Source organism: Corynebacterium sp. AOP36-E1-14 (assembly GCF_052377495.1).
In the GTDB taxonomy this organism is placed as follows: domain Bacteria; phylum Actinomycetota; class Actinomycetes; order Mycobacteriales; family Mycobacteriaceae; genus Corynebacterium.
On the sequence record NZ_JBQSWV010000027.1, the window covers coordinates 1 to 44,999 of the forward strand.

Consider the following 44,999-nt stretch of genomic DNA (forward strand, 5'->3'; position numbering starts at 1 on the left):
GTCTGCTGCTGCCGGCGATCGTGCTGGGCATGGTGTCCTTCGCCTACGTCCTGCGGTTGACCCGCTCCGAGGTGGCGCAGAACCTGCGCGCCGACTTCGTGCGCACCGCCTCGGCCCGCGGGCTCTCCCGCGGCGTCGTCGTGCGTGACCACGTCCTGCGCAACTCGCTGGTCCCCGTCGTGACCTTCCTCGGAGCCGACCTCGCCGTCCTGATGGGCGGGGCGATCGTCACCGAGGGCATCTTCAACATCCACGGTGTCGGCGGACTGATCTTCCAGTCCGTCAGCATCGGTGAGGCCCCCACCGTGGTCAGTGTCGTGACGATCCTGGTGGTCATCTTCGTGGTGGCCAACCTGATCATCGACCTGCTCTACGCCCTGCTCGACCCGAGGATCCGATATGCCTGACATCCACAACCGCAATGAACGCTGGGTCGCCGAGGTCGCCACGGAGGACGTCCTGACCCGGGACCAGCTCCTCCCGGAGGACGCCCCGGCGGGCTTCTGGGGCACGGCCTGGCGCAACCTGAGGCGCCGTCCGATGTTCTGGATCTCCACGGTGATCATCCTCGCCGTCCTGCTCGTCACCGTCTTCCCCGGGCTGTTCACCTCCACCGACCCGATGACCGCCAACCTCGAGGACTCCCTCGAACCCGCGCGTGAGGGGCACCCCTTCGGCTTCACCCAGCAGGGCTACGACGTCTTCGCCCGCACCATCTACGGTGCCCAGGCGTCCGTGGTCACCGGCCTGGTGACCACCCTCATCGTCGCCCTTCTCGGCGTGGTGGTCGGCGCCCTCGCCGGCTACTTCGGCGGCTGGATCGACGCCGTGCTGTCGCGCCTGACCGACATCTTCTTCGCCGTGCCGCTGCTGCTCGCCGCCATCGTGCTGATGCAGCTCTTCGAGGTGCGCAACGTGTGGACCGTGGTGCTGGTGCTCTCCGCCTTCGGTTGGCCGCAGATGGCCCGCATGGTCCGCGGCGCGGTGCTGCAGGCCAAGAACAACGAGTACGTGCAGGCGTCCCGCGCCCTGGGCCTGACCCGCGGCGCGATCCTCGTGCGCCACATCCTGCCGAACTGCCTCGCCCCGATCATCGTGATGATGACCACCAACCTGGGCATCTACATCGTCGCCGAGGCGACGTTGTCCTACCTCGGCGTCGGCCTGCCGCCGGACACCGTGTCCTGGGGCAACGACATCTCGACCGCGCAGGACGTCCTGCGTCTGTCCCCGGAGATCCTGTTCTACCCGGCCGGTGCCCTCGCGATCACCGTCCTCGGTTTCATCCTGCTGGGCGACACCCTCAAAGACGCCCTCGACCCGAAGGAGCGCACCCGATGAGCGACCAACCCCTGCTGTCCATGCGCGGTGTCGACATCGCCTTCGGCAGCACCAAGGACCCGAAACCCACCGTCTTCGGCTTCGACCTGGACATCTTCCCCGGTGAGACCGTGGCCGTGGTCGGCGCGTCCGGCTCCGGCAAGTCCACCAGCGCCATGAGCATCATGGGCCTGATGCCCGGAGACGGGCACGTCACCGCCGGCACCATCACCTTCGAGGGCGAGGACATCACCCACGCCAGCCCGAAACGCTTCACCGAACTGCGCGGCGACCACATCGGCCTGGTCCCCCAGGACCCGATGAGCAACCTCAACCCGGTGTGGACCATCGGCCACCACGTCAAGGAGGCGCTGAAGGCCAATAACATCGCCACCGGTTCCGCCGCGCACACCCGCGCCGTGGAGCTGCTCGGCGAGGCCGGGCTGGACGACGCCGAACGGCGCATCAGCCAGTACCCGCACCAGTACTCCGGCGGCATGCGCCAGCGCGCGCTGATCGCCTGCGGTCTGGCGGCGCGTCCGTCCCTGCTGATCGCAGACGAGCCCACGTCCGCCCTGGACGTGACCGTGCAGCGCCAGATCCTCGACCACCTGCAGGGTCTGACCGAGGAGCTCGGCACCGCCGTGCTGCTGATCACCCACGACCTGGGCCTGGCCGCCGAGCGTGCCGACCGCATCGTGGTGATGAGCCAGGGCCACGTGGTGGAGTCCGGTCCGGCACTGGAGATCCTGCAGGACCCGCACCACCCCTACACCCGCAAGCTCGTCGCCGCGGCACCGTCGATCGGTGCGCGCCGCAGCGAGGTGCAGGTCGCCGAGCCGTCCGACGCCAGCGGCGGCGCAGACGGCGCCGATGCGTCCGGAACGAAGGACGAGAACCCGCTGATCACCGTCGACAAGCTCAGCAAGGTCTTCCAGGTGCCCGGCGACAAGCCGTGGCGCAAGGAGGACTTCACCGCCGCGGACGACATCAACTTCTTCCTGCGCCGCGGACGCACCCTGGCGCTGGTCGGTGAGTCCGGCTCCGGCAAGTCCACCGTGGCCCAGATGGTGCTCGGGCTGCTCAAGCCCACCTCCGGCACCGTCACCTTCGACGGCACGGACGTCACCGACCTGGACCGCAGGTCCGAACTGGAGTTCCGGCGCCGTGTCCAGCCGGTGTTCCAGAACCCCTACGGTTCGGTCGACCCGATGTACTCGGTGTTCAACACCATCGCCGAGCCGCTGAAGATCCACGGTGTGGGGTCGAAGAAGGACCGCGAGAAGCGCGTGCGCGAACTCCTCGACCTGGTGGCGATGCCGCAGTCGATGATGTCGCGGTTCCCCGGCGAACTCTCCGGCGGTCAGCGCCAGCGCGTGGCCATCGCCCGCGCCATGGCGTTGGGCCCGGAGGCCCTGATCCTCGACGAGGCGGTCAGCGCCCTGGACGTGCTGGTGCAGTCGCAGGTCCTGGACCTGCTCAACCAGCTGCAGCGCGACATGGGCCTGACCTACCTGTTCATCACCCACGACCTCGCGGTGGTCAAGCAGATCGCCGACGAGACGCTGGTGATGCAGCACGGCAGGATCGTGGAGCGCGGCGAGACCGACGACCTCTTCGACCACCCGCAGGAGGAGTACACCCGTCGGCTGCTCGACTCGATCCCCGGTGGGTCGATCCCCCTGCACCAGGGGTGATCTGAAACCCCCTGAAGCGCTCTGAAACCCCTCGCGGTTGTTGGTCCAGGGAGCCTGGACCGACAATCCCGTGGGGTTTCGTGTCGCTAGGCTGGAGGCCATGGTCTACTACCCGCAGCGTCCCGCCCCGCTGCCCGTGCGTCGGATCGAGGAGCTCGGGATCAACCCCGCCCCGAGGAACGCCTGGCCGGCGGACATCCCGGCGGTACGTGAGGTACTGGACAACGGACTGGACCTGCCGCAGCTCACCGTCCTGGTGGGCGAGAACGGTTCCGGTAAATCCACCCTGGTCGAGGCCATCGCCGAGGCGTACGGCCTCAACCCGGAGGGCGGCACGCACAACTCGATGCACCACACGCAGCGCACCGAGTCCGGGCTCGCGGAGAACATGAAGCTCATCCGTGAGGGCGGCGCACCGAAGAACGGGGTCTTCCTGCGCGCCGAGACGATGCACGGCCACCTGGCCTATCTCGACGGCATCTCCCTAGACTCGGGACGCCCGGACCAGTTCAACTTCCAGAGCCACGGGGAGTCCTTCGTAGAGTTCGTCACCGAACGCGCGGGGATGCGGGGACTCTGGGTCTTCGACGAGGCGGAATCCGCGCTCTCCTTCAACGGGTGCCTGCTGCTCCTGGCCCAGATCGCCGACCTGCTCGAACGCGGTTCCCAGGTGATCATGGCGACCCACTCGCCGCTGCTGGCGTCCGCCCCCGGGGCGATGATCCTCGAACTCGACGAGACCGGCCTGCACCGCCGCGACTACGACGATCTGGCGCTGGTGCAGAGCTGGCGCCGGTTCCTCGGCGACCCGGACAGCTACCTACGCCACCTCTCCTGATCCGCCCCCTCCCCCCGCCACCGCCGGTATCCGGTGAGGTACCGGACAACGCCGGGGGTGGCGGAGGAACGCACGCGGAGCACCCTTTCCGAAACAGAACATTTACCCCGGACTCCGATGGCATAGTGGACGCGGAAACGATGTGTCGGCAGTCACAGCACGCCCTGGGTCGGTCGGCACGTCTCACACCGAGAGCCTCTAGGAGCCCCACCCCGTGGAGAAGCACACCGTCCGCGTCCACCCTTCCGCTGAAGAGTTCCCGAAGAAGGAGCACCTGGCCTGGAAGGTCGCCGAAGTCGCGGCCGACCCGGTGGCCGTCCCGCAGGACTCCGCCGACATGGCGGTCAACCGCATCATCGACAACGCCTCCGTCGCCGTGGCCTCCGTGCTGCGTCGCCCGCCGTCGACCGCGCGCTCCCAGGCGCTGAGCCACCCCTACTCCCCCGGCTCCACCGTCTTCGGCGTGCCCGGCACCTACTCCCCGGAGTGGGCGGCCCTGGCCAACGGCACCGCGGTGCGTGAGCTGGACTTCCACGACACCTTCCTCGCCGCGGAGTACTCCCACCCGGGGGACAACATCCCGCCGATCCTGGCCACGGCCCAGCACAAGGGCCTGTCCGGTGCGGAGCTGGTGCGCGGCATCGTCACCGGCTACGAGATCCAGGTCGACCTGGTCAAGGGCATCTGCCTGCACGAGCACAAGATCGACCACGTCGCCCACCTCGGCCCGTCCGTGGCCGCGGGTATCGGCACGCTGCTGAAGCTCGACACCGAGACGATCTACCAGGCCATCGGCCAGGCGCTGCACACCACCACCGCCACCCGTCAGTCCCGCAAGGGCCTGATCAGCTCCTGGAAGGCCTTCGCCCCGGCCTTCGCCGGCAAGATGGCCATCGAGTCCGTCGACCGTGCGATGCGCGGCGAGGGTGCCCCGTCCCCCATCTGGGAGGGCGAGGACGGCTTCATCGCCTGGATGCTGGACGGCAAGGACGCCGACTACACCGTGCCGCTGCCCGGCGCCGGCGAGGAGAAGCGCGGCATCCTGGACACCTACACCAAGCAGCACTCCGCGGAGTACCAGTCCCAGGCGCCGATCGACCTGGCCCGCCGCATGGGCGCGCAGCTGCGCGAGCAGGGCGTGGACCCGTCGCAGGTCGAGTCCATCGTCCTGCACACCAGCCACCACACCCACTACGTGATCGGCACCGGTGCGAACGACCCGCAGAAGTTCGACCCGGACGCTTCCCGCGAGACCCTCGACCACTCGGTGATGTACATCTTCGCCGTGGCGCTGGAGGACGGCGACTGGCACCACGAGCACAGCTACTCCCCGGAGCGCGCGCGCCGCGCCGAGACCATCGAGCTGTGGAACAAGATCTCCACCGTGGAGGACCCGGAGTGGACGCGCCGCTACCACTCCACCGACCCGGCCGAGAAGGCCTTCGGTGCGAAGGCCGTGATCACCCTGAAGGACGGCAGCGTCCTGGAGGACGAGCTGGCCGTCGCCGACGCCCACCCGCTGGGTGCTCACCCGTTCACCCGTGAGCAGTACATCGGCAAGTTCCGCACCCTGGCCGAGGGCCTGGTCGACGAGAAGGAGCAGGACCGCTTCCTCGAGGCCGCGACGAACACCCTGGAGCTCGGCGCCGGTGACCTCAACCAGCTCACCGTCACCTTCTCCGAGGACGTGCTCGCCCGCGCGCCGAAGATCACCGAGGGGCTGTTCTAGGTGCCGGGCCTGTTCTCGAGCAACGTCACCCCCACCGAGCGTCGGGAGAAGTTCCGGGCGGGGCTGACGTCCGGCACGATCCAGCGCATCCCCGGGGCGTTCTCCCCGCTGGTGGCCCGTGCGATCCAGGAAGCCGGCCTCGACGGCGTGTACGTCTCCGGCGCGGTCGTCGCCGCTGACCTGGCGCTGCCGGACATCGGCCTGACGACGCTGACCGAGGTCGCCGGACGCTCCCGCCAGATCGCCCGCTCCACCGACCTGCCCGTCCTGGTGGACGCCGACACCGGCTTCGGCGAGCCGATGTCCGCCGCCCGCACCGTCAGCGAGCTGGAGGACGCCGGCGTCGCCGGCTGCCACCTGGAGGACCAGGTCAACCCCAAGCGCTGCGGTCACCTCGACGGCAAGGAGGTCGTGCCGACCGAACTGATGCTGCGCCGGATCACCGCCGCGGTCAACGAGCGTCGCGACGACTCCTTCGTGATCTGTGCGCGGACCGACGCCGCCGGTGTCGAGGGCATCGACTCCGCCATCGAGCGGGCGAAGGCCTACGCCGACGCCGGTGCCGACCTCATCTTCACCGAGGCGCTGCACACCCCGGCGGACTTCGAGAAGTTCCGCGCCGCGGTCGACACCCCCCTGCTGGCGAACATGACCGAGTTCGGCAAGACCGAGCTGCTCAGCGCACAGACGTTGCAGGACATCGGCTACAACGCGGTGATCTACCCGGTCACCACGCTGCGCATCGCGATGGGGCAGGTCGAGGCCGCCCTGTCCGACATCGCCGAGACCGGCACCCAGGCCGACTGGGTCGACCGGATGCAGCACCGCTCCCGCCTGTACGAACTGCTGCGCTACGAGGAGTACAACGCCTTCGACAACGACGTGTTCACCTACACCCGTCCCGACGAGGCCTGACACCACCCCACCACCGCACCACCCGAAAGGACTTTCCCGATGAGCGAGAAGAACGCAGACACCACCCAGGAGATCCGCAAGGGCCTCAACGGTGTGGTCGTCGACTACACCGCCGTGTCCAAGGTCGTCCCGGAGACCAACTCCCTGACGTACCGCGGCTACCCCGTCCAGGAGCTCGTGGAGCACTGCAGCTTCGAGGACGTCGCCTACCTGCTGTGGAACAAGGAGCTGCCGACCTGGCGCGAGTACCAGGAGTTCGGGCAGCGCGAGCGCGCCCTGCGTCCGGTCACCCGTGGCCTGCTGGACCTCATCGCCTCCCTGCCGAAGACCGCCCACCCCATGGACGTCGTCCGCACGGCGGTGAGCTGGCTGGGCACGCAGGACGTGACCAACGAGGACAACAGTTCCGACACGGTGCGCCGCACCGGGGTGAGCCTGCTGGCGAAGCTGCCGGCGATCATCGCCTACGACATGCGCCGGCGTCGCGGCCTGGAGTTCATCCCGCCGTCGCGGACCCGTGGGATCGCGTCGAACTTCCTGTACATGTGCTTCGGCGACGGGCCGGACTCCCCGGCCAACAACATGGACGACGTCAAGGCGTTCGACCAGTCGCTGATCCTGTACGCGGAGCACTCCTTCAACGCCTCCACCTTCACCGGACGGGTGATCACCTCCACCACCGCGGACGTCTACTCCGCGGTCACCGGTGCCATCGGCGCGCTCAAGGGCGCGCTGCACGGTGGGGCGAACGAGGCCGTGATGCACAACTTCCTCGAGGTCGACGACCCCGCGGAGGCCGAGGCGTGGGTGCTGGACAAGGCCGACAACAAGCAGAAGATCATGGGCTTCGGCCACCGCGTGTACAAGAAGGGTGACTCGCGTGTGCCGTCGATGGAGGCTGCGATGCGCCGCACCGCCGCGAACCACGACGGTGACAAGTGGGTCCAGATGTACGACAACATGCAGGCCGCGATGGAGAAGCGCACCGGCATCCTGCCGAACCTGGACTTCCCCGCCGGGCCGACCTACTACATGCTCGGCATCGACATCCCGTTCTTCACGCCCATCTTCGTGATGGCCCGGGTCGTCGGCTGGACCGCCCACATCGTGGAGCAGAACGAGTCCAACGCCCTGATCCGTCCGCTCAGTGCCTACGACGGCGAACAGCAGCGCTCGGTCGAGGAGAACATCCGCGCCTGACCTGCTCTCCGCCTCCCGCACGCGCCCGCGCCGACGGTCCCCACCGTCGCCGCGGGCGCGTCGCGTACTCCCCCTGCCCTCTCGACAGTGGCGTAGATCACCAGTATTCTTTAGGTCTGGTCTGACCACACAGTACCGACTTGCCCCACCAGCCCCCTTCGGAAAGGACGCCTCACATGGCCGACTCCACGACCCTCGCCGACGCCAGCCCGCACTCGTTCTCCAAGATCCTCGTCGCCAACCGCGGCGAGATCGCGGTGCGTGCCTTCCGCGCCGCATTCGAGACCGGCGCCACCACCGTGGCGGTCTACCCCCGCGAGGACCGGAACTCCTTCCACCGCTCCTTCGCCTCCGAAGCGGTGCGCATCGGCACCGACGACTCACCGGTCAAGGCCTACCTCAACATCGACGAAGTCATCCGCGCCGCCCTCGACACCGGCGCCGACGCGATCTACCCCGGCTACGGTTTCCTCTCCGAGAACGCCACCCTCGCCCGCCGCGCCGCCGAGGCCGGCCTGACCTTCATCGGCCCGGACCCCGAGACCCTCGACCTCACCGGCGACAAGTCCGCCGCCGTGGAGGCCGCCGAGAAGGCCGGCCTGCCGATCCTCGACGACTCCGCACCCAGCGCCGACATCGACGAACTCGTCTCCTTCGCCGAGGGCCGCACCTACCCGCTGTTCGTCAAGGCCGTCGCCGGCGGTGGAGGACGCGGCATGCGCTTCGTCGGCTCCCCCGACGAGCTCGCCGACCGCGCCGCCGAGGCCTCACGCGAGGCCGAGGCCGCCTTCGGCGACGCCCGGGTCTACATCGAACGCGCCGTGATCAACCCGCAGCACATCGAGGTCCAGATCCTCGGCGACGGCACCGGCAACGTGGTGCACCTCTACGAGCGTGACTGCTCGCTGCAGCGTCGCCACCAGAAGGTCGTCGAGATCGCCCCGGCCCAGCACCTGGACCCGGCGCTGCGCGAGAAGATCTGCGCCGACGCCGTACGTTTCTGCGAGTCGATCAACTACCGCGGTGCCGGCACCGTGGAGTTCCTCGTCGACGAGGCCGGCAACCACGTGTTCATCGAGATGAACCCGCGCATCCAGGTCGAGCACACCGTCACCGAGGAAGTCACCCAGATCGACCTGGTCAAGTCCCAGATCCAGATCGCCGCCGGCGCGACCCTGGAAGACCTGGGCCTGCGCCAGGAGGACATCGTCACCCGCGGGGCGGCACTGCAGTGCCGCATCACCACCGAGGACCCGTCCAACGGTTTCCGGCCCGACACCGGCACCATCACCGCCTACCGCTCCCCGGGCGGCGCCGGGGTGCGCCTCGACGGCGCGGCCTCACTGGGCGGCGAGATCTCCGCGCACTTCGACTCGATGCTGGTGAAGATGACCTGCCGCGGAGCCGACTTCGCCCAGGCCGTGGCACGCGCCCAGCGCGCCCTGGCGGAGTTCACCGTCTCCGGGGTGGCCACCAACATCGGCTTCCTGCGCGCGCTGCTGCGTGAGGACGACTTCCGCCACCACCGCATCGCCACGTCCTTCATCGCCGAGCACCCGCACCTGCTCACCGCCCCGCCGGCCGACGACGAGGCCGGACGCCTCCTGGACTACCTCGCCGACGTCACCGTGAACCAGCCCAACGGGCCGCGTCCGACCGAGGTCGTGCCCCGCCGCAAGCTGCCCGAACTCACCACCGCCACCGGCAACGGCAACGACTCTGAGATCGCCCTGCCGACCGGCTCGCGCGACCGGCTGCTCGAGCTCGGCCCCACCGGCTTCGCCCGCCAGCTGCGCGACGCCGACGCCCTGGGTGTCACCGACACCACCTTCCGCGACGCCCACCAGTCGCTGCTGGCCACCCGGGTGCGCACCAACCCGCTGGTCGACGCCGCCGAGGCCGTCGCCCAGCTGACCCCCGAACTGCTCAGTGTGGAGGCCTGGGGCGGGGCCACCTTCGACGTGGCGATGCAGTTCCTGCACGAGGACCCCTGGGAACGCCTCGACAAGCTGCGCGCCGCGATGCCCAACACCAACATCCAGATGCTGCTGCGCGGGCGCAACACCGTGGGCTACACCCCCTACCCGGACTCGGTGTGCCGCTCCTTCGTCGCCGAGGCCGCCGCTGGCGGGGTGGACATCTTCCGCATCTTCGACGCGCTCAACGACATCGACCAGATGCGCACCGCCATCGACGCGGTCCTGGACACGGACACCGCCGTCGCCGAGGTCGCCATGGCCTACTCCGGTGACCTCGCCGACCCGTCCGAGGACCTCTACACCCTGGACTACTACCTGCGCCTGGCCGAGAAGATCGTGGACTCCGGCGCACACGTGCTGGCGATCAAGGACATGGCCGGGCTGCTGCGCCCCACCGCCGCGCACACCCTGGTCACCGCGCTGCGCAAGAACTTCGACCTGCCGGTGCACCTCCACACCCACGACACCGCCGGTGGCCAGCTGGCGACCTACCTCGCCGCCGCCCACGCCGGCGTCGACGCCGTCGACGGTGCCGCCGCCTCCATGGCCGGCACCACCTCACAGCCCTCCCTGTCGGCGATCGTCGCGGCGATGGCCCACTCCCCGCGCGACACCGGCATCTCGCTGGACGCGGTGAACTCGCTGGAGCCCTACTGGGAAGCCGTGCGCGCGGTCTACGCCCCCTTCGAGTCCGGACTCGCCGGCCCGACCGGACGGGTGTACACCCACGAGATCCCCGGCGGTCAGCTGTCCAACCTGCGCACCCAGGCAACCGCGCTGGGCCTGGGCGATCGCTTCGAACTCATCGAGGACGCCTACGCCGAGGTCAACGACCTGCTCGGCCGGCCCACCAAGGTCACCCCCTCGTCCAAGGTCGTCGGCGACCTGGCCCTGCACCTCGTCGGTGCCGGGGTGTCGGTGGCCGACTTCGCCGCCGACCCGCAGCGCTACGACATCCCCGCCTCCGTGATCGCCTTCCTGCGCGGCGAGCTGGGCACCCCGCCCGGCGGGTGGCCCGAACCGCTGCGTACCCGCGCGCTGGAGGGACGCGGCGACACCGCCTCACGCACCGTCGAGGTGCCCGACGACGAGGCCGCACTGCTCGACGCCGGGACGTCCGACCAGCGCCGTGGCGCGCTGAGCCGCCTGCTGTTCACCAAGGAGGCCAAGGGCTTCGCCGAGCACAAGCGCACCTTCGGTGACGTGTCGATCCTCACCGACCGCCAGTTCCTCTACGGCCTCGTCGAGGGCGAGGAGACCGTGGTGCGCATCAACAACAATCCGCCGATGGTGGTGCGCCTCGACGCCGTCGGCGAGCCCGACGACAAGGGCATGCGCCAGGTGGTGTGCACCGTCAACGGGCAGATCCGTCCGATGCGGGTGCGTGACCGCTCGGTGGAGTCGGTCACCGCCGCCGCGGAGAAGGCCGACCCGAGCGTCGACGGCCACGTCGCCGCACCCTTCGCCGGTGTGGTCACCGTCAACGCCTCCGTCGGCGACTCGGTGGAGGCCGGCGACGCGGTCGCGGTGATCGAGGCGATGAAGATGGAGGCCACGATCACCGCCCCGGTGGCCGGCAAGGTCACCCGCGTGGTGATGAGCCAGCCGACGAAGGTCGAGGGCGGCGACCTCCTCGTCACCGTGGAGTAGGACCCCTGGTCCCGTCCACGACGCGCTTCATCACCATGGTGGAGTTCAACCGCTCGACACCCGGGAGGGTGCCGAGCACCGCGTCGTAGAGCTCCTGGTAGCCGGCGAGGTCCCGGGTGAGCGTACGCAGGATGAAGTCGGTCTCCCCGAACAACCGTTCCACGGAGACGATGGCCGGTTCGCGCGCGACGGCCTCCTCGAAGGCGGCGACCGTGGCCTGGTCCGTCCGCCCCATCGTCACCATGACCAGCGCCTCGAAGGTCAGTCCGAGGGCTTCCGGGTCGACCGCGGCGTGGTAGCCGCGGATCACCCCGCTGCCCTCCAGGTCGCGCAGGCGACGGTGGCAGGTCGACACACTCAACCGCGCCTGCTCGGCGAGGTCGGTGACGCTCATCCTCCCGTCCTGCTGAAGCAATGAGATAATTTTTCGGTCTACGGCATCCATGCCGAAGATTATCCCACAGCAGCGCGGTTGAACGCCGAAACTTCGAAACACATTTCAGCCGACCTGCAATAAGCTTTCACCACATGGAAGCCTCACTAGTCCTGCAGTTCGCCGCCACCGCCGCCCTCCTGACGATGATGCCCGGTGCGGACTGGGCCTACGTCATCAGCGCCGGCCCCCGCGGTAAGTCGGTGGCCCCGCCCGTACTCGGGCTCGCCAGCGGCTACGTCCTGCTCGTCGCCGTCGTCGCCGTGGGCGTCGGCGCGCTGGTGTCCTCGCATCCGGACGTCCTCAGCGTGCTCACCCTCGTCGGCGCCTGCTACATCACCTACCTGGGTGTGAGCACGCTGCTGAGCCTGCGCGCCGGCGGCAGCGCAGTGACGGACGCCCCGGGCGGGGCGTCCCCCGCGTCCTCCGCCGGTACCACCGACCTGAGCCTGTACCTGCGCGGCATGGGAGTCAGCGGCATCAACCCGAAGGCGATGATGCTGCTGCTCGCCCTCCTGCCCCAGTACCTCACGCCGGACGGATGGAATTCCGCGGCACAGACCGGGCTGCTCGGGAGCATCTTCATCGCCGAGGTGCTGGTGGTCTACTTCATCGTGGCGGTCTTCGCACGCAGCGTGCTCACCGGGCGGCCCCGCCTGAACACCGTGGTGACGGCGTTCTCCGGGATCCTGCTCACCGGCTTCGGGGCGTGGCTGCTGCTCGACGTTCTCGCGCTCTAGAGGATCTCGTCCGGCCGGTACGCCGCGGCGGTCGGGTGGGCCGACACCAGCGCGTTGACCCGGGCAAGAACGCGGGCGACCTGGTCCTCGGCCGCGCCGATGAAGGCGTGCCGGTCGGCGAGCGCAGCGTCCAACGCGTCCTCGTCCAACGGCAGACGCGCATCGGCGGCGAGACGCTGGACCAGATCCTGGTCTCCACCGTTCTCGCGCATGTTCAGCGCCACGGCCACCGCGTTCTCCTTGATGACCTCGTGGGCGGTCTCGCGACCCACGCCGGCACGGACGGCGGCCATGAGGATGCGGGTCGTGGCCAGGAACGGCAGGTAACGCTCCAGCTCACGGTCGATCATCGCGGGGAAGGCGCCGAACTCGTCGAGGACGGTGAGGAAGGTCTCGCACATGCCGTCGAAGGCGAAGAAGGCGTCCGGCAGAGCCACGCGGCGCACCACCGAGCAGAACACGTCGCCCTCGTTCCACTGCGAGCCGGCGAGGTCGGAGGCCATCGTCATGTAGCCGCGCAGGATAATCTGCAGGCCGCCGACTCGCTCACACGAGCGCGCGTTCATCTTGTGCGGCATCGCCGAGGATCCGACCTGCCCCTCCTTGAAGCCCTCCGTGACGGTCTCGTTGCCGGCCATCAGACGGATCGTCATCGACAGCGACGACATCGAGGCACCCAGCTCCACCAGGGCGGAGAGGGCGTCGAAGTCGAGGGAGCGGGGGTAGACCTGGCCGACGGAGTCGAAGATGCGGGCGAAGCCGAGCTCGTCGGCGATGGTGCGTTCCAGGGCCGCCAGCTTGGCGGCGTCCCCGCCGAGCAGGTCGAGCATGTCCTGGCTGGTGCCCATCGGGCCCTTCACGCCGCGCAGCGGGTAACGGTCCAGCAGGTTCTCGATGCGCTCGATGCCGACCATGAGCTCGTCGGCGGCGGAGGCGAAGCGCTTGCCCAGCGTGGTGGCCTGCGCCGCGACGTTGTGCGAGCGTCCGGCCATGACCAGGGACTTGTAGGCGCCTGCGTGACGTCCGATCTGCGCGAGCACGGCGATGGCCTTGTCGCGGGCGATGGTCAGCGACCGGTGGATCTGCAGCTGTTCGACGTTCTCGGTGAGGTCCCGGCTGGTCATGCCCTTGTGGATGTCCTCGTGCCCGGCCAGGGCGTTGAACTCCTCGATGCGTGCCTTCACGTCGTGGCGGGTGACCTTCTCCCGCTCGGCGATGGACGCCAGGTCGATGGTGCCGATGACCCGCTCGTAGTCGGCGATCGCCGCACCGTCGATGTCGACACCGAGGTTCTTCTGCGCCTTCATCACCGCGATCCACAGGCGGCGTTCCATGAGGATCTTGTCCTCCGGGCTCCAGATGCCGGTGAGTTCAGCGGAGGCGTAGCGGTTCGCCAGGACATTCGAGATCTTCTTTTTGTCAGCCACGGCAACCAGTATCCCACACCCGCGGTGCGGAAGAGACGCCGCAACCACACCCTCGCGGAGCAACTGGGGCCGATTCTGTCATGTCCGTTGTTCCCGGCCGACAGAATCGGCTTGCGTTCTTACGGGAACACCGCCGTTGGCTAGTCAAGTGACGCTATCCTTAACCCGTGAAAACGATCCGCGCGTGCAGCGCAGCCCTGATCCCGGCCCTTATCGCCGGCCTGGCCCTGACCTCCTGTTCCTCTGACGCCGCCGACAGCGCCAGCACCAGCACAGATACCCGAGCAGCCTCCTCGGAAGCCTTCCCCCTCACCGTGGACCACTTCCGCGGCACGACGGAGATCGAACAGGCCCCGCAGCGCATCATCGCCCTGGACAACGCCTTCCTGGACTACGCGGTGGACCTCGGTGGAACGGTCGTCGGCGTCTCCGACATCGGCGCCGACCTGGTTCCGTCCTACCTCGACGACGAGCAGGCGGCACGCGCGGCGGACGTGGAGTCGGTCGGTGACATCTCCGAACCGCAGCTGGAGAAGATCGCCGCGTTGGACCCGGACCTCATCCTGTCGTCCGACGTCCGGCACGCCGAGTACTACGACCAGCTGGAGGAGATCGCCCCCACCGTCTTCAGCGAGGACACCGGCGACACCTGGCAGGAGAACTACCTGCTCACCGGCGAGGCCCTCGGAAAGGCCGAGGAGGCACGTGACCGGCTCGACGCGATCGGCGAGCGCGCAGGACGCATCGGCGAGCGCGTCCGCGACGCCGCCAGCGACGGCGACGGCGACGGCGTGCCGGACGTCAGCGTGGTGCGGATCAAGGACGAGAACACGATCAGGCTGTACGGCGAGGACACGTTCTCCGGCTCGGTCCTGGCGATGGTCGACCTGCCCCGTCCTGCCAACCAGGAGTCCGGCTACCCCGGTCAGGACTACGGGATGTACGTGGTCTCGCGGGAGAACCTGGACCAGGCCGAGGCCGACCTCCTTCTTGTCGCGGTACCCGAGGAGGGCACCGCGAAGGCCGCCGAATGGGCGGCGATCTCGGATGCCGTCCTCGACACCGCCACCTGGAAGGCCTTCGCCGGACGCAAGGTCGACGTCGACGAGGGGACCTGGATGACCTCGGTCAGTCCGATCGGCGCCGACCACATCCTCACCGACGTCGCCGACATCTTCGACGTCGACGGCGAGTAATCCAGCTCAATCGGACCCGTCAACGCCCCGCCTGGCATACCGGGCACCAGTAGATCTTGCGCGCGGCCATCTCCCCCAGCTCCACCGGCGTGCCGCACACCAGGCACGGCAGGCCGGCGCGACGGTAGACGTACACCTCGCCGCCGTGGTCGTCCTTGCGCGGCTCGCGCCCCATCGCCTCCGGGGTGTGCTCGTCACGCACCGTGTCGATCCGGCCGTGTTCGAGGCCGTAGTCCATGAGCACGACCATGTCGTCCCAGATGTCCGAGAGCTCGCCCCCGGTCAGCGACGACCCCGGCAGCGTGGGGTCGATGCCGGCGCGGAACAACGCCTCGGTGCGGTAGATGCTGCCCACCCCGGCGTACATCGACTGGTCCATCAGCAGCGCGCCGATCGGTTTCGAGGAGCGCCGCGTGCGCGCGAACGCGCGCTGGCGCTTCTCCTCGTTCAGGACGGCGTCCGGCGTCGTCCCGTCGACGGGACGCAACGGGTCGACGCCGAGCTTCGCCAGCGCGGCGTCCTCCTCCGCCGGTCCGACGACGACGCACCGCTGCGGGCCACGCAGGTCGGCGGCGACGTCCCCGTCGTCGATACGCAGGCGCACCTGGCCGCGGGGTGCGGCGAAGGGTTCCAGGGTGAAGGTCCCGATCAGGCCGAGGTGGATGTGGATGATCCGGGCGTCCGGCGCGGAGGGGTCGCCGAAGTGCAGGAAGAGGTGCTTCCCCCATGCCTCGGCGCCGGCGAAGAGACGGCCGTCGAGCGCGGCGGCCTCGGTGGCGAACCGTCCCTGCGGGGAGGAGACGTTGACGGGCCGTCCGGCGAAGCGGGTGGTGAGTTCGTCGGCGAGCCGGTGGATCACATGACCTTCAGGCATCGGTCACCGCGCGTCCGGGTCGGTGCCGCGGATCCGGTCGACCTGGCGGTCGGCGAGGTCCATGAGGATCTGGGGTTCGTCGATGCCGCTGGCGTCGACGCGAAAGGCCACCCCGTCGACGGTGCCGACGACCACCGAGAGCGGGTTGTCGCCCTGCTCCGAGTCCGCGTCGTTGACCACGGTGATGACGTGGACGTTCTCGGCGCCGAGGATCTCGGCGTCGGTGGCGTCCGCCCGGAAGTTCACCGTCGGGCGCTCCGGTTCCAGCTCCGAACGCTGTGTGAAGGACTCGCACTCCGACAGGTCGTCCGGCAACGCCATCCCGGTGTTCTCCGGGTCGGTGGAGACCATCGCGTTGACCACACCGGGGTCCGAGTCCGCCTGCGGGAGGAACCCGGCCGCGGCCGTGGTGTCGGGGTTGTCGTAGAGCTGAGCGAGCATCGAGACCACGGACGGGGCGATGGACGCGCACTGCTCGGGGTCGGTGACCACGGCGTTGGCGGCGTCCAGCAGTTCGGACATGTCGTCGTCGTTGCCGTCCTCGAAGACCTCGGCCGCGTCGCTCCACTCCCAGCCGGCGGGGGTGTCGGAGTCGGTGAGCATCATGTCCGCCGGGTCGCCCGACGTGGCGTCACCGGAGTCGGACTCACTGTCGGACGAGCACGCGGACGCACCGAACAGCAGACCTGCCGTGGTGACGGCCGCGCAGGTGCGGCGGAGAGTTCTGTTGATCATCCGTCCAGACTATCCGCTCGTCCCTCACAGATCAGTGCCCGGTTACTGCCCCGGCTACCGCCCCGGCACCGCGATGCGCCCCTCGACCGCGGCGAGGCCGATGTCGGTGCGGAAGTGCCCGCCGGGCAGCGAGACCTTGTCCAGTTCGGCGTAGGCGGCGGCGCGGGCGTCTTCCAGCGTCGCACCGGTGCCGATGACGTTCAGGACGCGGCCACCGGCGGAGACCAACGTCCCGTCCTGCCCTGCGGCGACACCGGCGGCGCGGATGCCGCGCGCCTCGTCGCCCGCGGCGGCACCGGAGATCTCCACCCCGGTGACCGGGGTGCCCGGGTAGTTCTCCGCGGCGAGCACGACGGTGACCGCGTAGCCGTCCTTCCACTGCAGGGCGGGCAGCTCGGCGAGGGTGCCGGTGGCGACCGCATTGAGCACGCCGCCGAGTGGGGTGGTCAGCAGGTCGAGGACGGCCTGGGTCTCCGGGTCGCCGAAGCGGCAGTTGAACTCGACCACGGCGGGGCCGTCGGCCCCCCAGGCCAGGCCGGCGTAGAGCAGGCCGGAGAACGGGCAGCCCTCCTTCACCATCTGCGCGGCGACGGGGGCGACGACCTCGTCGACGATGGTCTGCACACCGTCCTGCGGCAGCCACGGCAGCGGTGTGTAGGCGCCCATGCCGCCGGTGTTCGGACCTTCGTCGTCGTCGCCGACGCGCTTGTGGTCCTGCGCGGGCAGCAGCGGGACCACGGTCTCCCCGTCCACCAGACAGAACAGCGACACCTCCGGCCCGTCGAGGAAACTCTCCAGCAGCACCGGGTTGCCGGCGGCGTGGACGTGGCGCACGTGCTCGAGCGCCTCCTCCCGATCGGGGGTGACCACGACACCCTTGCCGCCGGCCAGCCCGTCGTCCTTCACGACCCACGTCGGGCCGAAACGGTCGACGGCCGCGGCGATCTCGTCGGACGAGGCGCCCGGCAGGACGGACTCCGCGTGGGCGGTCTTCACGCCGGCGGACGCCATGATCTCCTTGGCGAACGCCTTCGAGCCCTCGATACGGGCGGCGGCGGCCGAGGGGCCGAAGACCGGGAAACCGGCCTCACGCAGGGCGTCTCCGACGCCGGCGACCAGGGGGATCTCCGGGCCGACGACGACCAGGTCCGCGGCGAGCTCCCGGGCGAGGGAGACGACGGCCTCCCCGTCGTCGGCCTTGAGGCCGGGGTGCAGCGTGGCGACCCCGGCGAGGCCGGGGTTACCGGGTGCGACGTGCACCTCGCTGACCTCGGGGTCGGTGGACAGTGAATAGGCCAGGGCGTGTTCGCGGGCTCCGTTGCCGATGACGAGTGTGCGCATGGCTGACCAGTTTAGCCGCTACGATCGACGCCATGGCTTCCGTATTCAGCAGCATCATCTCCGGCGACCTCCCCGGCCGGTTCGTCTACCGTGACGAGACCGTGGCGGCGTTCCTCACCATCGAGCCCGTGGCCTACGGCCACACCCTGGTCGTGCCGGTGGAGGAGGTCGACCGGTGGACCGACCTGGAGCCCGGGCTGTGGGCCCACCTCAACGAGGTCGCCCAGCACGTGGGTGCGGCGATCGTGGACACCTTCGACGCGCCGCGCGCCGGCTACCTCATCGCCGGCTTCGAGGTGCCCCACGCCCACATCCACGTGTTCCCGGCCTCCGACATGTCCGGCTACGACCTGTCCAACGCCCTGGGCATGGGCGACACCGACGCCGACAAGATGGACGAGGCGGCGGAGAAGATCCGTGCGGGACTGCGGGCACGCGGCGTCACCACCGGTTCGGACGTCAGCGCGGGCTGATGGAGGACGAGATCGAGGCCATCGCCAAGGCGATCGCCGAGGCCGAGGACGAGGCCCAGCAGGCGCAGCAGAGCCAGTTCCTCGAGGCGCCGGGAAAGACGTTGCTCAACCAGCTCTCCCAGTTCACCGACGGGGTGCGCAACACCCTGGAGTTCCCCTCCCGGCTGCTGCCACGCACCCCGCAGCTGCCCGGCGGGTCGACCACCCTGCCGATCGGCGCGCGCCAGTACACGGTGGGTTTCGTCGACGACCTCTGGCACGCCCGCCCCACCGAGGAGCACCCGTACCCGGTGGTGCTGCTGCACGGCACGATCTCGTCGAAGAACGCGTGGCAGAACCTCGTGGTCTCGCTGCGTGACAAGGGGTGGGTGGTGTTCGCGCCGGACTACGGCGTGCACGGCACGCAGGACGTGATCACCTCGGCGAAGGACATCGCCGCCTACATCGACCAGGTCTTCGCCGCCACCGGGGCGGAGAAGATCGACATCGTCGGTCACTCCCAGGGCGGGCTGCTCGCCCGCTACTGGATCAACGAGATGGGTGGCGCCGACCGGGTCCACCACCTGGTCACGCTCTCCTCCCCGCACCACGGCACCACGGTCCGCGGACTGATGGCCTCGGTGATCACCGCCAGCGAGACGACCGTGCGTGTGGCAGAGGCGGTGATCAGCAAGATGATGGGGCCGGCGGGGCTGCAGCAGGTGGTGGGTTCCCCGCTGATCGACACGATGACGACCGCGCCGGAGACCCGCCCGGGGATCCGGTACTCGTGCCTGGCCACCCGCAACGACACCACCGTGGTCCCCTACGAGACCGCGTTCCTGGAGCCGGACTCGGGTGACGGCCCCGGCGGTCCGGCACGGGTGTGGAATGCGTTCCTGCAGGACCAGGGGGTCAGCCGGGTGCGCCACGACGAGATGCCCGCGCACCCGGAGGTCCAGGAGCTGGTGGTGAAGATCCTGGAGGAGGGGCTGCGCGACTGAGGTCGCGCGGGGGGCACAGGGGAACGCACTCGCCGTGGACCGGCGGTGCCCGCCCCCTTGCTTACTCGGTAACTTACCCGGTAACCTCAATGGAACTTACCGAGTAAGCACCCCGATTCCAGCAAGGGAACACGCATCATGTCCATCAAGTTCGCCCTGCTCAGCCTGCTGGCCGAGCAACCCCGCAGCGTCGGGCGGCTGAAGTCCGACTTCGAGGACCGAACGCGCGCCACCTGGCCAGTCAATGTCGGACAGGTCTACCAGACGATCCAACGCCTCACCCGCGACGGCCTCGTCGAACCCACCGGGTCCGACACCGGCGAGTCCGGACGGCACACCGAGGTCTACGCGGTCACCGACACCGGCCGCGCCGAGCTGACCACCTGGTGGCACTCCCCCATCCTGCCGCCACCCAACGACCGCGACGACCTGGTGATCAAGACCGCGATGGCGGCGTCCGCCACCGGCCGCCTGCCGGACGGCATGGACTTCGCCTCCGTCCTGCACAACCAACGTCTCGCCGTCCTCGACGAACTCCGCACGCTCACGAGGAGCAAGGCGGAGGTCCCACCGTCCACCGCGGCCGACCGGCTGCAGCTGGAGCGCCGGATCTTCGACATGGAGTCCCAGATCCGCTGGCTCGACCAGGTCGAGTCACTGCCGCCCGCCACCACTACCGAGGAGAACTGACGCCATGACACGCCCCAACGACACCTCACCCCTGTCCCCCCGGCGCCTCTCCGGCAACCGGTCGCAGGACGCGACGACCAACGCCGCCGCCCTGTACCTCGACCAGGTCAGCAGGTTCCACCAGGACGGCCCCACCACCGTCACCGCACTCGACAAGGTCAGCCTGACCATCGAACCCGGCGAACTCGTCGCCGTGATGGGCCCGTCCGGTTCCGGCAAGTCCACGCTGCTCAACGTGGCCGGCACGCTGGACACCGTCAGCGACGGACGCGTCCTCGTCGCCGGGGTGGACGTCTCCCACCTCTCGCCGCAGGCCCGCGCCGAGGTCCGCCGCACCCACGTGGGCTACGTCTTCCAGGACTACAACCTGATCCCCACCCTCACCGTGGCGGAGAACGTCTCCCTTCCCCTGGAACTCAACGGGACGAAGCGGAAGGACGCCCGCGCCGCCGCCGTCGCGGCGTTGGAGGAGATCAACCTCGCCCAGACCGCCGACCGGTTCCCGTCCGAGATCTCCGGTGGCCAGCAGCAGCGCGTGGCCGTGGCCCGCGCGCTGATCGGCGACCGTCACCTCTTCCTCGCCGACGAGCCCACCGGTGCGTTGGACTCGGTCACCGCGGAGTCGGTGATGTCGCTGCTGCGCGACCGGGTGAATGACGGCGCCGCCGGCCTGCTCGTCACCCACGAGCCCCGCTTCGCCGCCTGGGCGGACCGTACCGTGCACCTGCGCGACGGCCGGATCGTGGAGTGATTGCCATGAACAACTCCACCACCAGATCCTCCCCCACCGCCCGGGCCGGCGTGGCCTTCCGCCTCGCCCGGCGCGACCTCGCCTCCCACAAGGTGCGCACCGTCGTCGCCGTCCTGCTGTTCGCCCTTCCGGTGTCCCTGATCGTCGGGTTCGCCTCGATGGCGCTCGGCTACGACCGTGATTACCAGAACTCCCCGATCAGCAGCGCCAGTTCACTGCAGTTCGAGAGGGAGGAGGCGCAGGACACGACCATGGAGACCGTGGACGCCCAGGGCGGGGAGCTCCGCGGCGCCATCGGCGACCTCACGGACTCACTGTCCGCCGGAATCTTCCAGGACTCCGAGTTCAGCAAGGGGGACAGGACGGTCGACCTCACGGCCGTCACCGTGCTCCCCTCTGCGGACGGCACCGGCCCCGAGGTCGATTCCGGCACCGTACACCTCAACAATCAGGCCGCCTTCCTGCTGGACGCCGAGGACGGTGACACCGTCACCGTGGACGGCGCCGAGCTGACGGTCGTCCTCGGTGCCGACCACCAGGGGTCCGTCGTCAACGCCGACGACGTCCCGGTCAACCGGTCCGCGATGAACGTGACCTGGTACATGCCGCACGACTCTGAGCGCGCCGACGAGATCGAGGACGCGGTCATGTCCTCCGCCGCGGAGCTCCCCTCCCTGCCGAGCGTCGACAACCAGGCGAGCCACGGATCGAGTTACCTCGACGGCGCCACGGCAGCGACGTTCCTCGGATTCCTCGCTCTCGGGATCCTGCTGGTCTCTGCGGTGGTCACCCCCGTGTTCGCCGTCTCCGCGCGACGTCAACGCCGCGCGATGGGCCTGTTGAGCGCCACCGGTGCCTCTCCCCGCGACCTACGGCTGACGATGCTGGCCCAGGGCATCATCGTCGGGCTGATCGGCACGGTCCTGGGCCTCGCCATGTCCGTGGGAGTCGGCGCCGCACTGATATCCCTCTACGGCACGGGAGGGTTCTACTGGTCCTGGGTCGCTGCCGCGCTCACCGCGGTCGTCGCCCTGGTCTGCGGGGTGACGTCGGCACTGGTTCCCGCCATCCGCGCGGGGAAGGAGGACCCCGTGCAGGCCCTGGCCGACGGTGGGAGCCAGCGCATGTCAGGCTTCCGGCTGCGGATGCTCATCGGCCCGCTGTTCCTGATCCCTGGAGTGTTCCTGATCGCAGCCTCCGACAACCTCGTCCCGCTCGGTATCGCAGTCGCGGGCATCGGTGTCGTGCTCAGCAGTGGTTTGAGCGTGTGGTTGCTGTCCCGGCTCGGGAACATCCTGCCCACCGCAGGTCGGCTGGCGGTGCGCGACAGTCTGCGCAACAACCACCGGACGGTGCCGGCCATCGCCGCCATCGCGGGCACGACGTTCCTCGCCGCCACCGCGCTCACGTTGTCCTACAACACGCAGGTCCAGACGCACTACCGCGACAACGTGGCGGTGATGTCGACGTACCAGGGCGGAAACGAGTCGCTCTACACCACCGAGATCGACCAGGCCGGGGAACGCCTGGGCGCGCTGTCCCACCACCCGCTCGCGGACATCGGGTCCCGTACCGTCGACGGCCGCACCTTCAGCGTGAGTCTGAGCTTCGACGACAGGAGAAAATCGGGCGGCTTCTACCCGCTCTACGACTGGGCGGACATCCGGGCCACCGACGGGAACCTGTACTCCACCTTCTCCGGCGTCGAGGACCATGACGTCAGCGCCGCGGTCGACGCCCTCGCCGAGGGTAAGGCCGTGGTCTCGAACCCGGAGCTTCTCGAGGGAGATGAGCTCCCCCTCGACCTGCGCGAGTACGACCCGTACTACGGCTACACACCCGGCTACTCCGACGAGGACCCTGGACCCCCGGATGACACGCTGCGGATTCCGGCTGTCGTCATCCCCGGTCTCACGGGTGGCACCGGAGCCGACCAGGTGGCGCTGAGCCCGGACACCGCCGAGTCATTGAGCCTCGAACAGCGGTACCAGGGCGAGGTCTTCCTCCTCGATTCCCGGCCGTCCCTCCTCGCGGCCGCCGGCACGACCATGGGAGTCTGGCCGACGAACTCCCCCAACGTCACCGTTGACACGCCTGCAGTAGACGGAGAACAGGCGATGTGGGTCACCATTCCCGTCGCCTTGAGCTGGTTGCTCACCCTGGGCACGGTGCTGCTGGTGGTGATGCTGGCGGCGACGGAGTCACGGCGTGACATGTCGACCATCACGGCGATCGGCGCCGGCCCGGGACTGCTGCGCAGGTTCTCCGCCACACAGGCCCTGTTCATCGCCCTGCCCGGCACCGTGTTCGGAGTCGTCGTCGGTGTCCTCCCCCGGGTCAGTCAGTCGGTGCGCGAGGTGCTGGGCCACTCCGAGTTCTACACCGGTTTCCTGACCTCCTCCCAGTGGCTGGCCCTTGGCCTGACTGCGGTGGTCGGACCGCTGCTGGCCTGGATCACCGGCTCGATCATCGGCGCGGTCACATCCCGGGACCGCTCCCCGGTCCGGCGGCGGTAGCTGACGGGGGCGCACGCCCCGTCCGCCATGTCGTCCGTCCCGGTGGCAGAGTAGGGGGATGCCCGCACCACGTCCCCCGCTGCTGTGCCGCCTGCTCGACCGCCTGCCGCAGGCGGTCGACCCCTGGAAGGACACTCCGGACGCTCCGGCCGGCGCGGACGTCACTGCCGGCACCGCCGGCACCGGCGGCACCGGCAGTACCGCCCTGCGTCCTGTCGTCCTCGTGCACGGCACCGCCGGCAGCCGGGGGAACTTCGAGCGCATCGTCCCGGCCCTCCGGGAGTCGGGACGCCCGGTGCTGTCGGTGTCCTACGGTCACCGCGGGACCGGCGGTCTACACGACTCCCTCGAGGAGGTCACCGCACAGGTGTCCCATATCGTCGAGACCCACGGTCCCGTCGACCTCGTCGGGCACTCCCAGGGCGGGCTGCTGGCGCTGGCCTCCTCCGGCAGGCTCGACGCCGACGCGGTGCGTCACGTCGTGGGGTTGGCGGCGGACTTCCGCGGGGTGGCGCGCCCGTGGTTCCGCCCGCCCGAGCACCGCGTCCTGCACCGCCTGGACCGGGCGTTCTCCCCGGCGTTGGCCGACCAGCTCGCCGGCTCCCCGGTGCTGCGCGAGGTGCTGGCGCACACCGTGGGCTCCACGGTGCCGGTCACCCAGGTCATCACCCGTGGCGACCGGATCGTCCCGCGCGACCGGGCCCTCGCGCTGGGCTCACACGACCCGCTGACCGGGTTGGACGCCCACCGCGGCCCGCTGCGGTTCGTCACCGTGCAGGACCGGTTCCCGGACGCCCGGGTCAGTCACGCGGTGATCCCCCACCACCGCATCGTCGGCACGCTCGTCGTCGAGGCACTGGACGCTCCACCCGGGGCTCCCGGCGCTTAGGCCGACCGGTGTCAGCCGCCCCAGGTGTCGCGGCCCGAAGCCCCGCCCGGCTCCTGGTCCGGTTCTTCCTCCGAGATGTCTTCGGCGTCCTCAAGGTCCTCAAGGTCGTCGTCGTCCTCACCGTCGTCGCCGTCGTCGCGCCACACCGGCAGCAGGATACGGAACGTCGTCCCCTCGCCCAGCTCGCTCTCCACGGTGATCGTGCCGTTGTGCCGCTCGATCAAACGCTTCACGATCGACAGGCCCAGGCCCGATCCGCCGGACTGGCGGGAACGCGACACGTCGGCACGGTAGAAACGCTCGAACAGGTGCGGGACGTCCTCGGCGGCGATGCCCTCACCGTCGTCGATGACCTCCACGGACAGGTGGTCGTCGTCCGGACGGCTCAGCCGCATCACGACCGAGGCGTCGTCCCCGGCGTGGCGCATCGCGTTGGTCACCAGGTTGCCCACGACCTGGTGCAGCCGGGCGCTGTCGCCCAGCGTCACCGGCACCGAGCGTGCCTCGTTGCGCACGCTCACGGTGCGTCCCGGGAATCCCACGCGCGCGTTCTCCGCGGCCAACAGGCAGATCTCCAGCATGTCCACCGGGTCCTCACGCATGGGACGTCCCTCGTCCATACGCACCAGCGTCAGCAGGTCCTCGACCAGCAGGCTCATCCGACCGGCCTCCGCGGAGATACGGTCGATGACCATGTCCGGGTCGTTCGTCGCACCCGAGCGGTAGAGGTCGGCGTAGCCGCGCACGCTGGTCAGCGGGGTACGCAGCTCGTGGGAGGCGTCCCCGATGAACCGGCGCATCGACGACTCGGCCTCACGGGCCTGGCGTTCGGAGTCGTTCACCGCGATGAACGCCCCCTGGATCTGCGCGAGCATCCGGTTGAGCGCCACCGACAGCCGGCCGACCTCGGTCTTCGGCGACCAGTTGGGCACACGCTGGTCGAGGTGGCCGCGCGCGATGCGTCCGGCGGTCTGCTCCACCTGGTAGAGCGGCTGCAGGGCGCGTCTGACCAGGAAGAGGCTGGCGGCGGTCACGGATGCCAGGATCAGCAGGCTGATGACGATCAGCATCGTCGTCATCCCGTCCATGATCTTCGACTCGCCGTCCATCGGCAGGGCGAAGACGGTCACCCCGCCGTCCTCGTTCGTCACCGCCGCGGCGCGCCACGGCGCCTGGGAGGCGGAGTTGTCCGCCGCCGGCACCGTCACCGGACGCGTCGACTCGGTGATCGACGAGACGTCCGGCAGTGAGTCGTTGACGCTGTTCGGGCCGGTGGTCTGACAGGCGTCACCCGGCAGCCCCCAGTACATCTTCGACGGGGGGCGCTGCATCACCAGCTGGTCGTGGGACTGGTAGGTCTCCTGGCACGGCGACTCGGTGATGCTCGCCGCCCACGCGGCGCTGTCCTGCAGCTGTTCGTCGACGCGCTCGGTGAGGAAGCGCTGCATCATCCCGGTCACCACCGTGCCGGACACCGCCAGCCCCAGGGCGGTGAGCACCGTGATCACCAGGACCAGGGAGAACCTCAGGGGGTAGTGGGACAGAAAGACACCGGGGTAGGTGCGTCCCGCACGCCGGGCACGCCCGGCGATCCTGTCCGTCACCGCCATCAGCTACGCGGCAGCCGCAGCACGTAGCCCACACCGCGCACGGTGTGGATCAGGCGGGGGTCCTTCGTGTCGATCTTGCGGCGCAGGTAGGAGACGTAGGACTCCACCACGTTGCCGTCGCCGCCGAAGTCGTACTCCCACACCGCGTCGAGGATCCGCGACTTCGGCACCACGACCTCGGAGTTCACCAGCAGGTAGCGCAGCAGCTTGAACTCGGTGGGCGACAGGTCGACCACCTTGCCCGCCTTGGTGACCTCGTGCATGTCGTCGTTGAGGGTGATGTCGGCGTAGCTGATCAGCGAGGGGTCGTCCTCCTCGGCGGGCTGCACCCGGCGCAGGATGACCCGCAGGCGGGTGATGACCTCCTCCAGGGCGAAGGGCTTGGTGACGTAGTCGTCGGCACCGATGGTCAGTCCGTGGATGCGGTCGTCCACCCCGTCCTTGGCGGTGAGGAAGAGCACGGGGGCCTCGTGGCCGTCCTCGCGCAACTTGTTGAGCAGGGTGAAGCCGTCCATCCCCGGCATCATGACGTCGAGGATGAAGGCGTCCGGACGGAAGGTCTTGGCGATCTCGCGGGCGGTGGCCCCGTCGGCGGCGGTGCGGACCTCGAAGTCCTGGAACTCCAGCCTCGCCTTGATCAGGTCGGCGATGTTCGCCTCGTCGTCGACGACGAGGACCTTCACCGGCTGGGCACTGTGGGCGCTGTGGGCACCGTGAGCGCTGTGGGCACTGTGGGCGCCACCGCTGGTGTTGCTGGAATTGTTCGACACAGGCACGTTCATATCTCCCTAGTCTGGACCGGCTTCCCGGATTTTTCATGCTCGGCACATCCAGAATACCTGTGACTTCCCTAGCGACTCCCGTAACCGTTCGGTGAACGCGGACGGGCACGCGCCCCAACACACACCCAGGCAAAAGTGGCCCACCTACGTTGCCAGGGGATAGGATAGCGCCCGTGAACATTCGGAGAGAGCCAGCACACCACACCCGCCCCACGGGCACCGCCCGGACCTTCCGTCGTCGCGTGGCCGCCCTGGGCGTCGCCACCGTCGCCGCGATCGGCATCGGCGGCGCGGGCATCGCCCCCGCCGTCGCCGCGCCGAGCGCCGCCAACCTGCCGTCGGTCGGTGACATCGAGCTGCCCGGGCCGGACGAGATCAACGACATGGTCCGCGACGGCGTCCTCGACGCGCACGACGCCGCCCTGCTGCAGGCCGGCAAGGTCCCCGAGCAGTTCCGCGACGCCTACGAGCAGGGCGTGCGTGACCTGGCCGACCTCGTCGCCCCGGGTGCGGTCCAGGACCGTCAGGACGAGCAGGACGCCGCGGACCGCGCCGCCGCTGCCGCCGCCGCCGAGCGCGAGGCCCGCGCCGCCGCCGAGCAGCGTGCCGCCAGCACCGACAACACGCCCTGCCCGGCGTCCGCCCGCGTGTGCGTGGACATCGACGGCAAGCGCACCTGGCTGCAGCGGGACGGCGACACGTCCTACGGGCCGGTCAGCATGTCCCCCGGCAAGGCCGGGCAGGACACCCCGCGCGGCAACTTCACCGTGCAGTACAAGGTGAAGGACGAGATCAGCCGTGAGTTCAACAACGCGCCGATGCCCTACGCCGTGTACTTCACCAACAACGGCCACGCCTTCCACCAGGGCACGCTGGACGCCCTGTCCGCCGGCTGCGTGCGTCTGAACACCCAGGACGCGATCACCTACTTCGACGCCCTGAACCCGGGCGACGAGGTCTTCATCTACTGATGAACGACACCACTGCTCTGCGCTACCGTCCGGCCGTCGAGGCCGACCGGGAGTTCCTGCGGGCCCTCTACATCCTCACCGACCAGTGGGGTGACGAGAGCCAGCCCGTCAGCGACGGCATCGAGGCTGAGATCGAGGCCTACGTCGACGGCTGGACCCCGGAACAGGGCGGGGTGATTCTCGAGACGGACACCGGTCCAGACGCGGGGACGCCGGTGGGCGGCGCGTGGTTGCGCACCTTCACCGCCGACGACCCGGGTGCCGGCTACGTGGCCGACGAGTTCCCCGAGGTCGCCATCGCGGTGCGCCCGGAGTACTCCGGTCACGGTCGCGGTACCGCACTGATGGCCGAGCTGCTGCGCGTCGCGCGTCAGGCCGGCTACCCCGGCGTCTCCCTGGCCGTGGACCTCGGCAACGACCGCGCGCGCCACGTGTACGCCAAGCTCGGCTACGTGGACAGCGAGGTCAACGGTGGTCTCGACCCCAGCGGCCGGTGCCACGTGATGCTGCACCGCTTCTAGTTGGGCGGGGTTTCGCCTTCGAGTCCCGCGTGAGACGCCGCACGGCGTTCTCCGCGCTGATCAGGCACATCGGAACCCCCACCCCGGGTGTCGTGGTGGAGCCGGCGTAGTACAGGTTCCCCACCGCCCGTGACCGGTTCGTGCCGCGCATGAACGCCGACTGCGCCAGCGTGTGCGCCAGACCCAACGCCCAGCCGCGCCAGGAGTTGTAGCGCGTGGCGAAGTCCGCCGGCCCCAACGTCCGGCGCACCACCACCCGCTCGGCGAGGTCCGGGACGCCGGCGCGCTCGGCGACGAGACGCACCGTCGCATCGGCGACCGCCTCCACGGTGGCGGCGTCCATCGTCGGGTCGCAGGCCACCGGGACCAGGATGAACAGGTTCTCGTGGCCCTCCGGCGCCACGTCCGGGTCCGTCGCCGAGGGACGTGAGACGTACACCGAGCGCGAGAAGTCGGGTTTGCCGGTACCAGCCCCGTCGAAGACGGCGGCGAAGTCCGGCGTCCAGTCCTCGCTGAAGATCAGCGTGTGGTGCGCCAGCTCCGGCAGCGCCCCGCGCACCCCGAGCATCACCACCACCGCACCGACCCCCGGGTCCGCCCGCCGCCACCGCGGCTCCGGGTAGGTGCGCAACCCCGGCGGCAGCAGGACGTTCTCGGTGTGGTGCAGGTCGGCGGCGCTGACGACCACGTCGGCGGGGATGAACTCCCCGCCGGCGACCGTGACACCACGCGCCCGCGCCGAGGACACCGCCGCGCCGAGGCGTCCGAGCCCGGGCACCGTACGCAGCGGGTTCGCCCGGTCGGTGTCGGTGACGATCGCCGTCACGTCCACGCCTGTGCGGACCTGCGCGCCGTGTTCCACGGCCAGCCGGTGCAGCGCCCCGACCACGCTGGTGAACCCGCCGACCGGGTACCTCACACCCTGCACCAGGTCGGTGTAGCTCATCAACTGGTACAGCGCCGGGGTCTGTGACGGACGTGAGGACAGGAACACCGCCGGGTACGACAGGATCTGGCGCAGCCTGCGGTCGGCGAAACGTCCGTCCACCAGCGACTCCAGCGTGCCGGTCAGCAACCGTGCCAGACGCCCCGCCCGGCGCAGCACACCCGGTGCGAGGAACGGGGCCGGGGAGGAGAAGTCGGTGTAGAGGAAACGCTCCACGGCGATGCGGTAGGTGTCCCCCGCCTCGTGCAGGTAGTCGCGCACCGTCTCACCGGCACCGGGCTCCAGTGACTCGAAGAGCGCTGCCACGGCGTCCTCCCCCACCGGTACGTCGACCGGGTCCAGGCCCTCCGGAAGCAGGCGGTAGCCGGGGGTGAGGTCGGTGAGGTCGAGCTGCTCGTCGGTGGAGGTGCCCATCAGGTGGAAGAACCGGTCGAAGGCCTCCGGCATGAGGTACCAGCTCGGGCCGGTGTCCCACCGGAACCCCGGCGCCTCGTCGACGCTGAGCGAGCCGGCGCGCCCGCCGACGGTGTCTCCGCGTTCCAGCACGGTGACCTGGTAGCCCTGACGTGCCAGCAGCCCGGCGGTGGCCAGACCTGCGACCCCGGCGCCGACGACGACGGCGCGTTGCGCGCTCACCGACGTGCCCCCGTCACCGAGCCGGCGACCGAGCCGGCGACGGACCCGGCGACGGACCCGGCGAGAGCGCGGGCGGTGAGCGAGGCCTTCACCGGGGCGGGCACGCGCACGCGGGTACCCACGATCTGCTCCGGGGTGGAACGACGCAGGCGTGCGGACAGCTCCGCGTAGAGCGCGGCGGCGGACGCCACCCCGGCGCGGCAGCCCGACGGCAGGGCGGGGATGCGGAGACGCCCCTCGGCGATCCCGGCGTCCACCTCGTCGAGGATGCGGTCGCGCACCGCGACGGTCAGCGGGCCGTCCTGCAGTTCCGGCAGGTACAGCCGCCCGAGGACGTCCCGGTCGTCGGCGAGGTCACGCAGGAAGTTGACCTTCTGGAAGGACGCGCCGAGCGCGGCGGCACCGTCCTCCAGCCAGGCGCGCTGCCGCCCGCTCACCGGCCCGGCGTGGGCGAGGAAGATGTCGAGGCACATCAGGCCGATGACCTCGGCGGAACCGTGGATGTAGCGGGCCAGGCTGTCACGGTCGTGCACCACCTGCTCCAGGTCGCTGCGCATCGAGGAGAAGAAGGCCCGCATGTGCTCGGGGTCGATCCCGCAGCGCCGTGCGGTGCACGCCCAGGCGTGCAGCACCAGGTCGGTGTGGAACCCCCGGCCCGGCGCGGCGAGCACGCGGTCCTCGTAGTCGTCGAGCACGCCGCGCACGTCTGTGCGCTCTGTGCCTTCTGTACCCCCGGCAGCCCCGGCGACGCCGGCGGCCCCGTCCACGATCTCGTCGGCGATGCGCACCACGGCGTAGAGGTTGCGGATGTCGTCGCGCACCCCGGCCGGCAGCAACCGCGTGGCCAGCGAGAAGGACGTGGAGTAGCGTCCGATCACGGTGGCCGAGACGTGCTCGGCCAGGGCCCCGTACGCCCCGGCGGCGGTGCTGCGACTGCGTGTATTCATCGACAGACAGAGTACCCCGCCACACCCGCGTCCCCGGTATGTTCACCTGGGCAATAGTCTGTTGGCATGGCGACCACGACACCCGACGACGGCCACGGCCCCGACACCGCGCACGACACCGCGACCGACACCGCGACCGACACCGCCGCGCTCACCGGGATCTACCGCGGCCCCACCCTCGCCTGGGCGTTCTGGGACTGGGGGTCGGCGGCCTTCAACGCCGTGCTCGTGACCTTCATCTTCTCCGTCTACCTCACCGACTCCGTCGGCGGCTCCATCGAGGGCGGGTTCGGCGACGGCACCAGCCCGGCGACCTGGTACGGCTGGGCGATGGCCGTCGGCGGGGTCACGATCGCCCTGGTCGCCCCGGTGATGGGACGCCGCGCCGACGCCCGCGGCACCCGGCGCCGCTCCGTGACCGTGTGGACGCTTGTCACCGTGGGCCTGATGTTCAGCCTGGTCGGCATCGGCGACGACGCCCCCGGCTACTTCTGGGCCGGCATCGTGATCATGTCCGTGGCCTCCGTGACCTTCGAGTTCGCCGAGGTCAGCTACTTCGCCATGCTCTCGCAGGTCTCCACCCGCGCCAACGTGGGCCGGGTGTCCGGCTTCGGCTGGTCGATGGGCTACTTCGGCGGCATCGTCCTGCTGCTGTTCTGCTACCTCGGCTTCATCGCCGGCGACGGCGACACCCGTGGCCTGTTCAACGTCCCGGTCGAGGACGGCTGGAACGTGCGCGTCGTCGCCGTCATCGCCGCCGTGTGGTTCCTGGCCTCGGCGATCCCGGTGATGTTCAAGGTCCCGGAGAACACCCCCGACCCCACCGCGCAGACCTCCTCGGTGGCGGAGTCCTACCGCGGTCTGTTCCGCGACATCGCCGAACTGTGGCGCACCGACCGCTCGGCCGTGTGGTTCCTCATCGCCTCGGCGGTCTTCCGCGACGGGCTGGCCGGCGTGTTCACCTTCGGCGCCGTGCTCGCGGTGTCGGTCTACGGGCTCAGTCCGGCCGACGTGCTGCTGTTCGGAGTCGGTGCGAACGTGGTCTCCGCGATCGGCGCCCTGGCCTGTGGTTACCTCGACGACAAGGTCGGGCCGAAACCGGTGATCATGGTGTCTCTGATCCTGCTGGTGCTGGACGCCTTCGTGCTGTTCTTCGTGGACGGCCCGGCGATGTTCTGGATCTTCGGGCTGCTGCTGTGCCTGTTCGTCGGCCCCGCGCAGAGTGCGTCGCGCTCCTACCTGGCCCGGATCTGCCCGCCGGGACGCGAAGGCCAGATGTTCGGCCTGTACGCCACCACCGGACGCAGCGTGAGCTGGATGGCCCCGGCCGCCTTCTCCCTGTTCACCGGCATCACCGGCGAGGACCGCTTCGGCATCCTGGGCATCGGTGTGGTGCTGCTCGTCGGCCTGCTGCTGCTCACCAAGGCGAGGGGTGCCGGTACCCCCTCCCGGTAAGGTACGGTAAGCCTCATCTCACCCGAAGGAGGCTTTACCGTGAGCAGAGGTTTCCAGGGGGCCGTGCTGCGTGGGCTCGGCGCCAAGGACCACGTCCTGACCGTGACCGGCACCGAATGGCGCACCAGCACCATGGTGCGGGTCCACTTCCGGTCCGACACGATCCTGTCGCCGGACGGCGAGGCACCGGCCGCGTGGATGCGCGCCTGGTTCCCCGACCCGGACGGCGGGTCGAAGCAGTTCCAGCGCGGCTACACCTTCGCCGCCGCCGACCCGGTCGCCGGCACCCTGGCCGTGGACTTCGTGATCCACCACCCCATGGGCCCGGCGTCCTGGTGGGCGCAGAACTGCACCGCCGGCGACACCCTCGTCGCCACCCGGTTCGGGGAGCAGGACTTCGAACTGCTCGACCCCGCACCGCAGGGGTACCTCCTGCTCGGCGACCTGGCGTCCTACCCGGCGATCACCCAGATCGCCGCCGCCGTGCCCGCCGACATACCCGTGGTGGTCTACCTGGAGAAGCACCATGCCAGCGACGCCGAGGCGCCACTGCCGCAGGGCCCGAACATCACCGCCGCGTGGGTCGACGAACTGCCCGAGGGCCGCGCGCTGGCGCAGGCAATTGACAATGGCGGCGCCGGAGGTGACTGGGACGGCTGGTACGCCTGGGTCACCGGCGAGGTGACCGCCACCCGCCACGCCCGGACCGTCCTGCAGCGCGAACACAACCTGAACAAGGCCACGCTGCACGCCCAGGGCTACTGGGCCGCCGGACGCGCGATGGGCAAGTCGCGGGTCCTGGAGGAGATGGAGGCCGAACGCGCGGAGGCCGAACACACGGAGGAGAGCGGGCAGGCTGAACAGCCTGATCAGTCTGAACCCACACCGTCCGCCGGTGTGCTCGCCCCGGCGCGCACCCCGATGATCATCGCCGGGGTGGTCCAGGCCCTGCTGTCGGTGCTGGGCATCGTTCCGTTCATCCTCTTCGCCGAGCTCTGCCGCCAGTTCCTCGACGGTGCCGGACGCGACCAGATGCTCTCCACCGGGGTCACCGCCCTGGTGGTGATGGGTGTCTCCGCGGTCGGCACCACGCTGCTGATGCTGGCCATGCACTTCTACGACGCCACCTACTCCGCCGCGCTGCGTCGACGACTCATGGACAAGCTCGCCCGCCTGCCGCTGGGGTGGTTCACCCACCGGCAGTCCTCGGAGGTCCGCAAGCTCGTGGCCGACGACGTCGCCGGCATGCACTACATCGTCACCCACGCCGTACCCGACCTCGTCGGCGCGGTGGTCACACCCCTGGCCGCACTGGTCTACCTCTTCACCGTCGACTGGCGGCTGGGTCTGGTGCTGCTGCTGCCGATCGCCGCGTTCATCACGGTGATGGTCAACATCCAGCGCAAGGAGCGCGACCGGGTGGTGATCGCCCAGCGCAACATCTCCACGGTCACCGGCCAGGCGCAGAGCTTCATCGCCCAGCGGGAGGTCTCCCAGGTCTTCGGGGACAGCAGCGTGGTCGACCTGCCCGGCACCCTGCGCGGCGTCGGCGCCTTCGTCGACAAACTCCAGAAGGACACCGGTGCGGCCAAGATCATGGCGGTGATGATCAACCGTCCCACCACCGTGCTCGGCCTGCTGGTCGTGGCCACCTGGCTGCTGATGCTGCCCGGCTGGGTCAGCGTGGCCGACGCCATCCCGTTCCTGGTGCTCGGCCCGTCCTTCGGCGCCCAGCTCGTGGCGATCACCGGCGGCATCGGCGGTCTGCTGGTCTCCCTCGACGGCCGCGCCGGCCTCGACCTGGCGCTGACCACCCCGGAACTGCCCGGCCCGGCCGACCGCCGCGCACCGGCCGGCCACGTGGTCCTCGACCGCGTCCGGTTCGGCTACACCCCTGACCGCGACGTGCTCACGGACTTCTCCCTCGCGCTGGACCCCGGCACGGTCACCGCCGTCGTCGGGCCGTCCGGCGCCGGAAAGTCCACGGTCGGCGCGCTGCTCGCCCGCCTGTGGGACCCGTTGGACGGCTCGGTCAGCATCGACGGCACCGACATACGCGACCTGACGCAGGACGAGCTCTACGCCAAGGTCACCATCCTGCTGCAGGACGTGCAGCTGATCCACACCAGCATCCGCGACAACATCGCCCTCACCGCCCCGGACGCCACCGACGAGCAGGTCGTCGCCGCCGCCCGTGCGGCGAACATCCACGACACGGTCACCGCCCTGCCCGACGGCTACGACACCGTGGTCGACTCCGACCGGCTCTCCGGCGGCGAACGCCAGCGCATCGGCATCGCCCGCGCCCTGCTCGCCGACACCCCCGTCATCGTGCTCGACGAGGCCACCGCCTCGGCCGACCCGGACAGCGAGTGGGCCATCCTCACCGCGCTCGACCGCCTGCTCGCCGGGAAGACGGTGCTGATGATCGCCCACCGGCTGCACACCGTCGCCGACGCCGACCGGATCGTGGTCATGGACCACGGGCGTGTGGTCGAGGCAGGACGCCACGAACAGCTCATCGCCGACGGCGGCGCCTACGCCGGACTGTGGGACGCCCACGAGAACGCCGGCCTGACCGGCAACATGACCGGGGAGGAGTCCCACTGATGCTCACCAAGATCCGCACCATCAGCGGCGGCGGCCGTGACCTCCGCCTGTTCATCCTGTTCACGGTCGCCTCCTCGGTCATCCAGGCCGGAGCGGTGATCGTGCTCTACCCCCTGCTCGACGACCTCTTCGGCGGCGCCCCGGCCGACGCCTGGCCGTGGGTGCTGCTCATGGTCGCGCTCATCGCCGGCGCGTGGGGGATCGACATCCTCGCCGCCCACAAGGGACTGGCCGTGGGCCTGTCGTTGATGCACTCGATCCAACGGCATGCCCCCGGCGCGGTGCTGTCCTGGCCGACGCCGGTGATCACCACCGCGAAGGCGGCCCGGCTGCGCAGCCTGCTGGCCACCGGGGCGAACGAGGTCACGTCCGCGCCGGTGCTGCTGGTCGGCCCGCTGGTCACCGCGGTGGTCTTCACCTTCGCCCTCGGCGTGGGCCTGGCGTTCTTCACCGTCCCGGCGGCCCTGGTCACCGTGGCCGGGGGCGTGCTGATGATGCTCGCGCTGCTGGCGTCCAGCCGCATGGTCACCCGCGCCGACGAGGAGTTCACCGCCGCGAACGAGAACCTCGACGACCGGCTCACCGACTACGCCCGTGCCCAGCCGTCGCTACGCACCGCACGGCAGGTCTCCGCCGGTGCCCGCCTGGTGGACGACGCCCTGGTCGACGCGCGCGGCCGGAGCCTGCGCCTGCTGTTCTGGCAGGTCCCCGGCGAGATCCTGTTCAGCCTGGTGCTGCAGGCCGTGCTCATCGGCTACGGGCTCACCGTGTGGCTGGCCTTCGACGCCGGCACGTTGGGTGCCGTGTCCGCCGCCGTGACCGTGATCGTGATGCTGCGTGTCGTCGAGCAGGTCACCGGGGTGTCGCGGCTGGCAGTCGGCCTGCGCTCCCTGGACCGCACCCTCACCGAGGCCGTCGAGGTCGTCACCGCCCCGGACGTGGTGCCGGCACACCCCGCCCCGGTCGCGCCGCACATCGGGGTGGCGGACGTCGACGTCCGCTTCCCCGACGGCACCACTGGGTTGTCCGGGGCGTCTCTGGAGCTCACCCCGGGCACGGTCACCGTGGTCGTCGGACGCTCCGGCTCGGGCAAGACCACCCTGCTGCGCACCCTCGCCGGGCTGGTGGAGCCGGCCGCGGGCACCGTCACCCTCGACGGGCGGGATGCCGACGCCTCCGTCCTGCGCGGCAACGCCTCCGTCGTCTTCCAGCAGACCGCGCTGGGTGCGGGCACGGTGAGGGACAACCTGCTGGCGGTGAACCCGGACCTCGGCGACGCCGCACTGGACCGGGTGGCCGACGCCGCCGGGTTGCGCGGCGTGCTGCAGGAGATCCCCACCGGGTGGGACACCCCCGTCGGCGAGCTGGGCAACCGGCTCTCCGGCGGTGAACGCCAGCGCGTCGGCATCGCCCGCGCACTGGCGAAACCCTCCCACGTCCTGCTCGTCGACGAGGCGACCTCGGCGCTGGACGCGCACAACGAGGCCGCGGTGGTCTCGTCGATCCGCACGGTACGTCCGGACTACACCACCGTGGTCGTCACCCACCGCCCGGCGACGCTCGCCGTCGCCGACCGGGTGGTGGTCCTCGACGACGGGCGCATCGTGGAGCAGGGGACCCCGTCCGAACTCGCCGCCGCCGACGGCGCGTACGCCCGGCTCGTGGCCGAGTGGGACGCCTCGGCGTCCTGGCGGGTGCGGGGCTAAGAAAAAGGCGGCCAGGAAAAGGCGGCTAGAGGATGATCTGCATCAGCGTCATGTCGAGCCACCGGTCGAACTTGGTGCCGACCTGACGCACGGTGCCGCACTCCTGGAAGCCGATCTTGGCGTGCAGTTTCAGCGAGGCGGTGTTGCCGCCCTCGATCGCGGCCACCATCACGTGCTTGCCGGCCTCCCGGGCGTCGGCCACCAGCGCCTGCAGCAGGGCGGTGCCCACTCCTCCGGCACGGCGCGTGCCGTCGACGTAGATGGAGTTCTCCACGGTGTGGCGGAATCCGTCGTAGTGGCGGAACTCCCCGTAGGTCGCGTAGCCCAGCACCTCGCCGTCCTGTTCGGCGACGATGGCCCGGGTGCCGGGCTGCTGGTAGCTGCGCAACCAGGCCAGGCGGTTGTCCTCGTCGACGACCTCGTCGTTCCACACCGCGACGGTGGTGCGCACGGCGTCGTTGTAGATGGCGGTGATCGTGGGGATGTCCGACTCGACGGCCGGGCGGATCTTGATCCGGGTGTTGGGCTCAGTCACGCCGACGAGACTACTTGGTCTTCTTCGGCGCGGCGATCAGGGCGCCGGCGATGGCGGCGATGAAGAGGTCCTTCGACAGGCCGGTGCCGGCCTCGGACGGGCGGATGCCGTCCTTCTGGGTCATCTGGTCGTTGCGGAAGTAGATCGACAGGAAGCCGGCGTTGATCGCGCCGAGGGCCAGACCGGCCACGCGGTTGGAGACCACGGGGGTCAGCAGGGACGCCGCGACGCCGATCTCGGACCAGGAGACGACCTTGCCGAAGACGCCCGGCTCGAGGCTGGAGACCTGCGGGACGCCGGTGGCGGCGAACTGCTGCAGACCGCTGGCGGCTTCGGCGGGCATGCCGAGCTTGCCGATGCCGGACTGCAGGAAGTACGCGCCGCTGACGCCGCGCAGGATGGTGGTGGAGAGGCTCATGGGGTAGGTCCTTACTTCTTCTTGGTGTGCGCGCAGGTCAACCATGTAGTTGATCTGACAACTTCTTCGACGACGACTCTACTCCGCCACCGTCGCGCCCGCACCGCAGCGCCCCCTACCCCCGGAAAGGTGATCTACGACATCTTTCCGTGGGTTTTCGCGGATTCACCCCTGAGTCGGACCCCAGAACAGGCTATCTTCGGAGCAAGCAGCGGCTCAGACGCCCTGCCCAACCACCTTGACCCTTGACCATCACGGAGGAACCCATGTCGTTCATCGTCCAGATCCAGGAAATCGTGTCGGGCCCGATCCGCGACCTCTACGTGGAGTTCACCGCCGGACTGCCGGTCATCAACATCCCGCCGTTGGGTTCCTCGTTCGGGGACATCTCCGTGGACCTGGGGTCCTCGGGCCTGGGTTCCACCTTCGGGGATGCGAACCTGGGGTCCACGGACTTCGGTTCGAGTGACTTCGGGTCCAGCTTCGGCTCCAGCAACGGTGACCAGAACCTGGGGTCCTCGGGCCTGCAGCTCCCGAACCTGCCGACCCTCGGTTCCTGACCGCTCAGGTGTAGTCGCTGACGTTCCCGGAGCCCCCGAAGATCCAGGAGACCAGGATCGCCCCGGGGTCCACGACCCCCTGGGAGGCTTCGCCGACGTAGCTGGCGCGGCCCTTCTTCGCGACCATCTCCCGGGTGCTCTCCGCGCCCTCGGCCGCTGCCGTGTGGCACGTCTCCAGCACGGCGGCGAAGTCGGAGGAACCGTCCTTCCCAGACGCCGCCGACGCCGCCGCCTCTGCGGCGGGGACCAGCGCGTCGATCAACGTGTTGTCGCCCTGCCGTGCCCCGCCGAGGTCGGTGATGGCCCGGTGGGCGGCGTCCAGCCCGGCGGCCAGTCCGGCGACCGGGTCGTCGGCGTCCTCCATCGCCTGGCCGAGCTCGCGGAACAGGGTGCCCAGCACGGCGCCGGACGTGCCGCCGGCACGGATGAGCAGGCGGTGGCCCAGCGCCTCGAGCACCCGGGCGTCCGGGCCGAGGAGCGGCAGGTCGATCCCGCCGAAGGCGGCGTCCATGTTCTGTCCGAAGTCGCCGTCGCCGGCCAGCCGGTCGAGCTCGGTGAGGTCGTCGACCGATCCCTGTACACGGGCGACGAAGTCGCTGAGCCAGCGGTTCTCCTCCCCGGACTCCGGCAGGTCGTCGTCGAAACTGGTCACGGCGGGACGGTAGGTCGCCGGTGCGTCCTGCCCGCCGAGCACCCGCGGCCAGCCCGGCGCGTCCGTGGCGGCGTCGAGCAGCTCCACGAGCTGGTCGGTGGCGTCACCGACCGAGGTCAGCGTGAGCGACACCCCGGCCATGTTCACCGAGGTCACGTAGGTGCCGACCATGGCCCGGCGCACCACGACGCCCTTGTCGGCGAGCTGACGCAGCACCTCACCGAAGACCAGGTTCAGCTCCAGCGGGGCGGTCCCTCCCAGCCCGTTGACCAGGCACACGACCTCGGAGCCGTCCTCCAGCGAGAGCGAGCCGCCGATGCCGTCGATCAGCCGGGCGACGACTTCGTCAGCGGTCTCCACGTCCACGCGGTCCACGCCACGTTCGCCGTGGATGCCGACGCCGACCTCCATCTTCCCCTCGGGCAGGTCGAAGGTGTCACGCCCGCTGGTCGGCAGGTGCCCGGGTGCGAGCGCCACGGCCATGCTGCGGGAGCTGTCCGCCACCCACTGGCCGATGTCGGCGACACGGTCGAGGTCGTCGCCGCGCTGCGCGGCGGCACCGACGGCCTTCTCCACGATGATCGTCGCGCCGGTGCCGCGGCGTCCCGGGCCGTCCGACGAGTCGGACGCACCGGACGCGAGATCGGTGGCGACGTCGTCGTCGACGAGGACGACGCGGGTGTCGACGTCGTCCAGCGCCTGGCGGGCGACGGTGAAGTTCATGACGTCGCCGGTGTAGTTCTTCACCACGTGCACCACGCCCGCACCCTGGTCGGCCCACCGGGTGGCCTCGGCGATCTGCACGGCGTTCGGGGAGGTGAACAGCAGCCCCGGGCACACCGCGGCGAGCATGCCGGAGCCGAGGAAACCGGCGTGCATGGGCTCGTGGCCGGAGCCGCCACCGGAGACCACGGCCACGGCCGGCTCGGCGGAGTCGGTGACCACCGCCGACGAACGGGCGACGAAACCGCTGTCGTGCCACTCGGCGTCCGGGTGGGAGGCGATGAAACCGCCGAGGGCCTCGGGGAGGAAGTCCGCGGGGTCGTTGCGGAAGGAGCGGAGGGGAACCTGCTGCGGGTGAGAGTCGGACATGCACGCCACTGTAGCCAAAGGTCACGGCCGCCACACGCGACCGGAAGCGGGCCTAGGGTGGTGGCGAAAACCGAACCCCTCACAGGAGGAACGTCCCCATGACAGACAAACTGTTCACCAGCCCGTCGCGCTACGTCCAGGGCATCGACCTGATCGACCGGGCCGCCGGCTACCTGCGGCCCCTGGGCACCTCCCCGCTGATCATCGCCGACGAGGTCGTCTGGGGCATCGCCGGGGAGAAGCTGCAGGAGTCCCTCTCCGGGGACGGGCTGGACGCCGCCCACGAGATCTTCGGCGGCGAGGCCTCCCTCAAGGAGATCGACCGGATCACCGACAAGGCCCGCTCCGGGGGCAACGACGTGATCATCGGGCTTGGCGGCGGCAAGACCATCGACACCGCCCGCGCGGTCGCCGACCACGCCTCCCTGCCGGTCGCGGTGTTCCCCACCGCCGTGTCCGCCGACGCCCCGACCGCCCGGGTGTCGGTGATCTACACCGAGGACGGTGTCTTCGACTCCTACCTCTTCTACGACCGCAACCCCGACCTCATCGCCGTCGACACCCGGGTCATCGCCAACGCCCCGGTGCGCACCCTGCGCTCCGGCATCGGCGACGCCCTGGCCACCTCCATCGAGGCCCGCGCGGTGGACCGGGCGAACTCCCGGCGCATGGACGACACCGCCCGGCCCACCCTGGCCGGCCTGGCCCTGGCGGAGAAGTGCGAGGAGACCCTCTTCGACTACGCCCACCAGGCGCTGCGCGACAACGAGGCGCACGTGGTCAGCCGCGCGCTGGAGAACATCTGCGAGGCCAACACCCTGCTCTCCGGGCTGGGGTTCGAGAACGGCGGCCTCGCCGCGGTCCACGCCATCCACAACGGTTTCACCGCGTTGGACGGCGACATCCACCACATGACCCACGGTGAGAAGGTCGCCTTCGGCATCGGCGTGCAGCTGATGCTGGAGGGTGCCCCCGAGCCGGACGCCGACCGCTACATCGGTTTCCTGCAGTCCGTGGGTCTGCCGACCACCCTGGAGGAGATCCACCTCGGCGACGCCGACGACGCCGACCTGCTGCGCATCGCCGAGCTGGCCTGCTCCGACGGCGAGACGCTCAAGCAGATGCCCGGCGAGTACTCCCCCACCGACGTCGTCCAGGCGATCAGGGCCGCCGACCTCTACGCCCGCGACCTTAAGGAGCGCACCTCCCGCTCCTGACCGTCGGTGGCAGGGATTGGTTCCGGGGCCGGGTCGGTGGCTGGTTCTGCACTTCGGCGCAGTGCGACCGGCTCCCACCTCGTCGCGCACCGCCACAACCACTCCACCGGGCCGTAACGGAAGTACCGCAGCCACAGGGCGCTGGCCAGGACCTGGACCACGAGGATCGCGACGGTGGCCACCGGCAGCAGCCACAGGTTGGTCAGCTCCACGTCCGGCGCCACGTGCAGCAGCACCTGCGCCAGGGCGGACGCACCGAGGTAGTTCGTCAGCGCGGTGCGTCCCAGCACGGCGAAGGGGGCGGTGAGCGCGGCACGCAGTGAAGGGGCAGTGAGCGCGCGCCAGACCAGCGACAGCCCGGTGACGATGGCGACGGCGGTGAACAACCCACCGAAACCCGCCACCCGGTCGAGGACGTCCGGATCCGGCAGCGTCGCGGCGTCCAGCATGCCCTTCTGCACGACACTGAGCGCGACGCCCGCGGCGGCGGCGAGCACGAACACGACCGCGGCGAGCGTCCGGTCGCGGCGTCGCGTCGACTCCAGCCACCCCGGCAGCCCGTACTGGGCGGCACCGAAACCGGCGACCATCAACGTGGCCGCGATCAGCGGACTGTTGCCCCACATCCAGTAGGCCACCAGCGTGCCGACCACCCCGGCGGCGAGCACCGGGCCGCGGGGCAGGAACATCGCCGGCACCACCAGCACCAGTGCGATGATCGCGTACATGGTGAGGATGTCGCCGCTGTACAGCAGGAACAGGTTCAGCAGCCCGAGGGGCAGCAGCGTGACGAAGCGCCGCACCATCAGCCAGCGTGCCGAACGTACGGTGGTGCGCCGCGCCGAGGAGCTGTACAGCAGCCAGGCGCTGACGCCGAAGAGGAAGGCGAAGATCGGCACGAACCGTCCCTGGATCGCCACGTCGTAGAAGCGCAGGACGGGGTGGTGCAGGTCGGCGTGCTCCGTCCAGCGGTAGAGCAGGTCACGCAGGTTGACGAAGAGGATGCCGCACAGCGCCACGCCGCGCAGCACGTCCAGGAAGGCGTAGCGGGTGGGTGCGTTCGGGGTGGTCACCGGGGGTTTCTCCTGAAGGGGTGATGATTGCTGACCCTATGGAGACTATGCCGGACGCCGCGGTGACCACATCGGCCCCGGGTCTGATCATCGGTGCACGGCCGCGCGGGCGACTCAGCCCGCGGTATGACGGCCGCGATACCCTGGCGGCCATGGATTCACGCGGTCGTACCCGTGCCCGTTCCCTCGTGGCCGCCGTCGCCGTCCCCGCGGCCGCGGCCGTGCTCCTGGCGGGCTGCTCACAGCAGGACGACCCGGCGACCGTGACCGAGACGGCGGTGCACACCGCGACGTCGACGGTGACCGGGTCGCCGACGGAGACGCCGACCGAGACCGAGACCGAGACCACCTCGTCGAGCTCCGCCGCACCGGACTGTGAGGAGGACTCGGGCAAGTCGGGTGACAACCCTCTCACCGGCGACGACCCGCTGCCGGTGCGTTTCGCCGGCGAGGACTCTGACGGCTCAGGCGACTCAGACGTGTTCTTCCACTACACCGTCTCCGAGGACGAGATGGACCCGTGCCTGCCGCTGTCCTGGGTAGTGCTCAATGGCGGCAACGGAACGCAGGACAACCCGAACGGTACGGCCGGCAGCAGCAACCAGACCGTCGCCCTGTTCGCCGACGGTGAGCTGGTGACCGAGCCCGCACCGATCCTGGCGAGGTATATCGAGTCGGTGGACCGCATCGACGACAGCACCGTGCAGGTCAATTACGAGTTCCTGGGCGACCAGCCTGCCGCCGCCAACGAGACGGTGTCCGCCTCCGCGACGTTCCACTGGGACGGCTCCGAGGTGCAGGTCAGCGACAACTCCATCCCCACCGAGCTCAACGACACCGCGGCAACCCTGGACCTGTCCTCGCTGGGGTAGGTCGCTGTAGAGTTCGCCGCAATGTCCCCCACCCCCACCGACCGGCGCGCCCGCCGGGCCGTCGCCGCGCTCTTCCTGACCAACGGCGCGGTGTTCGCCAACCTCATCCCCCGGTACCCGGAGATCAAGGCCGACCTGGGGATGAGCAACGCCGTCTACGGTCTCGCCGTCATCGCCTTCCCCGTCGGCGCGATCCTCGCCGGGCTGGCCGCGGCCCCGCTGATCCGACGGTTCGGGTCCGCCCGCGTCGCGGTCGCCGGCACGATCGGCACCGCCCTGGGCGTGCTCGGCGCCGGGGCGTCCCCCACGCTCTGGATGTTCGTGACCGGGCTGCTCGTCGGCGGGGCGATGGACGCCATCACCGACGTCGCCCAGAACGACCACGGCCTGCAGGTCCAGCGCCGCTACGGCCGCACGATCATCAACTCGTTCCACGCGGTCTGGTCGCTCGGGGCGGTACTCGGCGGGGCGATGGCGGCGGCCGCCATCGCCGTGGACCTGCCCCGTCAGATCCATCTCGGCCTGTCCGCCGTGGTCTTCTCCCTGGTGGCGGTCGTCGCGCTGCGCTTCTGTCTTCCTGCTACCGAATCCGGCCCGGACGCTGCTCCGGACACTGCTTCCCCTGACGCCACCCACGAGTCCGTGGGGCCGGACGCTGCGCGCCGTGGTCCGCTGACCGGCCACCTTGTCGTGATGCTGGGCGCGCTGGTCATCATCGCCATCGCCGGTTCACTCGTCGAGGACGCTGGCATGTCCTGGGCGTCGCTGTACATCACCTCCCTCGGCGCGCCCGGTTCGGTCGCCGCGGCGGGATTCGTGGCGTTGGTCGCCGCACAGTTCGTGGGACGCATCCTCGGCGACGGCATGGTCGACCGTCTAGGGCATCGCACCGTGGCGCGTCTCGGCGGCGCGGTGGCGGCGGTGGGAATGGGACTCGCACTGGCGTTCCCCACGGTCCCGGGCACGATCCTGGGCTTCGCTGCCGCCGGTTTCGGCGTAGCCACGTTGATCCCGGCGGCGATGCAGACCGCCGACGAGCTGCCCGGACTGCGTCCCGGCACCGGGCTCACCGTCGTGTCCTGGCTGATGAGGCTCGGTTTCGTGGCCTCGCCTCCGCTCGTCGGTGTGGTGGCGGACGCCGCGGGCCTGCGCGTGGGTCTCCTGGTGATCCCCCTTGCCGGGGTCACCGTCATCGCCCTGTCCGGGGTACTGCGCCGACGGCAGACGCCTCGGAGCGAGTGACCCCACGCGTCGGGTAGGCGTCCGCCCTCCCAGTACCCCGCTGAGTTGTTGGTCTTCCCACGCCAGACCAACATTTGCACGGGGTTAAGAGAAAGAGGCGAGAGCCAGGCCCAATGCTCCACCTCTCGTTCACCAAGCTATCAATAGTGCAAGGCCGACAAACCCCACCATGAACACCATCCAGATACTCGCTAGCGTGAGCCACACCCAGCGCCCCCACATACGCGGAGAAGCGAACAGAGCAGCCAGGAAAGCGAAGGCTCCCAGCGACAGTGGTAACCCCCACACTGCCGCCACCAGGGAAATCCCGCCGACCAGGGGGGCGATGACCCACAGTGGGTTACGTGGACGCCAGTCATTGTGAGGTGACTCCATGTACGCGAACACCGCACCCAGGACGAGTCCTACTGCCGCTCCGGAAAGTGTTCCGGTAAGACCGTATTGAAGCCCAATCACCCAGCCGCTGACCGCGACAAACAGGATGATTCCGACAACGCCTCTCACGGAAAAATTCATGGACCGGAGCGTACCTGGAGTTCCTGTGTACTTCGGACGCGGGAAGCCGCCTCTTCAGCCACAGTATGACCGGGGGATGTCGCCAGGACGACTACCCTCCCCTGCCCACCGTCACCCCCGTGCCCCTCGCTGTTGGTGGTGGTTCCCCGCGGACCACCAGTTGCACGGGGCCGGGGGAAGAAGTGGACCCGGCCTCCGTCGCACAGCGTCCCGGCAACCTCCCCGCCCGACCTCCTGATGCGACCGTTCGCCCCAACGCCCA

General features: G+C 69.9%; 39 protein-coding genes. 25 read left to right on the plus strand and 14 right to left on the minus strand.

Annotated features, from left to right (window positions below; all coding sequences use genetic code 11):
* From ACT3TD_RS11730 to ACT3TD_RS11765, 8 genes are all read left to right on the plus strand, one after another.
* Nucleotides 1–407, plus strand: a 407-nt coding sequence (locus ACT3TD_RS11730; protein ID WP_444637995.1) for an ABC transporter permease, incomplete at its 5' end; no start/stop codon positions are given.
* Entirely contained in the window at nucleotides 400–1,341 is a 942-nt protein-coding gene (locus ACT3TD_RS11735; protein ID WP_301442975.1) for an ABC transporter permease, read from the plus strand. The genes ACT3TD_RS11730 and ACT3TD_RS11735, both read left to right, overlap by 8 nt.
* A complete protein-coding gene (locus ACT3TD_RS11740) occupies nucleotides 1,338–3,017 on the plus strand; it encodes a dipeptide ABC transporter ATP-binding protein (protein ID WP_441578911.1) in 1,680 nt (559 codons plus the stop codon). Before ACT3TD_RS11735 ends, ACT3TD_RS11740 begins: the two co-directional genes overlap by 4 nt.
* Nucleotides 3,018–3,117: 100 nt before the next feature.
* A complete protein-coding gene (locus ACT3TD_RS11745; RefSeq protein WP_301442973.1) occupies nucleotides 3,118–3,855 on the plus strand; it encodes an AAA family ATPase in 738 nt (245 codons plus the stop codon).
* Between the two features lie 214 nt (nucleotides 3,856–4,069).
* Nucleotides 4,070–5,584, plus strand: coding sequence for a 2-methylcitrate dehydratase PrpD (gene prpD / locus ACT3TD_RS11750; RefSeq protein ID WP_301442972.1), 1,515 nt, complete (start codon nucleotides 4,070–4,072; stop codon nucleotides 5,582–5,584).
* Nucleotides 5,585–6,499, plus strand: coding sequence for a methylisocitrate lyase (gene prpB, locus ACT3TD_RS11755; RefSeq protein WP_301442971.1), 915 nt, complete (start codon nucleotides 5,585–5,587; stop codon nucleotides 6,497–6,499).
* A gap of 39 nt (nucleotides 6,500–6,538) precedes the next feature.
* On the plus strand, nucleotides 6,539–7,699 hold the full coding sequence (locus tag ACT3TD_RS11760; protein WP_301442970.1) for a bifunctional 2-methylcitrate synthase/citrate synthase: 1,161 nt from the start codon (nucleotides 6,539–6,541) through the stop codon (nucleotides 7,697–7,699).
* A gap of 176 nt (nucleotides 7,700–7,875) precedes the next feature.
* Nucleotides 7,876–11,328 carry a pyruvate carboxylase gene (locus tag ACT3TD_RS11765; RefSeq protein WP_301442141.1) on the plus strand — a complete coding sequence of 1,151 codons (3,453 nt, stop codon included), beginning with the start codon at nucleotides 7,876–7,878 and terminating at the stop codon, nucleotides 11,326–11,328.
* On the opposite strand, the gene ACT3TD_RS11770 is transcribed toward ACT3TD_RS11765, so the two are convergent.
* Nucleotides 11,315–11,773, minus strand: a complete 459-nt coding sequence (locus ACT3TD_RS11770) for an Lrp/AsnC family transcriptional regulator (RefSeq protein WP_301442140.1) — start codon at nucleotides 11,771–11,773, stop codon at nucleotides 11,315–11,317. The genes ACT3TD_RS11765 and ACT3TD_RS11770 overlap by 14 nt on opposite strands.
* Nucleotides 11,774–11,856: 83 nt before the next feature.
* Between ACT3TD_RS11770 and ACT3TD_RS11775 the strand changes: the two genes are divergently transcribed.
* The gene (locus tag ACT3TD_RS11775) at nucleotides 11,857–12,501 is read left to right on the plus strand and encodes a LysE family translocator (RefSeq protein WP_301442139.1); all 645 of its coding nucleotides are present in this window, start codon (nucleotides 11,857–11,859) and stop codon (nucleotides 12,499–12,501) included.
* Here ACT3TD_RS11775 and purB read toward each other — a convergent pair.
* Nucleotides 12,498–13,928 carry an adenylosuccinate lyase gene (purB, locus tag ACT3TD_RS11780; RefSeq protein ID WP_301442138.1) on the minus strand — a complete coding sequence of 477 codons (1,431 nt, stop codon included), beginning with the start codon at nucleotides 13,926–13,928 and terminating at the stop codon, nucleotides 12,498–12,500. The two genes, ACT3TD_RS11775 and purB, sit on opposite strands and share 4 nt — an antisense overlap.
* Nucleotides 13,929–14,095: 167 nt before the next feature.
* Here purB and ACT3TD_RS11785 point away from each other — a divergent pair, with 167 nt between their 5' ends.
* Entirely contained in the window at nucleotides 14,096–15,124 is a 1,029-nt protein-coding gene (locus ACT3TD_RS11785; RefSeq protein WP_301442137.1) for an ABC transporter substrate-binding protein, read from the plus strand.
* Nucleotides 15,125–15,143: 19 nt separating this feature from the next.
* Here ACT3TD_RS11785 and ACT3TD_RS11790 read toward each other — a convergent pair whose 3' ends face one another.
* From ACT3TD_RS11790 to purD, 3 genes are read right to left on the minus strand one after another with little or no spacing between them, the layout of a single operon-like run.
* On the minus strand, nucleotides 15,144–15,998 hold the full coding sequence (locus tag ACT3TD_RS11790; protein ID WP_301442136.1) for an Fpg/Nei family DNA glycosylase: 855 nt from the start codon (nucleotides 15,996–15,998) through the stop codon (nucleotides 15,144–15,146).
* A 3-nt stretch (nucleotides 15,999–16,001) separates the two neighbouring features.
* Nucleotides 16,002–16,733, minus strand: coding sequence for a hypothetical protein (locus tag ACT3TD_RS11795; protein ID WP_301442135.1), 732 nt, complete (start codon nucleotides 16,731–16,733; stop codon nucleotides 16,002–16,004).
* 54 nt (nucleotides 16,734–16,787) lie between these two features.
* Nucleotides 16,788–18,074 carry a phosphoribosylamine--glycine ligase gene (purD, locus tag ACT3TD_RS11800; RefSeq protein WP_301442134.1) on the minus strand — a complete coding sequence of 429 codons (1,287 nt, stop codon included), beginning with the start codon at nucleotides 18,072–18,074 and terminating at the stop codon, nucleotides 16,788–16,790.
* A 32-nt stretch (nucleotides 18,075–18,106) separates the two neighbouring features.
* Between purD and ACT3TD_RS11805 the strand changes: the two genes are divergently transcribed.
* From ACT3TD_RS11805 to ACT3TD_RS11830, 6 genes are all read left to right on the plus strand, one after another.
* Nucleotides 18,107–18,547, plus strand: a complete 441-nt coding sequence (locus tag ACT3TD_RS11805) for an HIT family protein (RefSeq protein ID WP_301442133.1) — start codon at nucleotides 18,107–18,109, stop codon at nucleotides 18,545–18,547.
* A complete protein-coding gene (locus tag ACT3TD_RS11810; RefSeq protein WP_301442132.1) occupies nucleotides 18,547–19,530 on the plus strand; it encodes an esterase/lipase family protein in 984 nt (327 codons plus the stop codon). Before ACT3TD_RS11805 ends, ACT3TD_RS11810 begins: the two co-directional genes overlap by 1 nt.
* A gap of 138 nt (nucleotides 19,531–19,668) precedes the next feature.
* Entirely contained in the window at nucleotides 19,669–20,220 is a 552-nt protein-coding gene (locus ACT3TD_RS11815; RefSeq protein ID WP_301442131.1) for a helix-turn-helix transcriptional regulator, read from the plus strand.
* A 4-nt stretch (nucleotides 20,221–20,224) separates the two neighbouring features.
* Nucleotides 20,225–20,971, plus strand: a complete 747-nt coding sequence (locus ACT3TD_RS11820; protein WP_301442130.1) for an ABC transporter ATP-binding protein — start codon at nucleotides 20,225–20,227, stop codon at nucleotides 20,969–20,971.
* A gap of 5 nt (nucleotides 20,972–20,976) precedes the next feature.
* On the plus strand, nucleotides 20,977–23,487 hold the full coding sequence (locus ACT3TD_RS11825; protein ID WP_301442129.1) for an ABC transporter permease: 2,511 nt from the start codon (nucleotides 20,977–20,979) through the stop codon (nucleotides 23,485–23,487).
* A gap of 58 nt (nucleotides 23,488–23,545) precedes the next feature.
* Complete coding sequence (locus ACT3TD_RS11830) at nucleotides 23,546–24,376, plus strand: esterase/lipase family protein (protein ID WP_301442128.1); 831 nt, start codon at nucleotides 23,546–23,548, stop codon at nucleotides 24,374–24,376.
* 11 nt (nucleotides 24,377–24,387) lie between these two features.
* Here ACT3TD_RS11830 and ACT3TD_RS11835 read toward each other — a convergent pair whose 3' ends face one another.
* Nucleotides 24,388–25,980, minus strand: a complete 1,593-nt coding sequence (locus ACT3TD_RS11835) for a sensor histidine kinase (protein WP_441578906.1) — start codon at nucleotides 25,978–25,980, stop codon at nucleotides 24,388–24,390.
* 5 nt (nucleotides 25,981–25,985) lie between these two features.
* Nucleotides 25,986–26,669, minus strand: a complete 684-nt coding sequence (locus ACT3TD_RS11840) for a response regulator transcription factor (RefSeq protein ID WP_441578913.1) — start codon at nucleotides 26,667–26,669, stop codon at nucleotides 25,986–25,988.
* Nucleotides 26,670–26,941: 272 nt separating this feature from the next.
* Between ACT3TD_RS11840 and ACT3TD_RS11845 the strand changes: the two genes are divergently transcribed.
* Both ACT3TD_RS11845 and ACT3TD_RS11850 read left to right on the plus strand, forming a co-directional pair.
* Nucleotides 26,942–27,739 carry a L,D-transpeptidase gene (locus ACT3TD_RS11845; RefSeq protein WP_441578905.1) on the plus strand — a complete coding sequence of 266 codons (798 nt, stop codon included), beginning with the start codon at nucleotides 26,942–26,944 and terminating at the stop codon, nucleotides 27,737–27,739.
* Nucleotides 27,739–28,260 (plus strand): GNAT family N-acetyltransferase, encoded by a 522-nt coding sequence (locus ACT3TD_RS11850; protein WP_301442124.1) that lies wholly within the window; start codon nucleotides 27,739–27,741, stop codon nucleotides 28,258–28,260. Before ACT3TD_RS11845 ends, ACT3TD_RS11850 begins: the two co-directional genes overlap by 1 nt.
* Here the strand turns inward: ACT3TD_RS11850 and crtI are convergent.
* Nucleotides 28,205–29,842, minus strand: coding sequence for a phytoene desaturase family protein (gene crtI / locus ACT3TD_RS11855; protein ID WP_441578904.1), 1,638 nt, complete (start codon nucleotides 29,840–29,842; stop codon nucleotides 28,205–28,207). The two genes, ACT3TD_RS11850 and crtI, sit on opposite strands and share 56 nt — an antisense overlap.
* Nucleotides 29,839–30,789, minus strand: a complete 951-nt coding sequence (locus ACT3TD_RS11860; RefSeq protein ID WP_441578903.1) for a phytoene/squalene synthase family protein — start codon at nucleotides 30,787–30,789, stop codon at nucleotides 29,839–29,841. Before ACT3TD_RS11860 ends, crtI begins: the two co-directional genes overlap by 4 nt.
* A 66-nt stretch (nucleotides 30,790–30,855) precedes the next feature.
* Here ACT3TD_RS11860 and ACT3TD_RS11865 point away from each other — a divergent pair, with 66 nt between their 5' ends.
* From ACT3TD_RS11865 to ACT3TD_RS11875, 3 genes are read left to right on the plus strand one after another with little or no spacing between them, the layout of a single operon-like run.
* Entirely contained in the window at nucleotides 30,856–32,244 is a 1,389-nt protein-coding gene (locus ACT3TD_RS11865; RefSeq protein ID WP_301442822.1) for an MFS transporter, read from the plus strand.
* Between the two features lie 39 nt (nucleotides 32,245–32,283).
* On the plus strand, nucleotides 32,284–34,854 hold the full coding sequence (locus tag ACT3TD_RS11870) for an ABC transporter ATP-binding protein/permease (protein ID WP_301442821.1): 2,571 nt from the start codon (nucleotides 32,284–32,286) through the stop codon (nucleotides 34,852–34,854).
* Nucleotides 34,854–36,560 carry an ABC transporter ATP-binding protein gene (locus ACT3TD_RS11875; RefSeq protein ID WP_301442820.1) on the plus strand — a complete coding sequence of 569 codons (1,707 nt, stop codon included), beginning with the start codon at nucleotides 34,854–34,856 and terminating at the stop codon, nucleotides 36,558–36,560. The genes ACT3TD_RS11870 and ACT3TD_RS11875 overlap by 1 nt, the downstream gene beginning before the upstream one ends.
* Nucleotides 36,561–36,585: 25 nt before the next feature.
* On the opposite strand, the gene ACT3TD_RS11880 is transcribed toward ACT3TD_RS11875, so the two are convergent.
* Both ACT3TD_RS11880 and ACT3TD_RS11885 read right to left on the minus strand, forming a co-directional pair.
* A complete protein-coding gene (locus tag ACT3TD_RS11880) occupies nucleotides 36,586–37,095 on the minus strand; it encodes a GNAT family N-acetyltransferase (RefSeq protein WP_301442819.1) in 510 nt (169 codons plus the stop codon).
* A gap of 10 nt (nucleotides 37,096–37,105) precedes the next feature.
* Nucleotides 37,106–37,513 (minus strand): hypothetical protein, encoded by a 408-nt coding sequence (locus tag ACT3TD_RS11885; RefSeq protein WP_301442818.1) that lies wholly within the window; start codon nucleotides 37,511–37,513, stop codon nucleotides 37,106–37,108.
* A gap of 266 nt (nucleotides 37,514–37,779) precedes the next feature.
* On the opposite strand from ACT3TD_RS11885, the gene ACT3TD_RS11890 reads away from it, so the two are divergent.
* Nucleotides 37,780–38,073 carry a hypothetical protein gene (locus ACT3TD_RS11890; protein WP_301442817.1) on the plus strand — a complete coding sequence of 98 codons (294 nt, stop codon included), beginning with the start codon at nucleotides 37,780–37,782 and terminating at the stop codon, nucleotides 38,071–38,073.
* 4 nt (nucleotides 38,074–38,077) lie between these two features.
* On the opposite strand, the gene ACT3TD_RS11895 is transcribed toward ACT3TD_RS11890, so the two are convergent.
* Nucleotides 38,078–39,817, minus strand: a complete 1,740-nt coding sequence (locus ACT3TD_RS11895; RefSeq protein WP_444637996.1) for a dihydroxyacetone kinase family protein — start codon at nucleotides 39,815–39,817, stop codon at nucleotides 38,078–38,080.
* 98 nt (nucleotides 39,818–39,915) lie between these two features.
* Here ACT3TD_RS11895 and ACT3TD_RS11900 point away from each other — a divergent pair, with 98 nt between their 5' ends.
* Nucleotides 39,916–41,034, plus strand: coding sequence for a glycerol dehydrogenase (locus tag ACT3TD_RS11900; protein WP_301442815.1), 1,119 nt, complete (start codon nucleotides 39,916–39,918; stop codon nucleotides 41,032–41,034).
* Here ACT3TD_RS11900 and ACT3TD_RS11905 read toward each other — a convergent pair.
* Nucleotides 40,995–42,107: a DUF418 domain-containing protein gene (locus tag ACT3TD_RS11905; RefSeq protein WP_301442814.1), complete on the minus strand. Its 1,113-nt coding sequence runs from the start codon at nucleotides 42,105–42,107 to the stop codon at nucleotides 40,995–40,997. The genes ACT3TD_RS11900 and ACT3TD_RS11905 overlap by 40 nt on opposite strands.
* Before the next feature lie 152 nt (nucleotides 42,108–42,259).
* Between ACT3TD_RS11905 and ACT3TD_RS11910 the strand changes: the two genes are divergently transcribed.
* Together ACT3TD_RS11910 and ACT3TD_RS11915 are read left to right on the plus strand one after the other, a co-directional pair.
* Complete coding sequence (locus tag ACT3TD_RS11910; protein ID WP_301444257.1) at nucleotides 42,260–42,979, plus strand: LppP/LprE family lipoprotein; 720 nt, start codon at nucleotides 42,260–42,262, stop codon at nucleotides 42,977–42,979.
* Nucleotides 42,980–43,000: 21 nt separating this feature from the next.
* Nucleotides 43,001–44,221 (plus strand): MFS transporter, encoded by a 1,221-nt coding sequence (locus ACT3TD_RS11915; RefSeq protein ID WP_301444256.1) that lies wholly within the window; start codon nucleotides 43,001–43,003, stop codon nucleotides 44,219–44,221.
* Nucleotides 44,222–44,350: 129 nt separating this feature from the next.
* Here the strand turns inward: ACT3TD_RS11915 and ACT3TD_RS11920 are convergent, their stop codons facing one another.
* On the minus strand, nucleotides 44,351–44,737 hold the full coding sequence (locus ACT3TD_RS11920; RefSeq protein WP_441578901.1) for a hypothetical protein: 387 nt from the start codon (nucleotides 44,735–44,737) through the stop codon (nucleotides 44,351–44,353).
* Between the last annotated feature and the right edge of the window lie 262 nt (nucleotides 44,738–44,999).

Excerpts from the sequence above, each read along its gene's own strand:
- ACT3TD_RS11735 (WP_301442975.1), top strand. The coding sequence starts at position 400 with ATGCCTGACATCCACAACCGCAATGAACGCTGGGTCGCCGAGGTCGCC.
- ACT3TD_RS11740 (WP_441578911.1), top strand. The coding sequence starts at position 1,338 with ATGAGCGACCAACCCCTGCTGTCCATGCGCGGTGTCGACATCGCCTTC.
- ACT3TD_RS11745 (WP_301442973.1), top strand. The coding sequence starts at position 3,118 with ATGGTCTACTACCCGCAGCGTCCCGCCCCGCTGCCCGTGCGTCGGATC.
- ACT3TD_RS11760 (WP_301442970.1), top strand. The coding sequence starts at position 6,539 with ATGAGCGAGAAGAACGCAGACACCACCCAGGAGATCCGCAAGGGCCTC.
- ACT3TD_RS11765 (WP_301442141.1), top strand. The coding sequence starts at position 7,876 with ATGGCCGACTCCACGACCCTCGCCGACGCCAGCCCGCACTCGTTCTCC.
- ACT3TD_RS11770 (WP_301442140.1), bottom strand. The coding sequence starts at position 11,773 with ATGGATGCCGTAGACCGAAAAATTATCTCATTGCTTCAGCAGGACGGG.
- ACT3TD_RS11775 (WP_301442139.1), top strand. The coding sequence starts at position 11,857 with ATGGAAGCCTCACTAGTCCTGCAGTTCGCCGCCACCGCCGCCCTCCTG.
- ACT3TD_RS11790 (WP_301442136.1), bottom strand. The coding sequence starts at position 15,998 with ATGCCTGAAGGTCATGTGATCCACCGGCTCGCCGACGAACTCACCACC.
- ACT3TD_RS11795 (WP_301442135.1), bottom strand. The coding sequence starts at position 16,733 with ATGATCAACAGAACTCTCCGCCGCACCTGCGCGGCCGTCACCACGGCA.
- purD (WP_301442134.1), bottom strand. The coding sequence starts at position 18,074 with ATGCGCACACTCGTCATCGGCAACGGAGCCCGCGAACACGCCCTGGCC.
- ACT3TD_RS11805 (WP_301442133.1), top strand. The coding sequence starts at position 18,107 with ATGGCTTCCGTATTCAGCAGCATCATCTCCGGCGACCTCCCCGGCCGG.
- ACT3TD_RS11810 (WP_301442132.1), top strand. The coding sequence starts at position 18,547 with ATGGAGGACGAGATCGAGGCCATCGCCAAGGCGATCGCCGAGGCCGAG.
- ACT3TD_RS11815 (WP_301442131.1), top strand. The coding sequence starts at position 19,669 with ATGTCCATCAAGTTCGCCCTGCTCAGCCTGCTGGCCGAGCAACCCCGC.
- ACT3TD_RS11820 (WP_301442130.1), top strand. The coding sequence starts at position 20,225 with ATGACACGCCCCAACGACACCTCACCCCTGTCCCCCCGGCGCCTCTCC.
- ACT3TD_RS11825 (WP_301442129.1), top strand. The coding sequence starts at position 20,977 with ATGAACAACTCCACCACCAGATCCTCCCCCACCGCCCGGGCCGGCGTG.
- ACT3TD_RS11830 (WP_301442128.1), top strand. The coding sequence starts at position 23,546 with ATGCCCGCACCACGTCCCCCGCTGCTGTGCCGCCTGCTCGACCGCCTG.
- ACT3TD_RS11850 (WP_301442124.1), top strand. The coding sequence starts at position 27,739 with ATGAACGACACCACTGCTCTGCGCTACCGTCCGGCCGTCGAGGCCGAC.
- ACT3TD_RS11860 (WP_441578903.1), bottom strand. The coding sequence starts at position 30,789 with ATGAATACACGCAGTCGCAGCACCGCCGCCGGGGCGTACGGGGCCCTG.
- ACT3TD_RS11865 (WP_301442822.1), top strand. The coding sequence starts at position 30,856 with ATGGCGACCACGACACCCGACGACGGCCACGGCCCCGACACCGCGCAC.
- ACT3TD_RS11875 (WP_301442820.1), top strand. The coding sequence starts at position 34,854 with ATGCTCACCAAGATCCGCACCATCAGCGGCGGCGGCCGTGACCTCCGC.
- ACT3TD_RS11885 (WP_301442818.1), bottom strand. The coding sequence starts at position 37,513 with ATGAGCCTCTCCACCACCATCCTGCGCGGCGTCAGCGGCGCGTACTTC.
- ACT3TD_RS11890 (WP_301442817.1), top strand. The coding sequence starts at position 37,780 with ATGTCGTTCATCGTCCAGATCCAGGAAATCGTGTCGGGCCCGATCCGC.
- ACT3TD_RS11895 (WP_444637996.1), bottom strand. The coding sequence starts at position 39,817 with ATGTCCGACTCTCACCCGCAGCAGGTTCCCCTCCGCTCCTTCCGCAAC.
- ACT3TD_RS11900 (WP_301442815.1), top strand. The coding sequence starts at position 39,916 with ATGACAGACAAACTGTTCACCAGCCCGTCGCGCTACGTCCAGGGCATC.
- ACT3TD_RS11910 (WP_301444257.1), top strand. The coding sequence starts at position 42,260 with ATGGATTCACGCGGTCGTACCCGTGCCCGTTCCCTCGTGGCCGCCGTC.
- ACT3TD_RS11915 (WP_301444256.1), top strand. The coding sequence starts at position 43,001 with ATGTCCCCCACCCCCACCGACCGGCGCGCCCGCCGGGCCGTCGCCGCG.
- ACT3TD_RS11920 (WP_441578901.1), bottom strand. The coding sequence starts at position 44,737 with ATGAATTTTTCCGTGAGAGGCGTTGTCGGAATCATCCTGTTTGTCGCG.